This is a genomic window from Pseudomonas sp. 37 R 15, assembly GCF_900004865.1.
GTDB lineage: Bacteria > Pseudomonadota > Gammaproteobacteria > Pseudomonadales > Pseudomonadaceae > Aquipseudomonas > Aquipseudomonas fluorescens_AM.
Genome location: NZ_CVTV01000018.1, coordinates 228,931 through 285,825, shown reverse-complemented (window position 1 = coordinate 285,825; position 56,895 = coordinate 228,931). Strand labels below are relative to the sequence as shown.

53 protein-coding genes, 1 tRNA gene and 3 pseudogenes (2 of these 57 cut by a window edge) are annotated in these 56,895 nt (G+C 60.2%); 27 read left to right on the top strand and 30 right to left on the bottom strand.

What is annotated here, in order from left to right:
* The 5 genes from BFQ04_RS05145 to BFQ04_RS05125 all read left to right on the top strand — a co-directional run.
* Positions 1-260: the end of an START domain-containing protein gene (locus tag BFQ04_RS05145; RefSeq protein ID WP_065949866.1), read on the top strand. Its footprint begins 346 nt before the window's first position; 260 of the gene's 606 nt are visible here — the last part of the coding sequence; its start codon lies beyond the left edge, outside the window; its stop codon occupies positions 258-260.
* 79 nt (positions 261-339) lie between these two features.
* The gene (locus BFQ04_RS05140) at positions 340-600 is read left to right on the top strand and encodes a hypothetical protein (RefSeq protein WP_065949865.1); all 261 of its coding nucleotides are present in this window, start codon (positions 340-342) and stop codon (positions 598-600) included.
* 211 nt (positions 601-811) lie between these two features.
* The gene (locus BFQ04_RS05135) at positions 812-1,153 is read left to right on the top strand and encodes a ribonuclease E inhibitor RraB (protein WP_057721151.1); all 342 of its coding nucleotides are present in this window, start codon (positions 812-814) and stop codon (positions 1,151-1,153) included.
* Positions 1,154-1,605: 452 nt separating this feature from the next.
* A complete protein-coding gene (locus BFQ04_RS05130; RefSeq protein ID WP_065949864.1) occupies positions 1,606-3,015 on the top strand; it encodes a circularly permuted type 2 ATP-grasp protein in 1,410 nt (469 codons plus the stop codon).
* Positions 3,016-3,053: 38 nt separating this feature from the next.
* On the top strand, positions 3,054-3,857 hold the full coding sequence (locus BFQ04_RS05125) for a transglutaminase family protein (RefSeq protein WP_065949863.1): 804 nt from the start codon (positions 3,054-3,056) through the stop codon (positions 3,855-3,857).
* Positions 3,858-3,984: 127 nt separating this feature from the next.
* Here the strand turns inward: BFQ04_RS05125 and BFQ04_RS05120 are convergent, their stop codons facing one another.
* Positions 3,985-4,791, bottom strand: coding sequence for a c-type cytochrome (locus BFQ04_RS05120; protein ID WP_065949862.1), 807 nt, complete (start codon positions 4,789-4,791; stop codon positions 3,985-3,987).
* Between the two features lie 647 nt (positions 4,792-5,438).
* Here BFQ04_RS05120 and BFQ04_RS05115 point away from each other — a divergent pair.
* From BFQ04_RS05115 to BFQ04_RS05105, 3 genes are all read left to right on the top strand, one after another.
* Positions 5,439-6,644 carry an acetyl-CoA C-acetyltransferase gene (locus BFQ04_RS05115; protein ID WP_065949861.1) on the top strand — a complete coding sequence of 402 codons (1,206 nt, stop codon included), beginning with the start codon at positions 5,439-5,441 and terminating at the stop codon, positions 6,642-6,644.
* Between the two features lie 16 nt (positions 6,645-6,660).
* Positions 6,661-8,808 (top strand): 3-hydroxyacyl-CoA dehydrogenase NAD-binding domain-containing protein, encoded by a 2,148-nt coding sequence (locus BFQ04_RS05110; RefSeq protein ID WP_065949860.1) that lies wholly within the window; start codon positions 6,661-6,663, stop codon positions 8,806-8,808.
* A gap of 84 nt (positions 8,809-8,892) precedes the next feature.
* Complete coding sequence (locus BFQ04_RS05105) at positions 8,893-9,624, top strand: amidotransferase (protein WP_065949859.1); 732 nt, start codon at positions 8,893-8,895, stop codon at positions 9,622-9,624.
* On the opposite strand, the gene BFQ04_RS05100 is transcribed toward BFQ04_RS05105, so the two are convergent.
* The 3 genes from BFQ04_RS05100 to BFQ04_RS05090 all read right to left on the bottom strand — a co-directional run bounded on the left by BFQ04_RS05100 (position 9,602) and on the right by BFQ04_RS05090 (position 12,288).
* Positions 9,602-10,573, bottom strand: a complete 972-nt coding sequence (locus BFQ04_RS05100; protein WP_065949884.1) for a magnesium and cobalt transport protein CorA — start codon at positions 10,571-10,573, stop codon at positions 9,602-9,604. The genes BFQ04_RS05105 and BFQ04_RS05100 overlap by 23 nt on opposite strands.
* Before the next feature lie 69 nt (positions 10,574-10,642).
* The gene (locus BFQ04_RS05095; protein WP_065949858.1) at positions 10,643-11,383 is read right to left on the bottom strand and encodes a lysophospholipid acyltransferase family protein; all 741 of its coding nucleotides are present in this window, start codon (positions 11,381-11,383) and stop codon (positions 10,643-10,645) included.
* Between the two features lie 212 nt (positions 11,384-11,595).
* Positions 11,596-12,288, bottom strand: coding sequence for a crotonase/enoyl-CoA hydratase family protein (locus BFQ04_RS05090; RefSeq protein WP_065895451.1), 693 nt, complete (start codon positions 12,286-12,288; stop codon positions 11,596-11,598).
* A 320-nt stretch (positions 12,289-12,608) separates the two neighbouring features.
* On the opposite strand from BFQ04_RS05090, the gene BFQ04_RS05085 reads away from it, so the two are divergent.
* Positions 12,609-12,698, top strand: a tRNA-Ser gene (locus BFQ04_RS05085).
* Between the two features lie 157 nt (positions 12,699-12,855).
* On the opposite strand, the gene BFQ04_RS05080 is transcribed toward BFQ04_RS05085, so the two are convergent.
* The 9 genes and pseudogenes from BFQ04_RS05080 to BFQ04_RS05050 form a co-directional block, all read right to left on the bottom strand.
* Positions 12,856-13,437 carry a DedA family protein gene (locus BFQ04_RS05080; protein ID WP_065949883.1) on the bottom strand — a complete coding sequence of 194 codons (582 nt, stop codon included), beginning with the start codon at positions 13,435-13,437 and terminating at the stop codon, positions 12,856-12,858.
* A gap of 261 nt (positions 13,438-13,698) precedes the next feature.
* Positions 13,699-13,923, bottom strand: a pseudogene (locus BFQ04_RS30295) (methyl-accepting chemotaxis protein); the annotation flags it as partial.
* 48 nt (positions 13,924-13,971) lie between these two features.
* A pseudogene (locus tag BFQ04_RS30290) lies at positions 13,972-14,703 on the bottom strand (PAS domain-containing protein); the annotation flags it as partial.
* Positions 14,704-15,236: 533 nt separating this feature from the next.
* Entirely contained in the window at positions 15,237-15,506 is a 270-nt protein-coding gene (locus BFQ04_RS05070; RefSeq protein WP_065949856.1) for a short-chain dehydrogenase, read from the bottom strand.
* Positions 15,507-15,953: 447 nt separating this feature from the next.
* A complete protein-coding gene (locus tag BFQ04_RS05065) occupies positions 15,954-16,289 on the bottom strand; it encodes a hypothetical protein (RefSeq protein WP_057721162.1) in 336 nt (111 codons plus the stop codon).
* A gap of 269 nt (positions 16,290-16,558) precedes the next feature.
* Positions 16,559-17,137: a DUF4337 domain-containing protein gene (locus BFQ04_RS05060; RefSeq protein ID WP_065949855.1), complete on the bottom strand. Its 579-nt coding sequence runs from the start codon at positions 17,135-17,137 to the stop codon at positions 16,559-16,561.
* A 54-nt stretch (positions 17,138-17,191) separates the two neighbouring features.
* Positions 17,192-17,557, bottom strand: coding sequence for a DUF2784 domain-containing protein (locus BFQ04_RS05055; RefSeq protein ID WP_065949882.1), 366 nt, complete (start codon positions 17,555-17,557; stop codon positions 17,192-17,194).
* Between the two features lie 49 nt (positions 17,558-17,606).
* Positions 17,607-17,963, bottom strand: a pseudogene (locus BFQ04_RS28280) (helix-turn-helix domain-containing protein).
* A complete protein-coding gene (locus tag BFQ04_RS05050) occupies positions 17,926-18,168 on the bottom strand; it encodes a type II toxin-antitoxin system RelE family toxin (protein ID WP_065949854.1) in 243 nt (80 codons plus the stop codon). The pseudogene BFQ04_RS28280 and the gene BFQ04_RS05050 overlap by 38 nt, the downstream one beginning before the upstream one ends.
* A gap of 226 nt (positions 18,169-18,394) precedes the next feature.
* Here BFQ04_RS05050 and BFQ04_RS05045 point away from each other — a divergent pair, with 226 nt between their 5' ends.
* Entirely contained in the window at positions 18,395-19,081 is a 687-nt protein-coding gene (locus tag BFQ04_RS05045) for an HAD-IA family hydrolase (RefSeq protein ID WP_065949853.1), read from the top strand.
* Between the two features lie 144 nt (positions 19,082-19,225).
* Here the strand turns inward: BFQ04_RS05045 and BFQ04_RS05040 are convergent, their stop codons facing one another.
* Positions 19,226-19,972, bottom strand: coding sequence for a 3-oxoacyl-ACP reductase family protein (locus tag BFQ04_RS05040; protein ID WP_065949852.1), 747 nt, complete (start codon positions 19,970-19,972; stop codon positions 19,226-19,228).
* Between the two features lie 106 nt (positions 19,973-20,078).
* On the opposite strand from BFQ04_RS05040, the gene BFQ04_RS05035 reads away from it, so the two are divergent.
* Positions 20,079-21,008, top strand: a complete 930-nt coding sequence (locus BFQ04_RS05035; RefSeq protein ID WP_065949851.1) for a LysR family transcriptional regulator — start codon at positions 20,079-20,081, stop codon at positions 21,006-21,008.
* A gap of 32 nt (positions 21,009-21,040) precedes the next feature.
* Here the strand turns inward: BFQ04_RS05035 and BFQ04_RS05030 are convergent, their stop codons facing one another.
* The 3 genes from BFQ04_RS05030 to BFQ04_RS05020 form a co-directional block, all read right to left on the bottom strand.
* Entirely contained in the window at positions 21,041-21,769 is a 729-nt protein-coding gene (locus BFQ04_RS05030) for an aspartate/glutamate racemase family protein (protein ID WP_065949850.1), read from the bottom strand.
* 13 nt (positions 21,770-21,782) lie between these two features.
* A complete protein-coding gene (locus tag BFQ04_RS05025; protein WP_065949849.1) occupies positions 21,783-23,312 on the bottom strand; it encodes an NCS1 family nucleobase:cation symporter-1 in 1,530 nt (509 codons plus the stop codon).
* 483 nt (positions 23,313-23,795) lie between these two features.
* On the bottom strand, positions 23,796-24,530 hold the full coding sequence (locus BFQ04_RS05020; RefSeq protein WP_065949848.1) for a phosphoadenylyl-sulfate reductase: 735 nt from the start codon (positions 24,528-24,530) through the stop codon (positions 23,796-23,798).
* A 150-nt stretch (positions 24,531-24,680) separates the two neighbouring features.
* Here BFQ04_RS05020 and thrH point away from each other — a divergent pair, with 150 nt between their 5' ends.
* Positions 24,681-25,298 (top strand): bifunctional phosphoserine phosphatase/homoserine phosphotransferase ThrH, encoded by a 618-nt coding sequence (thrH, locus tag BFQ04_RS05015; protein WP_065949847.1) that lies wholly within the window; start codon positions 24,681-24,683, stop codon positions 25,296-25,298.
* Positions 25,299-25,366: 68 nt separating this feature from the next.
* Here the strand turns inward: thrH and BFQ04_RS05010 are convergent, their stop codons facing one another.
* The 5 genes from BFQ04_RS05010 to BFQ04_RS04990 all read right to left on the bottom strand — a co-directional run bounded on the left by BFQ04_RS05010 (position 25,367) and on the right by BFQ04_RS04990 (position 30,473).
* The gene (locus BFQ04_RS05010) at positions 25,367-25,723 is read right to left on the bottom strand and encodes a helix-turn-helix domain-containing protein (protein WP_065949846.1); all 357 of its coding nucleotides are present in this window, start codon (positions 25,721-25,723) and stop codon (positions 25,367-25,369) included.
* A gap of 244 nt (positions 25,724-25,967) precedes the next feature.
* Positions 25,968-27,311 (bottom strand): aminodeoxychorismate synthase component I, encoded by a 1,344-nt coding sequence (gene pabB, locus BFQ04_RS05005; RefSeq protein ID WP_065949845.1) that lies wholly within the window; start codon positions 27,309-27,311, stop codon positions 25,968-25,970.
* Positions 27,312-27,412: 101 nt separating this feature from the next.
* Positions 27,413-28,399 (bottom strand): alpha-L-glutamate ligase-like protein, encoded by a 987-nt coding sequence (locus tag BFQ04_RS05000; RefSeq protein WP_065949844.1) that lies wholly within the window; start codon positions 28,397-28,399, stop codon positions 27,413-27,415.
* The gene (locus BFQ04_RS04995; RefSeq protein WP_065949843.1) at positions 28,399-29,931 is read right to left on the bottom strand and encodes an osmotic stress tolerance membrane protein RloB; all 1,533 of its coding nucleotides are present in this window, start codon (positions 29,929-29,931) and stop codon (positions 28,399-28,401) included. Before BFQ04_RS04995 ends, BFQ04_RS05000 begins: the two co-directional genes overlap by 1 nt.
* A 5-nt stretch (positions 29,932-29,936) precedes the next feature.
* Positions 29,937-30,473 carry a retropepsin-like aspartic peptidase RloA gene (locus tag BFQ04_RS04990; RefSeq protein WP_065949842.1) on the bottom strand — a complete coding sequence of 179 codons (537 nt, stop codon included), beginning with the start codon at positions 30,471-30,473 and terminating at the stop codon, positions 29,937-29,939.
* 265 nt (positions 30,474-30,738) lie between these two features.
* On the opposite strand from BFQ04_RS04990, the gene BFQ04_RS04985 reads away from it, so the two are divergent.
* The 6 genes from BFQ04_RS04985 (at position 30,739) to prpD (ending at position 39,237) form a co-directional block, all read left to right on the top strand.
* Positions 30,739-31,437, top strand: a complete 699-nt coding sequence (locus BFQ04_RS04985) for a GntR family transcriptional regulator (protein WP_065949841.1) — start codon at positions 30,739-30,741, stop codon at positions 31,435-31,437.
* Between the two features lie 13 nt (positions 31,438-31,450).
* Positions 31,451-32,344, top strand: a complete 894-nt coding sequence (prpB, locus tag BFQ04_RS04980; protein ID WP_065949840.1) for a methylisocitrate lyase — start codon at positions 31,451-31,453, stop codon at positions 32,342-32,344.
* 162 nt (positions 32,345-32,506) lie between these two features.
* A complete protein-coding gene (gene prpC, locus BFQ04_RS04975) occupies positions 32,507-33,634 on the top strand; it encodes a bifunctional 2-methylcitrate synthase/citrate synthase (protein WP_065949839.1) in 1,128 nt (375 codons plus the stop codon).
* 140 nt (positions 33,635-33,774) lie between these two features.
* Positions 33,775-36,369: a Fe/S-dependent 2-methylisocitrate dehydratase AcnD gene (gene acnD / locus BFQ04_RS04970; protein WP_065949838.1), complete on the top strand. Its 2,595-nt coding sequence runs from the start codon at positions 33,775-33,777 to the stop codon at positions 36,367-36,369.
* 11 nt (positions 36,370-36,380) lie between these two features.
* Positions 36,381-37,571 carry a 2-methylaconitate cis-trans isomerase PrpF gene (prpF, locus tag BFQ04_RS04965; protein ID WP_065949837.1) on the top strand — a complete coding sequence of 397 codons (1,191 nt, stop codon included), beginning with the start codon at positions 36,381-36,383 and terminating at the stop codon, positions 37,569-37,571.
* Between the two features lie 181 nt (positions 37,572-37,752).
* Entirely contained in the window at positions 37,753-39,237 is a 1,485-nt protein-coding gene (gene prpD, locus BFQ04_RS04960; protein ID WP_065949836.1) for a 2-methylcitrate dehydratase, read from the top strand.
* 107 nt (positions 39,238-39,344) lie between these two features.
* Here prpD and BFQ04_RS04955 read toward each other — a convergent pair whose 3' ends face one another.
* Genes BFQ04_RS04955 through BFQ04_RS04935 form a run of 5 tightly spaced genes read right to left on the bottom strand, consistent with a single transcriptional unit; the run spans position 39,345 to position 44,829 of the window.
* The gene (locus tag BFQ04_RS04955; RefSeq protein WP_065949835.1) at positions 39,345-40,076 is read right to left on the bottom strand and encodes an alanyl-tRNA editing protein; all 732 of its coding nucleotides are present in this window, start codon (positions 40,074-40,076) and stop codon (positions 39,345-39,347) included.
* Positions 40,077-40,078: 2 nt separating this feature from the next.
* Complete coding sequence (locus BFQ04_RS04950; RefSeq protein WP_065949834.1) at positions 40,079-41,071, bottom strand: serine O-acetyltransferase; 993 nt, start codon at positions 41,069-41,071, stop codon at positions 40,079-40,081.
* 37 nt (positions 41,072-41,108) lie between these two features.
* Positions 41,109-42,023, bottom strand: coding sequence for a PLP-dependent cysteine synthase family protein (locus tag BFQ04_RS04945; RefSeq protein ID WP_065949833.1), 915 nt, complete (start codon positions 42,021-42,023; stop codon positions 41,109-41,111).
* Between the two features lie 14 nt (positions 42,024-42,037).
* Positions 42,038-43,900, bottom strand: a complete 1,863-nt coding sequence (moeB, locus tag BFQ04_RS04940; protein ID WP_065949832.1) for a molybdopterin-synthase adenylyltransferase MoeB — start codon at positions 43,898-43,900, stop codon at positions 42,038-42,040.
* A gap of 35 nt (positions 43,901-43,935) precedes the next feature.
* The gene (locus tag BFQ04_RS04935; RefSeq protein WP_175413250.1) at positions 43,936-44,829 is read right to left on the bottom strand and encodes a DMT family transporter; all 894 of its coding nucleotides are present in this window, start codon (positions 44,827-44,829) and stop codon (positions 43,936-43,938) included.
* A gap of 160 nt (positions 44,830-44,989) precedes the next feature.
* Between BFQ04_RS04935 and BFQ04_RS04930 the strand changes: the two genes are divergently transcribed.
* The gene (locus BFQ04_RS04930) at positions 44,990-46,414 is read left to right on the top strand and encodes an aminotransferase-like domain-containing protein (RefSeq protein WP_065949881.1); all 1,425 of its coding nucleotides are present in this window, start codon (positions 44,990-44,992) and stop codon (positions 46,412-46,414) included.
* Positions 46,415-46,525: 111 nt separating this feature from the next.
* Here BFQ04_RS04930 and BFQ04_RS04925 read toward each other — a convergent pair whose 3' ends face one another.
* Positions 46,526-47,344 (bottom strand): posphoenolpyruvate synthetase regulatory kinase/phosphorylase PpsR, encoded by an 819-nt coding sequence (locus tag BFQ04_RS04925; protein ID WP_003230310.1) that lies wholly within the window; start codon positions 47,342-47,344, stop codon positions 46,526-46,528.
* 178 nt (positions 47,345-47,522) lie between these two features.
* On the opposite strand from BFQ04_RS04925, the gene ppsA reads away from it, so the two are divergent.
* From ppsA to BFQ04_RS04885, 8 genes are all read left to right on the top strand, one after another.
* Positions 47,523-49,898 (top strand): phosphoenolpyruvate synthase, encoded by a 2,376-nt coding sequence (gene ppsA, locus BFQ04_RS04920; RefSeq protein WP_065949830.1) that lies wholly within the window; start codon positions 47,523-47,525, stop codon positions 49,896-49,898.
* 106 nt (positions 49,899-50,004) lie between these two features.
* The gene (locus BFQ04_RS04915; RefSeq protein ID WP_065949829.1) at positions 50,005-50,994 is read left to right on the top strand and encodes an alpha/beta fold hydrolase; all 990 of its coding nucleotides are present in this window, start codon (positions 50,005-50,007) and stop codon (positions 50,992-50,994) included.
* A 231-nt stretch (positions 50,995-51,225) separates the two neighbouring features.
* Positions 51,226-51,717, top strand: a complete 492-nt coding sequence (rraA, locus tag BFQ04_RS04910; protein ID WP_065949828.1) for a ribonuclease E activity regulator RraA — start codon at positions 51,226-51,228, stop codon at positions 51,715-51,717.
* 25 nt (positions 51,718-51,742) lie between these two features.
* Entirely contained in the window at positions 51,743-52,738 is a 996-nt protein-coding gene (locus BFQ04_RS04905; protein WP_065949827.1) for a zinc transporter ZntB, read from the top strand.
* An 86-nt stretch (positions 52,739-52,824) separates the two neighbouring features.
* Positions 52,825-53,070, top strand: coding sequence for a CrfX protein (locus BFQ04_RS04900; protein WP_065949826.1), 246 nt, complete (start codon positions 52,825-52,827; stop codon positions 53,068-53,070).
* 2 nt (positions 53,071-53,072) lie between these two features.
* Positions 53,073-53,897, top strand: coding sequence for a mechanosensitive ion channel family protein (locus BFQ04_RS04895; RefSeq protein ID WP_065949825.1), 825 nt, complete (start codon positions 53,073-53,075; stop codon positions 53,895-53,897).
* Between the two features lie 87 nt (positions 53,898-53,984).
* Positions 53,985-54,575 carry an RNA polymerase sigma factor SigX gene (gene sigX, locus BFQ04_RS04890; protein WP_057721193.1) on the top strand — a complete coding sequence of 197 codons (591 nt, stop codon included), beginning with the start codon at positions 53,985-53,987 and terminating at the stop codon, positions 54,573-54,575.
* A gap of 107 nt (positions 54,576-54,682) precedes the next feature.
* Positions 54,683-55,663 carry an OmpA family protein gene (locus BFQ04_RS04885; RefSeq protein WP_065949824.1) on the top strand — a complete coding sequence of 327 codons (981 nt, stop codon included), beginning with the start codon at positions 54,683-54,685 and terminating at the stop codon, positions 55,661-55,663.
* Between the two features lie 60 nt (positions 55,664-55,723).
* On the opposite strand, the gene cobA is transcribed toward BFQ04_RS04885, so the two are convergent.
* Positions 55,724-56,467: a uroporphyrinogen-III C-methyltransferase gene (gene cobA / locus BFQ04_RS04880; RefSeq protein WP_065949823.1), complete on the bottom strand. Its 744-nt coding sequence runs from the start codon at positions 56,465-56,467 to the stop codon at positions 55,724-55,726.
* Positions 56,468-56,476: 9 nt separating this feature from the next.
* Positions 56,477-56,895: the end of a nitrate reductase gene (locus BFQ04_RS04875; RefSeq protein WP_065949822.1), read on the bottom strand. The gene runs 2,290 nt beyond the window's last position; 419 of the gene's 2,709 nt are visible here — the last part of the coding sequence; its start codon lies beyond the right edge, outside the window; its stop codon occupies positions 56,477-56,479.

Genomic DNA, 56,895 nt, shown 5'->3' with positions numbered 1-56,895 from the left:
CCACCAAGTCCGCTGACGGCGCCGTCACCCGCAAACTGGAAGGCGTACCGACCTACAAGCCCGAAGAAAAAGGCTATGTTCGAGTCGCCCAGGTGGAAGGTGCCTGGACGCTGGTGCCCAAAAGCGCCAACGAAACCGAAGTGACCTACCAGGTGCACACCGAGCCAGGCGGCAGCGTGCCATCGTGGTTGGCCAACAAGTTTGTGGTGGACGCGCCGTTCAACACCTTGAAAGCCCTGAAGGAACACGCCGAGAAGTAAACGCGGCGAATCCTGTGCCTCCTGTCTTGAGTGGAACGTTTGGTAAACCCTCAAGGTCCAGATAGATGTGAGCCCACACATGGGTTTTATCGAGGAGGCACCGATGCCGAAGTGGAACATTTCTTTCATCAATGACCGTGGTGAGCCGGTAGTCGAGCAATTTGACTGCGATCATGAGCCGACGCTGGAAGAGGCTGCACAGATGGTGCGGGTACGCGTGTCGCCGGTATTGGAAAAGTTGGACCTCAACGATCTTGCCGATCGTGTTCCCGAGCCGACGGTCAAGAGCTTGCACGACCAAAATGGTATCAAAGACCTCAAGGTCGAACCCGCCGCCTGAATATTCCCTATACGCCATCCTTGCGCCTCTGGTGCAGCTGGTAGCTTCGCGCTACTCTGCAATCGAGATCAGCGAATCAATCGCTAAGGTCTGGTCTTGTCAGCTACATGCTTGTTTTCCTGCGGTCGTCATTGCCGTGGTACCCGCGCCAGTAGCGCGCGGGCTTCAGGAAGCACGGAAAGTCTATCCATCAGTCTGAGGAGGACGTTTCATGAGCACAGCCTATCAAGAAGACATCAGCACCAACGTTCTGCGTCGCATGAAAGAAGGCGGCTTCGACTTCTCACGCTTTCACCCCATCGAGTTCTACGCCATTTTTCCTGATGAAGAACGGGCGCGCAGGGCTGCGGGTCGATTTCGTGGAGAATCGCTGAACGCCCAGGTCAGTGCACGCGACGACGGTGCCTGGTACCTGGAACTGAGCAAAATCATGTCTGCAACCTACGACGGTATAGGAGACTTCGAGCAGGACTTTGAGGCAGTGGTAGAGCCGCTTGGCGGGATCATCGAAGGCTGGGGCGTCAAGCAGGAGGTGCGTGGGTTACCCATGTAGCGTTTATGAGCAACACAGCGCATCGGCTGACCTTTGGGTCGGCCGATTTTGTTTGGGCTGCCGTAAGTGTTCGGCACTTGCATCGCGCTGTGCGTGCACCCAAAAAAAAGCCACCCGAATAGGGTGGCTGAAAGGGAAGATCGAGGAGCTGATCAATACACGAGTTGACACGGTACTGGCTGTGCAGAGGGTTTAGCTGTAGGACATGTCCTTTTCAGCTGATGGAGACGATTATCCGCAGGTGTAGGCGGGCAGTGAAATCAACTCTGACTATGCTGTTGATAGTCAGAGGTCGCATTGCCATGAAGCGTGCGTCCAGGCTCCGGTCATGCCGCGCACCAGGACGGTGCAGTGAAAATTCCCTAGTAGTGCAGCTTTCTGATTTTTAAGTGTTTATGCCGCTGGCACGGGCCTTGCGAAGGTCCTTGCGTCCGGGTGACAAGGAGTACGGCATGATTCGCACTTATTACGATGAAATGTACGATGGAGCAGGGCAGGTCCGGCCTCATTACCGCTTGTTCGCCCGCTGGTTGGCCGACACCCCTGCTGAACTGCTGGCCCAGCGTCGGCGCGAGGCTGACTTGCTGTTCCATCGTGCAGGGATCACGTTCACGCTGTATGGGGACGAGCAGGGGACCGAGCGCTTGATTCCCTTCGACACCATCCCCCGCAGCATCCCGGCGAGCGAATGGCGAACGGTCGAGCGCGGCTGTATCCAGCGGGTCAAGGCGCTGAACATGTTCCTCGCCGACCTGTACCACGAACAACGCATCATCAAGGCCGGGATCATTCCCGCCGAACAGGTACTGGCCAACGAGCAATACCAGTTGGCGATGCAGGGCCTGGACCTGCACCGTGATCTGTATGCCCACGTCTCCGGGGTCGACCTCGTTCGCGATGGCGACGGCACGTACTACGTACTGGAAGACAACTTGCGTACGCCGAGCGGCGTCAGCTACATGCTCGAAGACCGCAAGATGATGATGCGCCTGTTCCCGGAGCTGTTCGCGGCCCAGCGTATCGCGCCGATTGATCATTACCCCAACCTGTTGCTCGACACCCTGAAAAGCGCCAGCCCCCTGGATAACCCCAGCGTGGTGGTGCTGACCCCGGGGCGCTTCAACAGCGCGTTTTTCGAGCATGCCTTCCTCGCCAGGGAAATGGGCGTGGAGTTGGTCGAAGGCGCCGATTTGTTCGTGCGCGATGATCGCGTGTTCATGCGCACCACCGACGGGCCCAAAGGGGTGGACGTGATCTACCGCCGTCTCGACGATGCATTTCTCGACCCGCTGGCCTTCAACCCGGCCTCGATGCTCGGCGTGCCGGGCCTGCTGGCCGCCTACCGCTCGGGCAATGTCGTGCTGGCCAATGCCATCGGCACCGGGGTGGCGGATGACAAATCGGTCTACCCCTTCGTCACCGAGATGATCCGTTTTTACCTGGATGAAGAACCGATCCTGCAGAACGTTCCGACGTTTCAATGCCGTAAGCCCGACGAATTGTCCCACGTCCTGGCCAACTTGCCCGAGTTGGTGGTCAAGGAAACCCAAGGCTCCGGCGGCTACGGCATGCTGGTGGGCCCGGCGTCCACGGCGGTGGAAATCGAAGCCTTCCGCGCACGCATCAAGGCCAAGCCCCACGCCTACATCGCCCAACCCACCCTGTGTTTGTCCACCTGCCCGACGTTTGTTGAAAACGGCATCGCCCCACGGCATATCGACCTGCGCCCGTTCGTGCTGTCCGGCAAGGAAACCCGCGTAGTGCCCGGTGGCCTGACCCGCGTGGCGCTGCGCGAAGGTTCGCTGGTGGTCAACTCGTCCCAGGGCGGCGGCACCAAAGACACCTGGGTGGTCGAGGATTGATCTGTGTTGCTTAAAAACTGTTCCCACCTGGAGGCGGCATGAGACTCTCCATCAGCCACGAAACCACCTACCACTACGAAGATCAGGTGCGCGCCAGCATTCAGTATCTGCGCCTGACGCCCCACGACAGCGAGCGCCAGCACGTGCTCAGCTGGCAGCTCGACCTGCCGCGCCCTGTGCGGGCGCAACTGGACCCGTTCGGCAATATTCTGCATGTGCTGACGCTGGACGAACCTCACGACTCCATCATTATCGGCGCCCGTGGCCAGGTGGATATCGACGAGCTGCTCGAGGCCGAACACGAGAGCCAATCGGCCTTCCCGTTCCTGCGCTGCACGCGCCTGACCGAGCCCGACGAAGCCCTGCGCAGTTTTGCCCGGCAGCACTGCCATCAGCGGCGCGACCGCACGGCCTTGATCGACCTGATGCAGGCCTTGAACCAATCGATGCGCTACACGCCGGGCGCCACCCAAGTCGACACCTGCGCGGCCGAAGCCTTCGCCGGCCACGCGGGCGTCTGCCAGGACCATACCCATGCGTTCCTGGCCTGCGCGCGCAGCCTGGGCATTGCGGCGCGATATGTATCAGGCTATTTGTACACCGAAGACAGCACGCACCTGGCCAGCCATGCCTGGGCCGAAGCCTGGCTGGACGACGCCTGGTACAGTTTCGATGTGACCAACCAGTTGGCCCGGCCGGAGCGGCACTTGAAGCTGGCCGTGGGCCTGGACTATCTGGACGCCTGCCCGGTGCGCGGCATGCGCCGTGGGGGCGGGCATGAGCAGATGCATGCCAAGGTGTTTGTGGCGCCGACCCCGTTGATTTCGGTTCAACAGCAATAATCAGAGACCTGATAATGCAATTCCAATGTGGGAGGGGCTTGCCCTGATACCGTCTGTAGGAGCGAGCAAGCTCGCTCCTACAACGGGTATTAGGGTTTGCCCCCTCCACATGTGATCTGTGTAAGCCTCAAGGCTTCTGCTTGCGCCCCGCCATATGCTGCAAGTACGCCACCAGCAGATCCAACTCGGTGTCCGGCAACACGCTGGTCGCAATCGCCGGCATCTTCGCCTGCGGCCAGTGCCTCAGACTTTGTGGGTCACGAATGTAACGCTTGAGGAAATCGCCGCTGAAATACTCGGTGGGGTTGTAGGGAATATTCAGATCCGGCCCCACTTGTGCATCACCGGCACCGTTCAGGCGATGGCAGGCCAGACAGTTCTTCTGAAACAGCGCAAAGCCTTGATTGACCGGGTCATCCGCCGGCAACTCAGGGTCGGGTAACAGTGCGGGGAAACGCTCGGCGACCGTCTGTAATTGCTTGATCCTGGAAATCTGGAACGGCCACTGCTCCGGGCTGACACGCCCTGCCTGCGGGTCGGTCCACACCAGATAAAACGGCCCGGCGCTCGGTTTGCCTTGCGCCAGGGCGGGCCAGGGGTGGGCCGGGTCTTCCACCGCGAGCCAGGCGCGGGCGCCGTTTTTTTCCAACAGCGGCGCGGCGGCCAGTTCGGCGGCAAAACCGTCAAGGGCGACCGCTTGCAGATGGCTGCCAGGTGTCAGGCCCGGCAGTAGCGCCGCCAGGGGCACTGCGCGATAGGTCATGGTGCGCTTGTAGGAAACATCATCGACAATCTGCACCGTCTGCGCGTCGGGGTGTTTGAGCAGGTCCGTGGTCTGCCAGGTCTTGCTGGCGTGGTCCAGTTCAACGGTCAATTGCGCCGCCCACGCGGGCAAGGCCAGCAGCACGGCAACAAAGGCGAGGATCAATTTCAAGGGGAAGCCCGGGTTCGAAGTGGCGAGAGAGGCACGATACCTCAAATCCGCACGCAAAAAGACAGCCCCCGCAGCGGGACCGCTATACGCATTGTCCCGGCAGGTGCTGCCAAAAGCTGCAGTCCCGATGCTGTGGGTGCACGCAACAGGTAGCGTGCGTCGTCACCCGATAACCTTGGTTAAATTGGGCAAGATCAGAATCAGTGTGGTGGCGAACAGAATAAGTCCCGCCTGACGTACTTTCGAATGTTTGAACATGGCTGACTGCCTTTTGTTGTTATTCCTGAGCGTCAAATGCGTGCCGGTTAATTCAGTATCGCGATCTGGCGTGACACTTTTCTTACAGCCGCTCCAGCAAAACCCGGCAGCAGCTTCTTACAGATTCCACCTTAGAGCCCTCGTTCTTCGGCGCATAGATCCATTTCATATCAACTCATTACGTTTCCTGCTTAAAACGGCATGAGGCCTAGTGCCATCCTGGCGCCAACCCCAAGGCTAGACAGCTAAAACGATTAACCCGGGGTTTCCCATAGCTGCCTACCGTTCGTCCGAGCGAGGGGGTCAAAAGCATTGAGCGCATCCGTCATTGAAACCGTGTCAATCGGGCCTAAGGTAAGGGCATACGCCCATTGTGGTTCGAGGACATCATGACCCAAGCTTTGATCTTTGATGCGATACGCACGCCCCGTGGCAAGGGCAAGGCCGACGGCGCGCTGCACAGCGTCAAGCCGGTGAACCTGGTCGCCGGCCTGCTCACCGCACTGGCGCAGCGTAGCGACCTCGACACCCGCCAGGTGGATGACATCGTCCTCGGGTGCGTCACCCCGGTGGGCGATCAGGGCGCCGATATCGCCAAGACTGCCGCGCTGGTCGCGGACTGGGACGTCAGCGTCGCCGGTGTGCAGATCAACCGCTTCTGCGCCTCGGGCCTGGAGGCCGTAAACCTGGGGGCGATGAAAGTACGCTCCGGTTTTGAAGACCTGGTAGTGGTCGGCGGCGTCGAATCCATGTCCCGCGTGCCGATGGGCAGTGACGGTGGCGCCTGGGTACTTGACCCGCAAACCAACCTGCACAGTCACTTCACGCCTCAGGGAATTGGTGCCGACCTGATCGCTACCCTGGAAGGCTTCACCCGCCAGGACGTGGATACCTTTGCCCTACAGTCCCAGCAGAAAGCCGCCAGGGCGCGGGCAGACGGTTCCTTCAACAAGTCGCTGATCGCGGTGCAGGACCAGAACGGCATCGTGCTGCTGGCCCATGACGAATTCATTCGCGGCGACTCAACCCTTGAGGGCTTGGGCAAGCTCAAGCCCAGCTTCGAAATGATCGGCCAAATGGGCTTTGACGCCACCGCACTGCGGGTCTACAGCCATGTGGAACGCATCCACCATGTGCACACGCCGGGCAACAGCTCCGGCATCGTGGACGGCGCCGCGCTGATGTTGATCGGCTCCGAGGCCAAGGGCCGCGAACTGGGCCTGCAGCCACGGGCGCGCATTGTCGCCACGGCCGTCACCAGCACCGACCCGACCATCATGCTCACCGGCCCTGCACCGGCGACCCGCAAGGCGCTGGCCAAAGCCGGCCTGCGCGTCGAGGACATCGACCTGTTCGAGGTCAACGAAGCGTTCGCGGCGGTCGTGCTCAAATTCATCAAGGACATGGGGATCGACGCCGCCCGCGTCAATGTCAATGGCGGCTCGATCGCCATGGGCCACCCTTTGGGCGCCACCGGCTGCGCGATCCTCGGCACCTTGCTCGATGAGCTGGAGGTGCGTCGGCAGCGCTACGGCCTGGCCACCCTGTGTGTCGGTGGTGGCATGGGCATCGCCACCATCATCGAACGCCTCTGAGCCCAAGGACACTGTCATGACCGACGCCATTCGTTACGAAAAAGGCCAGGACCAGATCGTGGTGCTGACCCTCGACATGCCCGGCCAAAGCGCCAACACCATGAACGCGGCCTACCGTGAGGCAATGGCGGCCACCATTGCGCGCCTGGAGGCGGAGAAGGACACCCTGGCCGGGGTGATCATTACCTCGGCCAAGAAAACCTTTTTTGCCGGTGGCGACCTCAATGAGCTGATCCAGGTCGACAAAGCCCACGCCAAGGCGTTCTACGCCGACGTAGGCGTGTTGAAGGCGCAACTGCGCAGCCTGGAAACCCTCGGCAAGCCGGTGGTGGCCGCGATCAATGGTGCGGCCCTTGGTGGTGGCTGGGAGATTTGCCTGGCCTGTCATCACCGCATCGCGCTGGACGACACGTCCGTGCAGCTCGGCTTGCCGGAAGTCACTTTGGGCCTGCTGCCGGGCGGTGGCGGGGTAGTGCGCATGGTGCGTTTGCTGGGTCTGGAAAAAGCCCTGCCGTATCTGCTGGAAGGTCAGAAAGTGCGGCCGGCGCAGGCATTGCAGGCGCGCCTGATTGATGAAGTGGCGGGAGATCGCGATGAGCTGCTGGCCAAGTCGCGCGCCTGGATCCTGGCTAACCCGCAGGCCAGGCAGCCGTGGGACAACAAGGGCTATCAGATGCCCGGGGGCACGCCGTCAAACCCTAAAGTCGCGCAGATGCTCGCCATTGCGCCGTCGATTCTGCGCAGCAAGACCCAGGGCTGTTTCCCGGCGCCGGAGAAAATCCTCTGCGCCGCCGTGGAAGGCGCCCAGGTGGATTTCGACACCGCGCACCTGATCGAAACCCGCTATTTCACCGAGCTGGTGACCGGTCAGGTGGCGAAAAACATGATCGGCACGTTCTGGTTCCAGCTCAATGAAATCAACGCCGGCGGCTCACGACCACAAGGTTGTGCGCGGTCTGTGACGCGCAAGGTCGGCGTACTCGGCGCCGGCATGATGGGGGCGGGCATCGCTTACGTCAGTGCCTGTGCGGGTGTCGACGTGGTGCTCAAGGACATCAACCTGGCCGCTGCCGAGAAGGGCAAGGCCCATTCGGCGGCGTTGCTGGACAAGAAAGTCAGCCGTGGGCAACTGACCGCCGAGCAGCAGGAAACCATCCTGGCGCGGATTCACCCTACAGAGGATGACGCCGACCTGGCCGGCTGTGATTTAGTGATCGAAGCGGTGTTTGAAGACCGCGAACTCAAGGCCAGGGTATCGGCCGCCGCGCAACGCGTGGTCGGTGCAGACGCGGTGATCGCGTCCAACACCTCGACATTGCCCATCAGCGGCCTGTCGAGCGCGGTGCCCGACCCTGGCAAATTCATCGGCCTGCATTTCTTCAGCCCGGTGGACAAGATGCCTCTGGTGGAAATCATCAAGGGCGCTCACACCAGTGACGAAACCCTGGCGCGGGGTTTCGATTTCGTACTGCAAATCAGGAAAACCCCGATTGTGGTCAACGACAGCCGCGGCTTCTTCACCTCGCGGGTATTCGGCACGTTCACCAACGAAGGCATCGCCATGCTCGGCGAAGGCGTGGCCGCGCCGATGATCGAGACCGAAGCGCGCAAGGCCGGTATGCCGGTAGGGCCGCTGGCGGTGTCCGATGAAGTGTCCCTCAGCCTCATGAGCCATATCCGACAGCAAACCGCCAAAGACCTGCAAGCGCAGGGCAAGGCAGCGCCGACCCATCCGGCGACGGCGGTGATCGATCTGCTGGTCAACGAACACAAGCGCACGGGCAAAGCCGCGGGGGGCGGTTTCTATGACTATCCGGCAGGCGCCCGGAAGCATCTGTGGCCCGAACTCAAGACGCGGTTCGAACAGCCCGATAAACAGATTTCGCCCCAGGATGTGCGCGATCGCTTGTTGTTTATCCAGGCCATCGAAACCGTGCGCTGTGTGGAGGAGGGCGTGTTGCTGTCCACCGCCGAGGCCAATATCGGTTCGATCTTCGGCATCGGCTTTGCGGCGTGGAGTGGCGGCGCGCTGCAGTTTATCAACCAGTACGGCCTGAACGATTTTATCGCCCGGGCGCGCTATCTGGCAGAGCAGTACGGAGAGCGTTTCGCGCCACCGGCGTTGTTGCTCGAGAAAGCGGCACAAGGCGCAACCTTTTGCTGATCAACCAGGGGCTTGCTTTGCATGTACCTTTCAAGGCACGCTCTGGGGTGTTCAATATTCCCATCGCCGTGTCAGGTATTTTTTATGTCGCTACGCGTCTGCATCCTGGAAACCGATATCCTGCGTCCGGGCCTGATCGATCAGTACCAAGGCTACGGGCAGATGTTCAAGCGCCTGTTCGCCAGGCAGCCGATTGCCGCCGAGTTTGTGGTGTACAACGTGGTGCAGGGTGAATACCCGCCGGATGACGAAGTGTTTGACGCGTACCTGATTACCGGCAGCAAGGCAGACTCGTTCGGCACCGACCCATGGATCCAGACCCTCAAGACCTACGTGCTGCAGCGCTATGAGCGCGGCGACAAGCTGTTGGGTATCTGCTTCGGCCACCAGTTGCTGGCGTTGCTGCTCGGTGGCAAGACCGAACGCGCCAGCCAGGGCTGGGGCATGGGCATCCACGATTACAAACTCGATGCCAAGGCGCCCTGGATGAGCCCGGAAGTGCCGCAGCTGACGCTGTTGATCAGCCATCAGGACCAGGTCACCACCTTGCCGGAAAATGCCACGGTCATCGCCTCGAGTGAGTTTTGCCCCATCGCGGCGTATCACATCGGTGACCAGGTGTTGTGCTTCCAGGGCCACCCGGAATTCGTTCAGGACTATTCCCGCGAATTGCTCGAGATTCTTCAGACAACCCTGGGCGAAAAGGTCTACACCAACGGCGTGGCCAGCCTTGAGCGCGACCACCACGGTGCGACCGTGGCGGAGTGGATGATGCGCTTTGTGGCACACACACCTAAAGCCATCCCGAACGCTTGAAGCTTGCCCACAGGCTGGTGCAGCCCACCGCAATAAACCCGAGCACTGCAAAGTAGCCGTAGTGCCATTGCAGCTCGGGCATGTTCTGGAAATTCATCCCATAAATCCCCGCCACCGCCGTGGGGAACGCGAGGATCGCCGCCCACGCGGCGAACTTGCGCTGCACCACACTCTGGCGTGAGGCCTCCAGCAGGACGCCGAGCTCGATGGTCTGGCTGGCAATGTCGCGCAGGGTGGTCAGGTCTTCCATCTGCCGCGTGACGTGGATCTGCACGTCACGGAAGTAGGGGCGCATGTTCTTGTCGATAAACGGAAAGCTCAGCTTCTGCAATTCCTGGCTGATTTCCACCATCGGTGCCACGTAGCGCTTGAGCCGCAGCACGTCGCGGCGCAGGCCGTGGAGGTTCTGGATATCGCGCTCGCTCAGCGAACTGCACAGCACGTTGCGCTCCAACTCATCGATCTCGGCGTGGATCGCTTCGCTGACCGGCTGGTAGTTTTCAGTGACGAAATCCAGCAAGGCATAGAGTACGAAATCTTCCCCATGCTCCAGCAACAACGGACGCGCCTCACAGCGCTGGCGCACAAAACCGTAGGACGCCGAATGCCCGTTGCGGGCGGTGATGATGTAGCCATTGCCGGCGAAGATATGGGTCTCGATAAACTCCAGCTTGCCGTTCTCGCGCACCGGTGAGTACGTGACGATAAACAGCGCGTCGCCGAAGGTTTCCAGCTTCGGGCGGCTGTGTTTTTCCATGGCGTCTTCGATCGCCAGTTCATGCAGGTTGAACTGGCGTTGCAGGTTGTTCAGTTCCTGGGCGCTGGGTTCTTCCAGGCCGATCCACACAAAGTGGCCGGGTTTGGCGGCCCAGGCCGCACCTTCGTCGAGGGTGATATCCGTGACTTTCTTTCCGGCGCTGTAGACGGCGGCCGCAACGACTCTACCCATGGTGCTGATCACTTCTTATCAATAGGACAGAGGTTGGGCAGCTTAGCGTGAATGGCGTTCCGTTGTGGCTCACAAAGACGCAGGCGCTCCAGCGCTTTGCAGCTCGTGATCCATCTGCGCAATGCACGCATCCATCTGCGCCTGACACGCCTGCATCAACGCCGGAACGTCGTCCGCCGTCATCCCCACAGTAGGAATCGGCGCCAACGAACGTATGAGCACATCGCCACTGTTCCAGCGATTAAGTCGCATATGCGTGACGTAATTACTGACACACACCTGCACGATCGGCACACCCGCCGCAATCGCCATATGGAACGCGCCCTTTTTGAACGGCAACAAACCCTTGCCCAGGTTGCGCGTGCCTTCCGGAAATACCCAGATGGACGTGTCTTCATGCTGCAGGGTCCGGGTCGTGGTGAGCATGGCACGGCGTGCCTTGTGCGCATTGCCGCGGTCGATCAGCACATTGCCGGCCAGCCAGAACAACTGGCCGAACAACGGCACCCATTTCAGGCTTTTCTTGGCGATGCACACCGTGCGGTGCGGCACCACGGTGCCCAGCACGAACAGATCGTAGTTGGACTGATGGTTGGCGATCACCACGCAGGTACCGGGCTTGTTGCGCAGGGAGTCGACATCCTTCATCACCTTCAAGCGCAATATCCACATGGCGGGCAGTGCATAGAGGCGCGCGCAGAGGCGACTGTTGTCAGGATTGAACGGGCGGCATACCCCTATAAGCACGCCCACTATCCCGGCGAGCATAAAGTGCAGGCCCATCAACAACATACGTAACAGAAAAAGCATCGACACGACCCATCGGGACAAAAGGTGGCGCAGTGTACGGATGTGCACTGTATTCGGCAATTGCCCCTAAAGACGTAGGAGATGGGCGATGTTTAAGCGCATGTTTCAACATAGGCCGATAACGCCTGTCTAGAGCGGCGCGGGCTGTTTAGGCTTTGTCTGTAAGAAAAAGCCCGACTCAAGGTCGGGCTTTGGCACCGTAGGTTCAGGCATTACATCAGCACGTGACCTTGATCCTGGATAATTGCATCGTCCAACGCCTCCAGCAGCGCCTTGCGCACCTTCAGCTTGGTCTGCTTGTGCGCGTTCATATTGATCTTCTTCAACTGCCGCGCCGCTTCCAATGCCGCCGCGTGCAATTCTTCCGGCGCCACCACCTTGTCCAGGAAGCCCGCCTGCAAGGCGCCTTGCGGGTCAAACATCTCGGCATTGATCACCGAGCGATGAAACGCCGACTTGCGCAGACGATCGCGCGCCAACTCGATACCGGCGTGGTGCATGGTCATGCCGATCGCCACTTCATTGAGGCCAATGCTGAACGGGCCCTCAACGCCAATCCGATAATCCGCCGACAGCAGCAGGAACGCCCCCTTGGCTACAGCATGCCCAGGGCACGCCACGATCACCGGAAACGGATGCGACAACAGGCGCCGCGCCAGCGTCGAACCGGACGTCACCAGGCCGATGGCCTCTTTGGGGCCGGCCGTCATCACTTTCAAATCATAACCACCCGACAGAATCCCCGGCGTGCCCGTGATGACCACCACTGCCCGATCCTGCTCCGCCTGATCCAGCGCCGCATTGAACGCACTGACCACTGCCGGAGAAATGGCATTCACTTTGCCATTGCTCAGGGTCAGGGTCGCGATACCGTCTTCGAGGTGGTAGGCAATCAACTCACTCATGACGCGGTTCCTTATAGGGCTTGTTATGGAAGAATGCAGCAGACGTTACCCAGCGCGCCCGCGCGGGTAAAGCGCCGTGACTGACTGCCCAGTCAGGCTTTTGCTTCACAGCCGGCAGCAGAGCGCCTGAAGCAGGGCACAATAGCCAGCGTAGACCATCCCGATCCATGCCCGAGATTGGCGCAATCACCATCGCCCGCAGACCCTGTTCCGGCATAACCGTCTAACCGCATGAAAATTCTGAAAAAAACCTTTGCCATCAGAAAGGCTTTCGACTACATTAGCGCGCCTCGACAGACTGAACTGGTTTGCCGAGATACGGTGAAGTGTCCGAGTGGCTTAAGGAGCACGCCTGGAAAGTGTGTATACAAGAAATTGTATCGAGAGTTCGAATCTCTCCTTCACCGCCACATTGTTACGAAAAAGCCCCGTTTTACGGGGCTTTTTTGTGCCTGCTGGTTTTGTCCCGCCATCTGCCCCCATCCGGACTCTGTAGCGCTTTATCCAGGCATACAGGCGCTATGCGTCGACACACCCGGGCGAGCCGCTACATCAGCAGCTCCTGTCTCAGCGGTGCGACGCTTTGGATCGTCTTCGCCAATACCGCACCCCTGCCGCCAGGGACACCAGCGCTACCACCGCGAGGAAGATCGGCAGGCGATAGGGCTTCAGGTCGCCAAAGAAATGCTGCAATGCTTCGCCGGCCCAATAGCCGGCGCCGACGAACAGGGTGGCCCAGATTGCCGCACTTGGCACATTGATCAGGGCAAACTTCCAAGGCGATAGTCCACTGGCACCGATCACGATGGGCCCCACCAGGCGCATGCCGTAGAGAAAGCGCACGCTGAATACCGAGGTCGTCGGATAGCGATGGATAAGGTTCTCTACCCGTTTGATGGCTGACTGGTGACGCTTGAGTTTGGGCAGCAGGCGCTGCCCGGAATAACGTCCGGTCCAAAATAGCAGTTGATCGCCGAGTATCCCGCCTGCAGTGGCCCACCCGATCACCTGCAGCACTTGCAAAGTGCCCTGGTGCGCAGCCATTCCGCTCAGGATAAGAACGGTCTCGCCTTCGAGCAGGCAGCCCAGGAAGATTACCCAGTAGCCGTAGCCAGCGATCAGCGCATTTAGATCAAGATGTTCGAGCACGGCGTATTCCTTGTCGCTTGGCACGGAAAGGCCGCGCCGGATTCTTCGCGTTTCCTTTGAGGTATCCGCCAGCAAAAGGTTTCGACAATGTGGCCAGTGCTTCTGGCCGCCGTTCTATTCGGTCATACGGGAGGGGGGATGAATGCGCGCGTTCATGGCCGTTGGATGCCTGCTGCGGATTAGACAGCAGGCACCAGGGCAGGGAAAATATAGGTAGGCAAACGTGGGTGGTGAGCGTTACTAAAACGGTACTTAGCGAGCAATCATCCCGGCAGCTTGTTCTGTCGCTTCAGTGGTACGCGTTGCCAGCTTGCGAACTTCGTCTGCAACGACCGCGAAGCCACGACCCGCTTCGCCCGCGCGCGCAGCTTCAATCGCCGCGTTCAGTGCCAGCAGATTTGTCTGGTTCGCAATGCTCTGAATCGTCCCGACGATCTGTGACAATTGAGCGATGTTGTCCTCAAGCGTCCGCTGGTGCTTAACCTCTTTGTGTCGTAACGCCTCCTGCTCATGCTGCAAGTGGACATCCACAAGGGCACCTACTACCCGAAGCGGTGAGCCGCTGGAGTCGCGCCGGGTCTGACCTCGCGCTCTGAACCACCGATACTCACCGCTCTTCATCTTCAGGCGATACTCGATATCAAAGGGCGTTTTACCTGATCGGTCGTTCAGGTGCGCACCAAATGCGTTGAGGCTTTGTTCCTTATCATCCGGGTGTAGCCGGGATGCCCAGCTGTCCAAAACGTCCGGGAACTCCTCCACCGTTTCAAATCCAAGCAGTCGCCGGAACTGGGGAGACCACCAGAAAGGGTTCTTTGGATTGACCGGGTCTCCCGCGATGACTTCCATATCCCACAAACCGTCCGAGAGCATCTCCCTGGCCAGTTCAAATCGGGTGATGATGACGTCGTGCTCCTGGTCTCGCTCAAGCTGATCATGGATATCACGCAGTGAACCCGCGACGCGTAGAGGCATCCCCCGATCATCCCGTAAGGTTTCTCCCTGGGCATAGAACCAACGGTAGGAACCGTCCTTCATCGCGAGGCGATTTTTTACCTTATACGGCGTGTGCCCGGACTTATCGTTTAGATGGCGGGCAAAAGCGTCAAGCGTGGCTTGCTTGTCCTGTGGATGCAGGCGGTCAGCCCAACTGGCTAACACATTTGGGAAATCGCGCTCATCTTTGAACCCCAGAAGGTTTCGCAGTTGCTGAGACCACCAAAAGCGATTTTTGGGATTCACCGGGTCGCCGGCGACGACCTCCATATCCCAGAGCCCTTCGCTGGAGGCGCGGTTCACAAGATCAAATCGGACCTCGTGGGCATGCGCGGACAACGCAGCTTCGCGAAGCAGCTCACGGGCTGCCTCCAATTCCTGCTCAAGCGCATGTAGACGGGACTGGGCGTCGCGATCGAGGGAGTCAAAAGCTTTCCAGGCATCAAGCACGGCAGCGCGTTCAGCACACCCGTCTACTTGTGGCGGTACCCGGCGGGTGATTGCAGCCACCAATTGTTGAATAGCGCGACGATCACGGCGCATTTTGAAGAAATTAATCATGAAGATTGGACTCGTAGATGTTGCGGGCCCGATCCATGGCACCTTGCCATCTATATCGTCATGAGCAAAAAAAACTGTACAGGATTTTTGATTTGTACATGATCTGATGAGCGTGCCCTGGAGATCGGTGGTCCTTAACGCTCCAGGCGTGCGGCGGTCGCTTGAAAAGTAAACAAGCCCCTGATACTGCGAAGAATCAGGGGCTTCGTTATTTCTGCGATCTGAAAATCCGGCGATTCAGGTCAGGCGCAAGGCATGTCCATCCGCCGCCCTATGACGTCCAGCAAATCGCATCCATCGCGCAATGGTATTGAGCACAGCAGTGCGAAATCGCTGAGTACGACAGCATCGCTGCTGATGTCACTGCGTAGTGCGAGGTTCTCAAGGACCTGGGTAACGGCGCGAAGTCGATAGGTTGCAGCGTCGAGAAGTATTTCCAGCGGCGCGGTGGTGTCGACAAAGAGGGCAGGGGTGGCGCTGTCGTTGTTGGTGAGGGCTATGTAGTGGTTCATATGTGCAACTCCGGTTGTCAGAGGAAAGCAGCCACACATTTGTCGCCAAACAAAAGGGTGGCAGCTGTACGCAGGTTGGCGAACCGGGACAATCGGAAAACCGGCAGACCCGAAGGTCTCCCGCGCACAGCTACCGTCGAGCAGCTTATTGCGCGTAGAAGCATCCCGCAAATATGCTGGGACACTTCTGTCGATTTATCGTCGAGTCGCCAAACCCGGTCACCCTATGAGTGACCGGGTGACTATAGGCAGGGTGATTTTCAAGCGGGAGCCCCGCATTTCTGCAAGGCGTGTAGGACGTTGCCCAAACCCGCACAGCGTAAGAACTGGTTCAGGATTGAGCGTCAGCGAGACGGGCGTAACGGATACCGAGGTTCATGGGCCATCCTCTGGCGTCAGGCCCATGAAACCTCGCTTGCCAGGCTCAGCGCTCTGGCAACCTGATACTTATTGCGCGGTTTTCAACTTGATCACATCACCGGAGATCTTGGTGGTGTAGCCATTGAGGACCCAGGCCCAGAACCATTTTTCCTGGATTTGGGTGTTGATCATCGCGTCGCCGCCTTTGGCCTTGATGGCTGCATCCTGAGCGCGCACGAAGCGGCTGTTCTGGCCGATCGGGATAACGCCCAGCAGCATGATGCCGGTGGCGCTGGCTTCGCTGTGGCCGAGCACGGTGTATTGGCTGGCGTCGTATTGCTGGGTTTTCATGGCGGTGCCGGTGCAACCTGCCAGGGTGAGACCAAGAACGGCTGCTGCAACTACTTTGCTGACGTACTTCACAAGAAACTCCATGGACTGAATCTCGAGATCCAATTCTCGAGGCGCGACACTTTAATCGCTCAGGTGGCGGATTGAAATCAGCGCGCCCAGGTTTCATTTTATGGCGACAATCAGGCGGCCATCGGGGGCAAGCCCCAATGCCAGTCAGTCAAGCGCAGATCCCCTGTGGGAGGGGGCTTGCCCCCGATAGCGGTGGGTCAACCAAAATCAATGTTTGCTGGGCCGACGTCTTCGGGGGCAAGCCCCCTCCCACATTTGCCCGCGCTCGGTCAGAGGTGCAGCCACGCCAGGCCGCCGAGTACCACGGCCACACCGCCGGCCGTGTACGCCATGCGCTTGAGCCATTCCTTGCGCGTGAGCAAGGTAATTGCCGCCAGTGAGATCGCGATCTGAATCGCCGTCATCGCCTGGGCCCAGCGATGGTGCTGGTGCAGCGCTTGTTCGGATTTGCGGTCCCATTCCAGGGAGGTGGCTTCAAGCTTCTCGGCTTGTTTGCGCACCTCTTCCTTCTGGCTTTTATAGCGCTGGATTTCATCGTTGTAGTGGGCGGCATCCACGCCGGGAATATGCGTGGCCAGCTCCGCCAGGTTCTGGCGGCTGGATTTGGCCTGGTAGTAATTCCACTGGTTGGCGGCTTCGGTCTTGATGATCGCAGCGTTGTTCTTGTCCATCGCCGCCTCGCTTTCACTGGAGCCGGCCTGGTAGCTGAGCATGGCGCCAACGGTGGCCATGATGGCCGTCATCACCGCGATACGGCTGGCGAAGGTGTCGCCCCGGCCGTGGGCCTGTTCGGTGGTGTGTTCGAGGTGCTTTTCGTGGGGGCTGGGGACTTCGAAGGCTTCGGACATGGCGGCGTCTACGAGGGAGCAGAGGGAGCCTGATTCTTCACCAGTGCGGCTGTCTCAAGCCTGTCGATAACGCCGGATCAGGTGCCCATACACCGCAATATTGATCAACAGCACCAGCGCGCCCAGCCCTAGCTGGATCTGCGGCGTGAGCCCGGCCGGGTAGATCAGCGCGAGGAGGTAATGTTCGATGAAGCCTGCGCCATAACCGTCTTGCCCGGCCAAATGGCGCAACAGGTTTTCCCAGCGGGTGAGCGGGCAGGGCAGGTGAAACACCTCGACGGCAACGCCCCAGGCGGCTGCGGGCAGGTGCAGCCAGATCAGCGGTCGCCATTTGAGCGCCAACAGGCCACCGAACAACACAAACAGGATGAAGCATAAATGGAACAGCACCAGGCTGTCGGCGGCTAAACGGTAGAGCATGCTTGGGTTCGCTTTGAGGGCGTCGAAGGCGCGGGCTTTGGAGATGAAGTTATAACTCAAGTTGACAGGCGTTTATGCCAACGGCCCTGGCGATTTTTTCCCGCGTGGTTCGACGTGGTTTGGTGACCGCTTCTTGCTGGGCGAATGCCGATTGTGAAATGCCCAGGCGCTTGGCAACTTCATCCTGGGTGAGGTTCAAGTGCTCGCGCCAGGCCCGTATGGGTGTCGCTCCATCTACCAGGCGGCTGACGACAGCGTGAGGAATCAGGTTCGGGTCCTTTTACCGGGCCAGATAATGTTCATAGGGGATCACCACAAAGGCTGGCTTGCCCTCGATATTGTGGATGATCTGTACGGCAGTAGGGTCGTTAGTCACGTTTCTTGACCTCTTGAATGCTGACCCCATGGATGTCGCCGTCGCAGTCGAAAAGGACGCGATAATTACCCACCCACAACCGATAGCCGTGTGGATGGTTAACCAACGCTTTGACGTTGACTGCATCGGGCATGCGCTCAAGCGCTGATACCGCATTGCGTACCTGTTGCTGAGGGTAGGTATGCAGCCGAAGCAGTTGTTTGACCGATTTGCGGGTCCAGTGGATCGAATTCATTGGAGGGTAATAAGTCTTTTATAAGGTTTGCAAGGTGCATTGTTAGATCACGGTCGAAAGCTGATCGCTATTCGCTCACAAACTCTAGACAGACGCCGCGCACGCCTGCAGGTAAAACTGTTGCGTGGTATGAATGACCTATCGAGGTTTCACCGAGGTTGCTCGCAGGCAGCCGGGCCCGCTATTGTGCTGAATCCTTTAGTCTTCCCCCAGGGTTTCTGTTGTGATGAACGCACCGCGTACCGCTGTCCCGATCAAGGCTGTGATTTTCGACATGGACGGGTTGTTGCTGGATACCGAAGGCATCTACACCGAAGTCACGCAAATTATTGCCGAACGCTACGGCCGCACCTATGACTGGAGCATCAAGCAGCACATCATCGGGCGCGGTGCACAGGACCTGGCCGACTATGTCGTCAAGGCGCTGGACCTGCCGATCACACCAGCTGAGTTTCTAGAGATTCGCGAGCCGCTGATGAGCGAGCGTTTCCCCAAGGCCCTGGGCATGCCCGGCGCCGAGGCGTTGGTGCGGCATTTAAAAGCGCATAACATTCCGATTGCCGTGGGCACCAGTTCGTCGCGCAATTCGTTCGGCCACAAGACGACGTTGCACCGTGAATGGTTTGGCCTGTTCGACACCATCGTCACTGCCGACGACCCGGAGGTCGGCGCCGCCAAGCCCGCGCCGGATATCTTCCTCACCGCCGCGCGCCGCCTGGGCGTGGCGCCTGAGGATTGCCTGGTGTTCGAGGACTCGCCGTTCGGCGTGACGGCGGCGAAAGCGGCGCACATGACCGCCATCGCCGTGCCCGATGAAGCCATGGCTGACAGTAAATATCAGCATGCCGACCAGATCATCCGCAAACTGGCGGATTTCGATCTGGCGGCCTATGGCTTGCCACCCATGGCCTGATTCAACATCGGTCTGAAACTGTGGGAGGGGACTTGCCAGTCAGTTAAGCGTACACCGCCCTCTCGTAGGAGCGAGCAAGCTCGCTCCTTCAGACGGCATTAGGGCAAGCCCCCTCCCACATTTGGTTTGTAGTTCTGCAATAAACTATGCGCTGAACCCCCCATCGATGGTCAGGCTGGCACCGGTGATATAGCCCGCTTCCGGCCCGGCAAGATAGGCCACAAAACTGGCAATCTCCTCGACATGGCCATAGCGCCCCACCGCCATCAACCCGATCAAACTCTCGGCGAACTCACTGTTCGCCGGGTTCATGTCCGTGTCCACCGGCCCTGGCTGCACGTTGTTGATGGTAATCCCCCGTGGTCCCAGGTCTCGTGCCAAACCCTTGGTCAAACCCACCAGCGCCGCCTTGCTCATCGCGTAGGGGCCACCGCCGCCAAATGGCATGCGCTCGGCGTTGGTGCTGCCGATATTGATCACACGGCCACCTTCGCTCATATGCTTGGCGGCTTCCTGGGTGGCAATAAAGACGCTGCGCACGTTGATCGCCAGGGTCTGGTCGAAGTCTTCCAGCTTGAAGTCCGCCAGCGGAGCGATAGCCAGCACGCCGGCGTTGTTCACCAGGATATCCAGGCGCCCGAAGGCCTCGACGGTGGCGTTGACCGCAGTGCGAATCGCCGCGGCATCGGCACTGTCGGCCTGAATCGCCAGGGCTTTGCCGCCTGCGCTGATCACGCTGTCCTGCAAGGCTTGCGCCTTGTCGGCCGAGCTGACGTAGGTAAAGGCAACGGCAGCGCCCTGCGCGGCCAGGCGCTTGACGATGGCGGCGCCGATGCCGCGGGAACCGCCTTGAACCAAGGCGACTTTGCCAGTGAGGGTTGCTGTAGTCATGTCGATCTCCAAGTAGTTGATGAGCCGAGTATCGGCCTCACACGACCAGGCCGGTAGAGCGAGATTGCTATAGTCTGTGTAAACCAAAAGTTTAGAGTGGTGGTTCATGGAGAGCTTTGGCAGTATCGAATGCTTTGTGCGTAGCGCCGAGGGCGGTAGCTTCGCAGAGGCTGCACGACACCTCAGCCTGACGCCGGCGGCAGTCGGCAAAAGCGTGGCCAAGCTGGAAGCACGCCTGGGCGTCAGGCTGTTCCAGCGCAGCACCCGACGCCTGACCCTGACCGAAGCCGGCAAGCTGTTCCTGGGCGAAGTCAGCGGTAGCCTCACCACGATTCAGAACGCCGTGGCCAATCTGGCCAGCGCCGAGGGGCGCCCGGCGGGCACGCTGAAGGTCAGCATGGGCACGGTATTCGGCAATCGGTATGTGGTGCCGTTGCTGGGTGAATTCATGCGGCGCTTTCCGGCGATCAGCCCGGATTGGCACTTCGATAACCGCCAGGTGGACTTGATCGGCCAGGGCTTCGACGCCGCCATTGGCGGTGGCTTTGAACTGCCCCAGGGCGTAGTGGCGCGCACATTGACCCCGGCGCACCGGGTGCTGGTGGCGTCGCCGGCTTATCTGGCGCAACACCCCGCAGTGCGTGCGCCCGAGGATTTGTCGCGTTGCCACGGCATCCTGATACGTTCGCCGCAGACAGGCCGGGTGCGTTCATGGCAACTGACCCACCGCGAGCGCGAGCACAGCCCGCTGCTGCTCAAGCCCGCCATGACCATGAGTGATTCCGAAGCCGCCTGCTGCGCCAGCGCCCAGGGCCTGGGCATTGCGCTGGTCAGCCTGCCGATGGCCGTGCCGTTCCTCGACAGCGGTGCGGTGGTGCGGGTGTTGCCGGACTGGTATGTGGATGACGGCAATATCTGCATCTACTATGCCGAACACAAGTTGCTGCCCGGCAAGACCCGGGCGTTTGTGGATTTTGTGATTGAGCAGTTTGCCGAGCAGCAATTGGGCCGCAGATTCAGTGCGGTCGCAAAGTAAACAGAGTTCCAAGTGTGGGAGGGGCTTGATCTTCAGTGGCCGAACTTGCCGGGCCAGCCCAGGATTTTCTTCGGCCTTGGCGTCGCATAGGTCCTGACCTTGGACGTCGACAACCCCAACCGCACCAGCGACTCGGCGATCGTCACCGCCGCCGTCACCCCATCCACCACCGGCACCCCGGTGCGCTGGCGAATCTGCTCGTCCAGCCCGGCCATGCCGCCGCAGCCCAGGCAGATCACTTCTGCCTTGTCCTCAAGGATGGCCAGTTCCGCCTGGCGCACGATCGCTTCCATGGCCGCCACTGGGTCTTCTTCCAACGCCAGCACCGCCATGCCGCTGGCCCGCACCGAGGCGCAGCGCTGGTACAGGCCGGCGAGTTTCAGGCGGTCTTCGATCAGCGGTACCGTGCGGTCCAGGGTGGTCACCACCGAGTAGGCATGGCCCAGGAACATTGCCGTGCTGGCCGCAGCCTCGGTGATATCCACCACCGGCACGTTGAGCAGCTCCTGCAAGCCTTCGCGGCCATGCTCGCCGTAGCCGGCCTGGATCACTGCATCAAATGGCTGGTCGTAGGCCATTACGCGGTCCATGACCGCGATGGCGGCCAGGTAGCTTTCAAAATTGCCCTCCACCGACTCGGCGCCGAAGTAGGGGGTCAGCCCCACAATCTCGGTGCCCGGCGAGGCCACGCTTCTGGCCTGCTCAGCGATGGTCTGGGTAATGGATTCGGTGGTGTTGACGTTGACCACGAGGATGCGCATGGAAAGTCCTTGTTTAATGACTGACGTTATCGACGGCAATGCTTTCGCCGCTGACGTCGGCGTAGAACGGCTGACGCTTGGCGATCAGCAGGTACAGCAACCCTGCAATACCGGCGCCAAACAGCCAGGAGAACGGCGAGACGCTGGCAAACCCGGGCAACAGTGCCAGCAGGATGGCAATCACCGCTGCCGGCACGAACGCCGCTACCGCGCGCAGGTTCACGCCCCGGCTGTAGTAATAAACCCCCTGCGCGTCTTCGCTGTACAGTTGCGGCACATCCACCTGGCTTTTGCGGATCAGCCAGTAGTCGACCATGATCACCCCATACAACGGCCCCAGCAGTGCGCCCAGCCCGGAAAGGAAATACACGATCACCAACGGGCTGTTGTAGAGGTTCCACGGCAAGATCAACACCGCCACGGTGGCGCTGATCAACCCGGCGCGACGGAAGTTCAGGTACTTGGGCGCCAGGTTGCTCAGTACAAACGCCGGGGCGACGAAATTGGCCATGATGTTCACCGCCACCGTGACGATCAGGAAGGCCAGGCAGCCGAGCACAAGGAAGAAAGTATTGGGAATGGCGGCGATGATTTCGGTCGGGCTTTCGATCACGCGGCCATTGAGCTGGAACTGCCCGCCGCACAGCAGCACGGTGATGGCGGCGAACACCAGGATATTCACCGGCAGGCCCCAGAAGTTACCCACCAGGATCGTCCTGCGGCAGGGCGAGGAGCGCGCGAAGTCGCAGAAGTTAAGGATGAGCGTGCCGTAGATCGCCAACCACAGTGCGCCTCCGGCAAAGATATTGCGCCACATCTCACCGCCGCTCAGTGGCTCGCGTATCGACCAGGCAATGTGGCCGCCTGCCTGGAAGTACATCCAGCCGGCGAGCGAGGCCACGGTGAGCAGAATCACCGGTCCGGCGAATCCTTCATAGCGACGTACCATTTCCATGCCATAGGCCAGGATCACCAATTGCACCAGCCAGATCGCCACGAAACACGCCCAGCCGAGCGATGACAGGCCAAGAATCGAGTTGTGATCATAGTCGGCAAACCCTGGATGAATCGCCGTGAGCAGCACGCGAAACACCACCGAGGCCAGGTAGGTCTGGATACCGAACCAGGCAATCGCAATCACCGCACGGATCAGCGCCGGAATCTGTGCGCCGTGTATACCGAAGCTGATACGGCTGATCACCGGGAACGGCACGCCGGTCTTCTGGCCCATGTACCCCGACAGGTTCATGAAGAAATACACCAGTGCCGCCCCTATCCCCAGGGACAGCAGAATCTGCCAACCGCCCAGGCCCAATGCATACAGGCCGATGGCGAATGAATAGTTGGCGATGTTGTGCACATCATTGGTCCACAGCGCAAAGATGCTGTAGCGCCCCCAGCGACGACCTTCGGCCTTGGTCGGCGCCAGGTCCTTGTTGTGCAGGCGTGGGCTGAGAACCAGCGGGCCGGGGCGGGCGGCCTCGGGATTCAGAGCGGAGGAGGGCAGATCCAATGCGACGTGATGGGAGAGGCTTGTACGCATTCCGGCGGGCTCCAGCACATCCGCAGCAGTGCTGAAGATGGCAAAGTGTATGTAGGTTTTGTATTTATTGTATACAAAGCGTAAATACTCCTAAGCCACATGCGTGCCAGTTTTCGATCTATGAAACTAGAAGCTAATTTCTTTTTTATTGGCTGTTTAAATAACTGGCTGAATTTAAAGCGATATAAATTGACCGTTCGAACAGCTATTTATTTTCTTGAGGATGGGGAGCGATCTGGGAGGGCGAAAAATTTTAGAAAGGAAGTGTTACGTTTTGGTGCGCTTAAAACTAGATTGCACACATAAATGGCACCGATGGTTACAGGCGTGTGTACATTTGAAGTGCTAACGCGAACCCAATGTGGGAGGGGGCTTGCCCCCGATTGCGGTGTGTCAGTTAAAAATATGTTGACTGACACTCCCTCATCGGGGGCAAGCCCCCTCCCACACAAGCCCCCTCCCACAGTCTTTACCGCGTCAACTTCACGCCTTGCTGATGATATTCCCCGCGTGCAGCCCGCACTCCTTCTGCGTGGCTTCTTCCCACCACCAGCGGCCTTCACGCTCGTGCTGGTTGGGCAATACCGGGCGGGTGCAGGGCTCGCAGCCGATGCTGATAAAGCCGCGCTCGTGCAGGCTGTTATAGGGCAGTTCAAGCATGCGGATGTAACCCCAGACTTCCTCACTGGTCATCTGCGCCAGCGGGTTGAACTTGTACAGGGTACGTTCTGGGGTAGAGAACGCCGTATCGATTTCCAGCGCGGCCACCTGACTACGGGTGCCCGGGCTCTGGTCGCGGCGCTGGCCGGTGGCCCAGGCGCGCACGCCTGCGAGTTTGCGGCGCAACGGTTCGATCTTGCGGATGCCGCAGCACTCGCCATGACCGTCCTTATAGAAGCTGAACAGGCCTTTCTCCTTGACGAAGGGTTCCAGCTTGCTCTGGTCCGGCGAGATCAGTTCGATGTCGATCTTGTAGAAGTCACGCACCTGTTCGATAAACCGATAGGTTTCCGGGTGCAGGCGGCCGGTGTCGAGGCTGAACACCTTGACGTTCTTGTTCAGCTTCCAGGCCATGTCCACCAGCACCACATCTTCGGCGCCGCTGAAGGAAATCCACAGGTCGTCACCGAACTGGCTGAACGCCAGCTTGAGAATGTCCTGGGCGGACTTGTTGGCATAGGTCGTGGCGAGTTCAACGACGTCGAAGGCTTGGTTCATCAGGACGGTTCCTACAGGTCAGTGGCGCTGAGCGCTCTATAGGCGGCGATGGTATCAAAATCCGCCCTGCGTTGCGGCGGCGTGCGTGAGTCGCTAGAGTTCGGCAGTCCTTTTGCTCGCTCAACTTGAATAATACGAACGGAGTGTCTTGTGGAAATTGCCTGTCTCGACCTGGAAGGGGTACTGGTTCCGGAAATCTGGATCGCCTTCGCCGAAAAAACCGGTATTGAATCCCTGCGCGCCACCACCCGTGACATTCCCGACTACGACGTATTGATGAAGCAGCGCCTGCGCATCCTCGATGAGCACGGGCTCAAGCTTGCCGATATCCAGGCAGTGATCGCGACACTCAAGCCACTGGAGGGCGCCATCGAGTTCGTCAACTGGCTGCGCGAACGCTTCCAGGTGGTGATTCTCTCCGACACGTTCTACGAGTTCTCCCAGCCGCTGATGCGCCAGCTGGGCTTCCCGACATTGCTTTGCCACCGCCTGATTACCGATGAAAGCGACCGGGTGGTCGGCTACCAGTTGCGCCAGAAAGACCCCAAGCGCCAGTCGGTGCTGGCGTTCAAGACACTCTACTATCGGGTGATCGCTGCGGGTGACTCCTATAACGACACCACAATGCTGGGTGAGGCTGATCGTGGAATTCTGTTCCATGCGCCAGAGAATGTGATTCGTGAATTCCCGCAGTTTCCGGCCGTGCACACGTTTGAGGACTTGAAGCGGGAGTTTATCAAGGCGTCGAATCGGCAGTTGAGCCTGTAAATTATCCGGCGCGGCTGATGGCCTCATCGGGAGCAAGCCCCCTCCCACATGAGCCTCCCAGCCTGCGCCTAAATGCCTGCCAGCAATCGTTCGTAAGGAATACACAATCCCTCATGCAGGCGTCTGATCATTGCCAGGCTCAGTTTGCGCTTGCCGTTCAGAACTTCTGAAACTCGCCCGCTCGGGCCGATAAAGGGCTCAAGATCGCGGGCGGTCAAGCCCATTTGTTCCATGCGGAATTTGATCGCTTCTACTGGATCCGAAGGCGGCATTGGAAAATGTTCCGCCTCGTATTTCTCGATGAGAACGGCGAGAATTTCCAGTTCGTCACCTTCGGGGCTGCCGGTGGCCGCTCCCCAAATCTGCTCGACGCGCGCGAGCGCAGCGGCCAGGTCTTCCTGAGAATGAATAGGTTTGATGTTCATCACACGGTCTGCGCGTTATTTTCCTTATCTCCCATTTTGGGAGGTTGTGGGGCGAAGTGGCCGAAGATGCAATTCCTGAAACAAATCCTGACGATTGAGCAGTCGCATATGTGATCCTTCACAGACGGCCGGTGGGCGGTGGAAGACGGAAGCTATCGCGCAGCTCACCGTCGGTCCACAACCGTTCTGATTCAGGGTTTTTCGTGGCGAAGTCGCTGCCTTGCGCGGCAGGAATGGCCTGGTTCTAGAGCGCTTCCAGGGTGTGTAACAACACCCGTACCTTGGTCAGCGACTCTTGATATTCCGCCTCCCACTGCGAGTCCGCCACGATCCCGCCGCCGCCCCAGCAGCACACCTGTGCGTCCTTGACCAGCAAGCTGCGGATGGCAATGGAGCTGTCCATTTCGCCGCGCACGTCCAGGTACATCAGCGAGCCGCAGTACAAGCCACGTCGGGTCGGTTCCAGTTCGTCGATGATCTGCATGGCGCGGATCTTCGGCGCACCGGTGATGGAGCCGCCGGGGAAGCTGCCTTTGATGAGGTCGAGGGCATCCTTATCGTCGGCCAGTGTGCCGGTGACGCTGCTCACCAGGTGGTGCACGTTGGGGTAGCTTTCCAGGCTGAACAGCTCCGGTACGGTTACCGAGCCGATACGGCAACTGCGGCCGAGGTCGTTGCGCAGCAGGTCGACGATCATCAGGTTTTCCGCGCGATCCTTGGGGCTGGCCAACAGTTCGTTGGCGTGCGCCGCGTCAGCCTGCGGTGTCAGGCCACGGGGGCGGGTGCCTTTGATCGGGCGGGTTTCGACATGGCGCTCGCTGATACGCACGAAACGCTCGGGCGACAGACTCAATACCGCACCGTGATCCGGGAGGCTCTGGAATCCGGAGAACGGCGTCGGGCACGCTTGGCGCAATGCACAGTAAGCCACCCATGGATCACCGGCGCACGGCGCGCGAAAACGCTGGGCAAAGTTGACCTGATAACAGTCACCGGCCTGGATGTAGTCCTGGATGCGCACGATGGCCTGGCGGTACGCCTCGGCCGTGAGGTCCGGCGCCATCGGGCCTTGCAGCGTGAAGCTGGCCGTTGACTCAGTGAACGGCCGACTGAACAAGGCAATCAGGCGCTGCCGCTCACTGTCGACCAGTGTGGGATGAAACACCAGTTGGCTGGTCTGCGTCTGGTGATCACTGATCAGCGCCCAGGCGTACAGGCCCAAGCGCGCGTCCGGCAGGTGCAAGTCGTCCACCGCCAAGTGGGGCATGTGTTCCAGGTGTCGGCCGAAGTCGTAACTCAGGTAGCCGATCAAACCACCGGCAAAGGGCAGCTCTACACCGGCGGGCAGTGCCGCGTCGCCCAAGTGCGTCAGGCTTTCGCGCAAGCGTTGCAGGAAATTGCCGCCGCTCTCCTCAGGCTCAACCGCCAGGGTCGCCTCGGGCCAGGCGCTGAGCAGGTCATAGCGGCCACGCTCGGCAGCCGGTCGACCGCTGTCGAGCAGCACCGCGCCAGGGGCATGACGAATCGCCGCAAAGTAGTGGGCGGGGTTGGCCCGATAGGGCAGCGGATGTACGGAACAAGTCGACATGCGGGGTGGATCAGCCAGTGGCGCGGGGGGGAAGGAATTGTAGTCCCCTGTAGGATTTGCTCCTAGAGGGGATGTCGGGGATAGACAGTTTGAAGACCGGATCAGCCTTCCACCGGCGGAATATGGCCGAACATTTCCTGTACGAACTTGACCCGCTCTTCCACGGTTTCCGTCACGCCGGCGGCTTTCAGTTCTTCCAGCCGCGCCTCCACCGCATGGGTGCGCAGGGTCAGGCCGCAGTCGTTGGCAATCTGGATATTCAGCCCCGGCCGCGCATTCAGCTCCAGGATCAGCGGGCCTTTTTCCTGGTCCAGTACCATGTCCACGCCGATATAGCCCAGGCCGCACAGCTCATAACAGCCGGCCGCCAACTTCATGAAGCCGTCCCAGTTGGGCAGTTGCACGCCATCCACCGCATTGGTGGTATCGGGGTGTTTGGTGATGATGTTGTTCAGCCAGGTGCCACGCAGGGTCAGGCCGGTGGCGAGGTCCACGCCCACGCCAATCGCGCCCTGGTGCAGGTTGGCCTTGCCACCGGACTGACGGGTCGGCAAGCGCAGCATCGCCATCACCGGGTACCCCATCAGCACAATGATGCGGATATCCGGCACGCCTTCGTAGCTGATGCTCTTGAAGATCTGGTCGGGCACCACGCGGTATTCGATCAAGGCGCGGTCGCGGTGGCCGCCCAGGGAGTACAGGCCGGTCAGGATGCTGGAAATCTGATGCTCGATTTCTTCATGGCTGATGATCTTGCCGGACACCGTGCGATAGCGCCCTTCAAAACGGTCTGCCACCACCAGGATGCCATCGCCGCCCGCGCCCTGGGCGGGCTTGATCACGAAGTCGCTGCGCCCGCCAATAATGTCGTCGAGCCTGTCGATTTCCTTCTCGGTGGAGATCACCCCGTACATCTCCGGCACGTGGATGCCGGCCGCCAGGGCCCGCTCCTTGGTGATGATCTTGTCATCCACGATCGGGTACAGGCTGCGCTTGTTGTACTTGAGCACGTAGTCGGCGTTACGCCGGTTGATGCCCATGATCCCGCGTGCCTCCAGGGCTTTCCAGGTCTTCCAGAAGCCGAACATTACGAGTCAGCCTTCAGGAACGCCTTGAAACGTACCAGTTCGGTCAGGCGATAACCGCGATAACGCCCCATGGCCAGCATGAAACCTACCAGGATCAGCAGGATCGCCGGGAAGGTGAACACGAAGTAGATCAGCTCCGGCACGCTCATGATGATGTGCGCCAGGGAGGCCGCGAACAGCGTGCCGATCGCCACTTTCAGCGCATGGTTGGCGCCGCGCTCTTCCCAGGTGATCGACAGGCGTTCGATGGTCATGGTCAGGATCACCATCGGGAACAGCGCCACCGACAGGCCTCGCTCCAGGCCCAGCTTGTGGCTGAACAGGCTGATGGCGGCAATCAGCACCACCACGAAGGTCAGCACCACCGACAGCCGTGGCAGCATCTGCAGCTTCAGGTGCTCCAGGTAGGACCTGAGCGACAGCCCCAGCGCTGTAATAATGGTAAACAGCACAATGCCGAAGCCCAGTTGCGTCTCGCGAAATGCCAGGGCAATCAGTACCGGGGTGAAGGTGCCAAGGGTCTGCAGGCCGATCAGGTTGCGCAGGATCAGGATCACCAGCACGCCAATCGGGATCATCACCATGATCATGAACGTCTGTTGGGTTTGCAGCGGCAGGCCGTACAGCGAGTATTCGAGAAAGTTGGCGTCGGTGTTTTCGTCGGTCAGCTTGGCCAGGCGAATCGCGTTCATCTCGCTGTTGTTCAGGCTGAAGGTGACCATGGCTTTCTTGCCACCATCGACCGTGATCAGGTTTTCATCGCCGGTCCACCACAGCAGGCGGTCGGCGGGCAGGCCTTGTTCACCGGTTTCCGGGTTGAAGTACAGCCAGTCGTTGCCGTTGAAGCTGCGCAACCACAGTTCAGGCGATTGCGGCTGGTCGGCGACGAGGCGGATGGTGTGGACTTTTTCCACCGGAACATGAGCGATGGACAGCAGCAATTCGACGATCTTGGCCTTGTGCGACGTCGACGGGTCGCCCGCCAGCAGCAGCTTCACGTTGTCGTCGTTGAGGTTGTTGGTGCGCTTGATGGCTTCGGTGATAAAGGTTTCGACGTCTGCCGAGTGCTGGCGAATCGGCGCGAGCAAGGCTTCGGCGGCAATTTTTTCCGGGCCTTCCACGGCGATGCTGTCGCGAAAGGTCGGGCCCTTGATCTTGACCTTTTCACCGCTGTAGCGCTTGGTCAGCACCAGACGGTAATACAGCGTCTGGTTGCCCTTGGCGCGGCGCGCCGACCACGTGACCTTGCGGTTGCCGTCGGCGCGGTTGACGCTCACCCCGTAGTTGTTCGAGATAAAACTCTCATTGAGGCTGACGAAGTCGCGGCTCAACGGCGGCACGAACATCGAAATCTTCACCGGGTCCTTGGGACTGGCGACGAACTCGACCTTGGCGTCGATGTTCCACAAGTCGTCGGTGGCGTCCTCGGTGACAGGGATGCCCAGCACGAAGATCTGGTAGGCGGTGACCGAAATACCCAGCACCACCAGAATGGTGATCAGGATTTTCAGGTGCAGGGTCAGAGAGCGCATTCGGTTTACTCGGCGGTATGAGCGTCGGCGGCGCAGGCAGGTTTGCCTGCTGCATATTTAAGGCTGGGGTCGATCAGCGCGTCAAAGCGCTTGAGCGCTTCGGAGCCGATCAGCAGCGGATATTGGAAGGTGCTGCGGTCAGTCAAGTTCACTTCGATGCTGCGTAAAGCGCCGCCCATGCAGATATCCAGGGCAATCACCGGACGAGCGGTGTACTTCTTGTCCTCATCGGGATCGTAATCATCGGCGCGGCGCTTGATTTTGCTGACGCGGGCCAGGGGACGTTCGATGGGATGGGAGTGGGCGGTATCGATGGCCAGGTAGAAACGTACCCAGGATTCGCCGTTGCGCTTGAAGCGTTTGATATCGCGCGCACTCAGCGAGGCAGTCTTGGCGCCCGTGTCGAGTTTTGCCGCGACTTCCAGGTCGATGCCCGCCAGCTTGGCGTATTCGTTCAGGCCATACACCGTCTTCTCGGCGGCAACGCCAAGGCTCGGTATGGACAATAGGCATAACAGTAGGGGGAAGGGCTTGAGTCTCATAATTCCTGAGGCGATGCAGTGCGAAATTCAAGGCGACTGGCATTACTGCGCAAGCTCCCTCGTGCGCCATTTCATCTGGAGATGTCAGGCAAAAGCGGCGGGCATTCTAACATGATGCTTTTTTGGCGCCAGCGCTGGCAGGCGGCCATGCTCGTCAATGTCAAAGGAGGTTATTAGACGATTGTCGACAATGTGGATTTATTCTTTGACTAAGTAGTGGGTATTAGCTAGTTTTTGCCACATTGCTTTTAGAGGTGTCGACAATATGCTGGGTCAACCGGAATTTCCGCCGGCGCTGTCGGATGAATCCCAAACTATGTCGGAAAACGTCTTCCGGCGCATCCAGGCCGCCATCGTCAAGGGCGAGATCGCCCCCGGCACGAAGATTTCCGAACCGGAGCTGGCGCGCACCTATGGCATCAGCCGTGGCCCGCTGCGCGAGGCGATTCACCGTCTGGAAGGCCAGCGCCTGCTGGTGCGGGTGCCCCATGTCGGCGCACGGGTGGTGTCATTGAGTCACGCCGAGCTGATCGAGCTGTATGAAATCCGCGAGTCATTGGAAGGCATGGCTTGCCGGCTGGCGGCCGAGCGCATGACCGACGCGGAAATCGAAGAACTGCGCCAGGTATTGCACACCCATGAACGGGATGCCGCGTTTCAGGCCGGTGTCGGCTATTACCAGCAGGAAGGTGACTTCGATTTTCATTACCGGATCATTCAAGGTGCCGGTAACCGCACCCTGACCCAGATGCTCTGTGGTGAGCTGTACCAATTGGTGCGCATGTACCGCATCCAGTTTTCCACCACCCCCAATCGTCCACGTCAGGCCTTTGCCGAGCATCACCGCATTCTTGACGCGATTGCCGATCGCGACGGTGAACTGGCCGAACTGTTGATGCGTCGGCATATCGGCGCTTCGAAACGCAACATCGCCCGTCACTTTCCGGACGGCGCTCCCCAATAAATAGAGGTGAGTCATGAGTTCCACGAACAAGAGCACCCCAGGCCAGCGTTTTCGTGACGCGGTCGCCAGTGAACAGCCGCTGCAGGTGGTTGGCGCAATCAACGCCAACCACGCCTTGCTGGCCAAGCGCGCCGGCTTCAAAGCCATCTATCTGTCAGGCGGTGGCGTGGCCGCCGGCTCCCTGGGCGTTCCGGACCTGGGCATCACCGGCCTGGATGATGTGCTGACCGATGTACGCCGTATCACCGATGTGTGCGACCTGCCGCTGCTGGTGGACGTGGACACCGGTTTCGGCTCCTCGGCGTTCAACGTGGCGCGCACCGTCAAGTCGATGATCAAGTTTGGCGCCGCCGCCATCCACATCGAAGACCAGGTCGGCGCCAAGCGCTGCGGCCATCGCCCCAACAAGGAGATTGTGTCCCAGCAGGAAATGGTCGACCGCATCAAGGCCGCCGTGGACGCGCGCACCGATGACAGCTTCGTGATCATGGCCCGCACCGACGCCCTGGCCGTGGAGGGTTTGGAGTCCGCCCTGGAACGCGCCGCCGCCTGCATCGAGGCCGGCGCCGACATGGTGTTCCCGGAAGCCATTACCGAACTTGAGATGTACAAGCTGTTCGCCTCGCGGGTCAAGGCACCGCTCCTGGCCAACATCACCGAATTCGGCGCGACCCCGCTGTACACCACCGAACAGTTGAAATCTGCCGATGTTTCCATCGTGCTGTACCCGCTCTCGGCCTTCCGCGCCATGAACAAGGCCGCCGAGAATGTGTACACCGCGATCCGTCGCGACGGTACGCAACAGAACGTGATCGACACCATGCAAACCCGCATGGAGCTATACGATCGTATCGACTACCACACCTTCGAGCACAAGCTCGACGCGCTGTTTGCCGCGAAGAAGTAACGGCTATCCGCTTAACTGCTATAGGAGCGAGCTTGCTCGCGAAAATCGTCAACGATAACGCGGGAAACTTGAAGATACGCGGTGAATGTGCGGTCTTCGCGAGCAAGAACCAGGCGTCCCCCTCGCTCCTACAGTGATAAATACAAAAATGGGAGAAGAACCATGGCTGAAGCAAAAGTATTGAGCGGTGCCGGCCTGCGTGGCCAGGTGGCCGGGCAGACCGCACTGTCGACCGTGGGCCAGGCCGGTGCCGGCTTGACCTATCGCGGCTATGACGTGCGTGAACTGGCCGCCGATGCGCAATTTGAAGAAGTCGCTTACCTGCTGCTGTACGGCGAACTGCCGACCCGCACCGAACTGGCTGCCTACAGCGCCAGGCTGGGCAAGCTGCGCGACTTGCCGCAAGCGTTGAAGGAAGTGCTCGAACGCATTCCCGCCGACGCCCACCCGATGGACGTGATGCGCACCGGTTGTTCGTTCCTGGGCAATATCGAACCGGAAAAAGACTTCAGCGTGCAGCATGACGTCACCGACCGCCTGCTCGCCGCGTTCCCGGCGATCATGTGCTACTGGTACCGCTTCAGCCACGATGGCGAGCGCATCGATTGCGTCACCGACGAGCCGAGCATCGGCGGGCACTTCCTGCACCTGCTGCATGGCAAGAAGCCGAGCGAGCTGCATGTCAAAGTGATGAACGTGTCGCTGATCCTCTACGCCGAACACGAATTCAACGCCTCGACCTTCACCGCCCGGGTGTGTGCTTCGACCCTGTCCGACCTGTATTCCTGCGTCACCGCCGCCATCGGTTCCCTGCGCGGCCCGCTTCACGGCGGTGCCAACGAAGCGGCGATGGAGATGATCGAGCGTTTCGGATCGGCCGAAGAAGCCGTCGAAGGCACCCTCGGCATGCTGGCGCGCAAGGACAAGATCATGGGTTTTGGCCACGCGATCTACAAGGACAGCGACCCGCGTAACGAAGTGATCAAGGGCTGGTCGAAAAAACTTGCGGACGAGGTGGGCGACACGGTGTTGTTCCCGGTGTCCGAAGCCATCGACAAGACCATGTGGGACCAGAAGAAGCTGTTCCCCAACGCCGATTTCTACCATGCCTCGGCGTACCACTTCATGGGCATTCCCACCAAGCTGTTCACGCCGATTTTCGTCTGCTCGCGGCTCACCGGCTGGGCGGCGCACGTGTTCGAGCAGCGCGCCAATAACCGCATCATCCGTCCCAGCGCCGAGTACATCGGCGTTGAGCAGCGCAAGTTCGTGCCAATCGAACGTCGCTGAATGAGAGGACCGACGGGCCCGGGATTGGAATGCGATCAAAGTGTGGGAGGGGGCAAGCCCCCTCCCACATTTGGATTGCATTTCAATTTTCCGACCGGCGTAGGTCTTCCTTTTGCAATCACCGTGACCGAGTCCTGACGATGAACACTGAATTTCGCAAACCGCTCCCCGGCAGCCGCCTGGATTTCTTCGACGCCCGTGCGGCTGTCGAGGCAATCAGCGCTGGCGCCTACGCCACCTTGCCTTATACCTCACGCGTACTCGCGGAAAACCTGGTGCGCCGCTGCGACCCGGCCACCCTCAACGCGTCCCTGAGCCAACTGATCGAACGCCGGCGTGACCTCGATTTCCCCTGGTTCCCGGCCCGCGTGGTCTGCCATGACATCCTTGGCCAGACCGCGCTGGTGGATCTGGCCGGCCTGCGCGACGCCATTGCCCTGCAAGGCGGCGATCCGGCGCAGGTCAACCCGGTGGTGCCCACCCAGTTGATCGTCGACCATTCCCTGGCCGTCGAAGCCGGTGGTGCCGACCCTCAGGCGTTCGAAAAAAACCGCGCCATCGAAGACCGCCGCAACGAAGATCGCTTCCACTTTATCGAGTGGACCAAGAAGGCCTTCAAGAACGTCGATGTGATCCCACCCGGCAACGGCATCATGCACCAGATCAACCTGGAGAAAATGTCGCCGGTGATTCAGGTACGCGACGGCGTGGCGTTTCCCGACACGTGCGTGGGCACCGACAGCCACACCCCGCATGTGGATGCCCTGGGCGTGATCGCCATCGGCGTCGGTGGCCTTGAAGCCGAAAGCGTGATGCTTGGGCGTGCTTCGTGGATGCGCCTGCCCGAAAGCGTCGGCGTGGAGTTGACCGGCAAGCTGCAGCCGGGTATCACCGCCACCGATATGGTGCTGGCGCTGACCGAGTTCCTGCGCCAACAGAAGGTCGTCGGCGCCTGGTTGGAGTTCTTCGGTGAAGGGGCATCGGCGCTGACCCTGGGCGACCGTGCGACGATTTCCAACATGGCTCCGGAATACGGCGCCACGGCGGCAATGTTCTACATCGACCAGCAGACCATCGCCTACCTGAAACTCACTGGCCGAGAAGACGAACAAGTCGCCCTGGTAGAACAATACGCGCGCCACACCGGCCTGTGGGCCGATGATCTCAAGGGCGCGCAATACGAGCGTGGCCTGACATTCGATCTCTCCAGCGTTGTGCGCAACATGGCCGGTCCGAGCAATCCGCACGCCCGTGTCGCCACCCGCGACCTGGCGTCAAAAGGCATCAGCGGCCAGTGGGACGAAGTGCCAGGGCAAATGCCCGACGGCGCGGTGATCATCGCCGCTATCACCAGTTGCACCAACACCAGTAACCCGCGCAACGTGATCGCCGCCGGCCTGCTGGCGCGTAACGCCAACAGGCTCGGGCTGACGCGCAAGCCGTGGGTCAAGTCGTCCCTGGCGCCGGGATCGAAAACCGTGGCCATGTACCTGGAAGAAGCAGGCCTGGGGCATGAGCTGGAAACACTCGGGTTTGGCGTGGTGGCCTTTGCCTGCACCACCTGCAACGGCATGTCCGGCGCGCTCGACCCGCTGATCCAGCAGGAAATCATCGACCGCGACCTGTACGCCACTGCCGTGCTGTCGGGCAACCGCAACTTCGATGGGCGTATTCACCCGTACGCCAAGCAAGCCTTCCTCGCTTCACCGCCGCTGGTAGTGGCCTATGCGATTGCCGGCACCATCCGGTTCGATATCGAGAAAGACGTGCTCGGGCTCGACGCCGACGGCAAGGAAATCCGCCTGCAGGACATCTGGCCAAGCGACGAAGAAATCGACGCGGTGGTCAAGGCGTCGGTCAAGCCGGAGCAGTTTCGCGCGGTGTACATCCCGATGTTCGCGATTCACGAAGATACCGGTCCCAAAGTCGCCCCGCTGTACGACTGGCGCCCGCAAAGCACCTATATCCGCCGCCCGCCGTATTGGGAAGGCGCATTGGCCGGTGCGCGTCCGCTCAAGGGCATGCGCCCGCTGGCGGTGCTGCCGGACAACATCACCACCGATCACCTGTCGCCGTCCAACGCGATCATGCCGGACAGTGCCGCCGGCGAGTACCTGGCGAAAATGGGCCTGCCGGAAGTTGACTTCAACTCCTACGCGACGCACCGCGGCGATCACCTGACCGCGCAACGCGCGACCTTCGCCAACCCGAAACTGTTTAACGAAATGGTGCAGGAAAACGGCAAGGTCAAGCAGGGCTCCCTGGCGCGTATCGAGCCCGAAGGCAAGGTCACGCGGATGTGGGAAGCCATCGAAACCTACATGGAACGCAAGCAGCCGCTGATCATTATCGCCGGTGCCGACTACGGCCAGGGCTCGTCCCGCGACTGGGCGGCCAAGGGCGTGCGCCTGGCCGGGGTGGAAGCGATCGCCGCCGAGGGTTTCGAGCGTATCCACCGCACCAACCTGGTCGGCATGGGCGTATTGCCCCTGGAGTTCCTGCCGGGTACCGACCGCCACACACTCATGATCGACGGCAGCGAAACCTATGACGTGGTCGGCGAACGCACGCCGCGCGCGCAACTGACCCTGGTGATCAATCGCAAGCATGGCGAGCGTGTCGAGGTGCCGGTCACCTGTCGCCTGGACACCGCTGAAGAAGTGTCAATCTACGAGGCGGGCGGCGTGTTGCAACGTTTTGCCCAGGACTTCCTGGAATCGGCGGCGACCGCCTGAAGAGGATAACCATGGCACACGCAGCGCAAATCAAGATCCCCGCCACCTATATGCGTGGCGGCACCAGCAAGGGGGTTTTCTTCAGCCTCGAGGACCTGCCACCATCGGCCCGGGTACCGGGTGCTGCCCGTGACGCCTTGCTGTTGCGGGTGATCGGCAGCCCCGACCCCTATGACAAACAGATCGACGGCATGGGCGGCGCCACGTCCAGCACCAGTAAAAGCGTGATCCTGTCCAGGAGCACCCGTGCCGGGCATGACGTGGACTACCTGTTTGGCCAGGTCTCCATCGACAAGCCGTTTGTCGACTGGAGTGGCAACTGCGGCAACCTGTCGGCGGCGGTCGGTTCGTTCGCCATCAGCGCCGGCCTGGTCGACCCGGCCCGCGTGCCCCACAACGGCGTGGCCGTGGTGCGCATATGGCAGGCCAATATCGGCAAGACCATCATTGCCCACGTGCCCATGACCGACGGCGCGGTGCAGGAAACCGGCGATTTCGAACTCGACGGTGTGACCTTTCCAGCCGCTGAAGTGCAGCTGGAATTCATCGACCCGGCGGCGGAAGAGGAGGGGGGTGGCGGCTCGATGTTCCCCACCGGCAACCTGATCGACGAACTCGAAGTGCCGGGTGTCGGCACCTTCAAGGCCACCCTGATCAATGCTGGCATTCCGACGATTTTCATCGATGCCCAAGACCTGGGCTATACCGGCACCGAGCTGCAAGGCGCAATCAACGGCGACCCGCAGGCCCTGGCCATGTTCGAAACCGTGCGTGCCTATGGAGCGTTGCGCATGGGCCTGATCAAACACCTGGACGAAGCGGCCCAGCGCCAGCACACGCCGAAGGTTGCGTTCGTGGCCAAGCCTGCCGATTACGTGGCCTCCAGCGGCAAGGCGATCAAGGCCGGCGATGTGGACCTGCTGGTGCGAGCCTTGTCCATGGGCAAGTTGCACCACGCCATGATGGGCACGGCGGCGGTGGCGATCGGCACGGCGGCGGCGATTTCCGGCACTCTGGTCAACCAGGCGGCCGGTGGCGTGGCGCGCAATGCCGTGCGCTTCGGGCATCCGTCGGGCACCTTGCGCGTCGGCGCCGAAGCGACGCAAGTCAACGGTGAGTGGGTGGTTAAGAAAGCCATCATGAGCCGCAGTGCGCGGGTGTTGATGGAAGGTTTCGTGCGCGTCCCCGGTGACGCTTTCTAACTGTGGGAGGGGGCTTGCCCCCGATTGCGGTGTGTCAGTCGACACATTCATCAGCTGACCCACCCCCATCGGGGGCAAGCCCCCTCCCACAGGGGATTTCTATTCCAAGGCAGGCAACCAGACCTGCCCTGATGATCAACCGTGACCCTGAGGAATAAACCAACCTTTTTGGAGAACTGCCATGAGCGCCAACGTCGACCAGAACAACCGCCCCGACTACGACCAGGTCCTGCAGGACATTGCCGACTATGTCCTCACTTACCGAATCGAGTCCGAGTCCGCCCTGGACACCGCACGCAACTGCCTGATGGACACCCTCGGCTGCGGCCTGCTGGCGTTGCGCTTTCCCGAGTGCACCAAGCATCTGGGGCCGCTCGTCGAAGGCACCGTTGTGCCGTTCGGCGCACGGGTACCGGGCACTTCGTTGCGGCTGGACCCGGTCAAGGCTGCCTGGGACATCGGCTGCATCGTGCGCTGGCTCGATTACAACGACACCTGGCTCGCGGCGGAGTGGGGCCACCCTTCGGACAATCTGGGCGGCATCCTCGCGGTGGCTGATCATCTGTCGCAGCAACGCGTGGCCAACGGCGACGCACCGCTGAGCGTACGCACCGTGCTGGAGGCGATGATCATGGCCCACGAGATCCAGGGCGTGATTGCCCTGGAAAATGCCTTCAACCGCGTCGGCCTCGACCATGTGCTGCTGGTCAAAGTCGCCTCGACGGCAGTTACCGCCAAACTGATGGGCGCCAACCGCGAGCAACTGCTCGCCGCCTTGTCCCATGCGTTTGTCGACGGACAAGCGTTGCGCACTTATCGCCATGCGCCCAATGCCGGTTCGCGCAAGTCCTGGGCGGCGGGCGATGCGTCGAGTCGCGGGGTGCGCCTGGCGGATATCGCGTTGCGCGGCGAGATGGGCATCCCCGGTGTGCTGAGCGCGCCGCAGTGGGGCTTCTACGACGTAGTGTTCAGCCACACCAACAAGGACCTGGCCCTTAAGCCTGAAGAACAGCGTCGCTTCAGCCTGTCCCAACCCTATGGCACCTACGTGATGGAGAACGTGCTGTTCAAGATCAGCTTTCCCGCCGAGTTCCACGCGCAGACGGCCTGCGAAGCGGCGGTCACCTTGCATCCGCTGGTCAAGCGGCGCCTGCATGAAATCGAACGTATCGTGATCACCACCCACGAGTCGGCCATTCGTATCATTTCCAAGGTCGGCCCATTGGCCAACGCGGCGGACCGTGACCATTGCCTGCAATACATGACCGCCGTGCCCTTGGCCTTCGGCGACCTGGTGGCCGAACATTATGAAGACCACTTCCATGCGGCCCATCCAATCATCGATGAACTGCGCGGGAAAATGGTCATCGTTGAAGACCCGCGTTACAGCCGCGAATACCTGGAGGCCGACAAGCGCTCCATTGCCAATGCGGTGCAGGTGTTCTTCACCGACGGCACCTGCACCGAGCAGGTGACGGTAGAGTATCCAATTGGCCATCGCCGTCGTCGTGAGCAAGGCATTCCTCTGCTGGAAGCCAAGTTCAAAGCCAATCTGGCGACGCGCTTCCCCGCGCAGCGCAGCGCCGAGATTTTTGCCTTGTGCAAGGACCAGGCACGGCTTGAGGCTACGCCAGTCAACCGTTTCATGGACCTGTTCATGATCTAGAAAACAACTCGGCCAGTGTGGGAGGGGACTTGCCCCCGATAGCGGAGTGTCAGTCAGTGCATCAGGTACTGATCCACCGCCATCGGGGGCGAGCCCCCTCCCACATTTCAGCCTTCAAACCGCAAAATCACCCTGCGGTTGTGCTTGCTCTTCTTCTCGATCTTCTCGCAGAACACCCGGCCGATTTCCTCGGTATTGAGCACATGGGTGCCGCCGCACGGCTGGATGTCGATGCCCGCAATTTCAATCACCCGCACCGAACCCTGGATGACCGGCGGCGCCACGGCCTGGGTGCGGGTGATCTGCAGCAGGGTGGCGTACTCGGTAGCGGCCAGCGACAGGGTTTGCACCGGGTGCGCCTGCTCGATCAGTGCGTTGAGGTCGCGCGTGATGCTGTCCTTGTCCAGGGTCATTTCCGGCAGGTCGAAATCCAGGCGACCCTTGTCCGCGCTGATACTGCAACCGGTGACGGGCGCGTCGATGATGGAGCAGAGCAAGTGCAGACACGTGTGCATCTTCATATGCTGGTAGCGGCGCTCCCAGTCCAGGCCGGCGTCTACCTGGGCGCCGGCGATCAGTTGCGCCGGGCGATGTTCCACCTGGTGCCAGATGATCGAGCGCAGCACCGGATCGCGCACCGTGCCGGTGACCTGCACGCGGCTGCCGTCGGCCAGGATGAGGTGGCCGGTGTCGCCCGGTTGTCCACCGCCGGTGGGGTAGAACAGGGTGTGCTCCAGCGCGACGCCGTGCTCGCTGACGGCAATCACCCGGGCGCTGAAGGCGTTTTGATAGGGCGCGCTGTCGAACAGCGCCAGGGTTTCCATGGTGTGCACGGACATGTTCAACCTCCGACGATCAGTGGGCTGGCTTGCAACAGGTGACGCACCATCGCACTCAAGCCAGGGGGAGAGAGCAGGGTAATTTCGAACGCCGGCCCGCAGACTTTCAGGTTCAGCGGCAGGCGTGGCAGTTGTTCGCCGAGGTCGAGACGGCGCAGGCGAAATTGCAGGTGATGGCGCTCCTTCACCGTAGGTTCGAGCATCAGCCCCGGCAGTGGATGAAAGTCGGCGTCCAGCACCGTGACCTTGTGCCCCGCATCGACCTCGCCGACCACGTGCAGGCGCTCATCCAGGGCGAACGCGCCGAGGTAGCTGCTGTGCTCCGATTCATCGTTTTTCTGCAACTGGATCTGGTTGACCACTTTGACCTTGGTGCCCGCCGGCACGTCCTGGGTAATGACGCAGGACGGGCTGATAAACACGTTGTCACCGATCTGCACATAGCCCAGCACCCGCGCCCCGGCGCCGACCTCGACATGGTTGCCCAGGCGTGGATGACGCTTGCCGTCCGGGTTGTTGGCGATACCGCGAGCGCCCAGGGTCACGCCGCAGAGGATGTAGCAATCGTGACCGATCTCGCAGGTTTCACCGATGACCGTGCCGTAGCCATGGTCCAGCACAAAGCGCCGGCCGATGCGCGCAGCCGGGTGAATCTCGGCCCCGGACAGGATCTTGCCCTGGTTGCTGAGCTTGAGAGCCATGCGCGTAAATACGCCGTGGGCGGGCTCCGGAAAATGCCACACCAGGTGTGCAAGCCGGTAGAACAACACCGCCTTGAACGAAGCGTAGGATTCCAGGATCAGCTCACCGCGTCCGCGCGATGCCGGGTCGCGATAGGCGTAGGCGATCAGGTCCTCGGCCACCGCCTGGGAAGCGTTCTGGATCAGCGGCGCCAGGTGCGGTTCCAGCTGCTTCATCTGCCCGGGCGTCAGGGTCTGGATGAGGTGGGTCAGCAACTCATCGTGCAGCTGTTGCATGTCGATAAAGCCTCCCATGGAGGCACCCCCGCATTCTGTTTGGTTGGGTAACCGGCTATTCGAAACTGGGCAGGTAGCTGTCGGCATTGTCGTAGACCATGGTCAACACCACCGTTTCAGGCGGCAGTTCCGGGGCGAGTTGGGCGATGGCGACCATATTGGCGGCCGAGGACAGCCCCAGGCTGATGGCGTCGGTGCGCATGATGCGTTTGATCATCTCCAGGCACGCCCCATGCGACACCTTGAGCATGCCGTCCAGCACGTCCAGGTTGAGAATGCTCGGGATCAGGCCAATCGACAGGCCCTGGATGGCGTGCGGGGCGTGCTGGTCCTTGAGCAGGTCGCATTCCTCCGGTTCCACGCCCATCACGCGCAGTGCCGGCCAGGCGGCCTTGAGGGTTTCGCCGATCCCGGTGAGATGCCCACCGGTGCCGATGCCGCTGACGAAGTAGTCCACACGCCGTTCGCCAAAGGCACGGAGGATTTCCGGCGCAGTGGTGTCGCGGTGGGTTTGCGGGTTGGCGCCGTTGCGTTGCTGGTTGAGCATCACGTAGTTGGGATTTTCCAACAGCAGCTCCATGCACTTTTCGCCGTGGGAGTTGTTACCCAGGCGGCTGTCCGAGAGCACCACCCTGGCGCCATACAGGCGCAGCAGCTTCTGTTTTTCCGGGCTGTAGTTGTCCGGAATCACCAGCACCACTTTGTAGCCGAGCACATTGCCAGCCATCACCAGGCCGATGCCGGTATTGCCACCGCTGGGTTCGATGATGGTTTGCCCGGAGTCGCGCATCAACACACCCCGGCGCTCGGCGTCGAGGATCATGCCCAGGGCGATGCGCGCCTTGTGGCTGCCGCCCGGGTTGAGGGATTCCAGCTTGGCGTAGACCTCGATGCCGAGGTCTTCGGAAAACTGCGCCAGACGCACGATCGGGGTCTGGCCGATCACGTCGAGAATGGAGTTATGCAGCATCGGTCGGCCCCCGGTCAGTACAGCGGCATGTCGGGTTCGACGTCGCGCACCCAATGTTTCATGCCGCCCTGCAGGACTTTGGTGTTGGCGAAGCCCGCCGCCAGCAAGGTGCTGGCGGCCTGCTCGGCGCGGGTGCCGGCGTAGCAGATCAGGTAATGGGTGTTGTCGCGGCTCAGGCTGCCGAGCTGCTCATCGAGCTCGGCCAGGGGGATGTGCACCACGCCTGGTAATTTGCACACTTCCAGTTCGCTGGCGTCGCGTACGTCGAGCAACACGTCGGCGCTGCGGGGGTTGTCGATCACTTGCTTGAGCACGCGGGGCTCAATGTAGCGCTCGTCGGCCAGGGACGGGTGGCTCGGCACGGCGTCCGCGCACACCGCTGGCGTGGCGGTCTGGCTGTGGCGCAGGTCTGAGCAGCACGGGCAGTCGGCACGGCGCTTGAAACGGATTTCGCTGAATTTCATGGCCAGCGCATCGAAGCGCATCAAGCGGCCGGACAAAGGTTCGCCAATGCCGATAAGCAATTTGATCGCCTCGGTCGCCTGGATCATGCCGACCACCCCCGGCAACACGCCGATGACCCCGCCGGCGCTGCAATTGGGGGCCAGCTCTGCGGGCGGGGCCTTGGGGAACAGGCAGCGGTAGCACGGCCCGCCTTTATGGTTGAGCACACTGATTTGCCCGTCGAAGCGGTAGATGGCGCCGTATACCAGAGGCTTGCCCAGCTGCACGCAGGCGTCATTGACCAGGTAGCGGGTGTCGAAATTGTCTGTGCCATCGATCACCAGGTCATAGGCGCCCACCAGTTCCAGGGCGTTGTCGGTATCGAGCGCGGTGTTGTGTGTGTTGATCTGGATGTGGGGGTTCAGATCCTGCAAACGTTGCCTGGCGGACTCCACCTTGGGCATGCCCAGGGTGCTGTTGCCGTGTACGATCTGGCGTTGCAGATTGCTGCTTTCCACCACGTCGAAGTCCACCAGGCCCAGGGTGCCGATGCCGGCCGCCGCCAGGTACAGGCTGATGGGTGAGCCCAGGCCACCGGTGCCGATGATCAGCACCCTGGCTTTCTTCAGGTTCAACTGACCTTCACGGCCGACACCGGGCAGAGTGATATGGCGTACGTAGCGTTGCACTTCTTCGTTGCTCAGGGTGTCGACGTCGATGCCGCCGGAGGTCGCCAGCAGCACTTCGATCCGGGCCTTTTCCGGCAAGCTGTCGTCGGCGTCGATCAACGCTTCCTCGGCGGTAAACAGGAAGTGTTCCTTGAGCTGGTTGTTCTGCTCGTGAAACAGATGCGGGCGCAACTGTGGGTGACTGTCGCAGAGGTTTTCAATGACTTCGCGCAATGTCGATCCTGCGCCCTCGAGGGTCGATTGCGGCAGCTTGGCCACGCGAACCAGAATGTCGGGGAAAGAGACAGCGTTCATGGACAACTCCGTGTGCAGGTCGTTGAAAGGTTGAAGGGCGAAATGCTTGCCATCCCAGGCAAACAGCTTTGACCCCAGGGCCTGGCCCTGGCGAACATCCACCACCAGGTAGCCTACAGGGTAGATCGGCTCGCCCAGGAACAGCGCCTTGTCCTGGTCTTCATCACTGAAATAGGCGCCGACATCCGGGTGCGAGTGGTAGATCACCACCACCGGGTTGTCGCTGCGAAACGCCTTGTTCATCAGCAGCGTATCGGCGACTGAAAAGGTGTAGCCGTTGGCCGCGCTGCGCGGGTACATCTGCGGGTTTCTGCGGTGCAACTCGTTCTGGATATTGCTGCCCAGGTACACACTGCCGTCGGCGAAGATAAAACCGCAGCACTCCTCGGGATAGCTGCGGCTGGCGTGGGCGTAGATCTGTTCCAGGGCTTCGGGGCGCAGGACATCCATGTTTCTCTCGCGTCGCTGGGTGATGGGTGCAGGGGTCAATTTTTGTTGGCCAGCAGTTTTTCGATGGGCAGCTTGGTGATCGCAAAGCCGGCCAGCAGGATCGCCGAGTACAGCATCAGGTCACGGGAAATCTCCACCCCTTCGTACCAGGCACCGATGATGACTGCGAACACCGGAAAGATGATGAACACGAATGACAGGATGATCGGGCTCAGGCGCTTGAGCAGCATGAAATACACAATGAAACCGCCCACCGAAGCGACCAGCCCAAGGTAGAACAGCGCGCTCCAGGAACGCAGGGTGATGGCGTCGAACGTCGGGTTTTCAAACCACAGGCCGGCCACGAACAGCATCAGCCCGGCAATGCCGATGGGCAGGGTGTTATAGGTGATGACACCGATGGCGCTGCCTTTTTGTTTGGTAATCACGTAGCACAACGCGTGCATGATCGCGGCGGTCAGAATCGCCAGTACGCCGAAGAACTCGGCATGGTCCAGGTGCAGGCCCTGGCTCTTGATGATCATGTAGAGGCTGCCGAAACCGATGCCGATGCCGACCACCTGGGACAGGTAGATGCGCTCACGCAGGAACAGCGCGGAGAAGATCAGGATAAACACCGGCATGCAGCTGAACAGCAGGGCAGTCAGACCGGACGAGACGTGCATCTCGCCGTAGTTGAGCAGGTAATAGGGAATGCTGAAGTAGGACAGGGTCACGAACACGAAGAACCAGCGGCTTTCCCGTGGGAACACAATCGGCTCACGGCGCACCATGGCGAAACACAGGAACAGCGGGAAGGCGATCAGGAAGCGCAGGCCTGCTGACGTCAGCGGCGGCACGCTTTCCACCGCAATCTTGATGCCCAGCCAGGTAGTGCCCCAGCTCAGGCACACGATCAGGAACATGACGCTGGTGATCAAGCCGGCCAGCCATTGTTTCCGGGTTTTGGTTTTTGCGGTGTTTTCAAGAATGGCGGACATTGGCATCGTTTATTGCTTCCCTGAGCCGGAATTGAACTCTATATTGAACTTGTTATAAGTGATTCAATCCGGTGATTGAACCCGCAAAAGCACACTATTAGGGCGAATGATGACTGTCAAAACAAATATTGACATGGTGTCAATTATGCGTGAGGGGTTGTCCAACGGTCAGGGCGTGAAGTACAAGCGCCTGTCCGATGTCATGGAACGGGGCATCCTTGAAGGCACGATTGAACCGGGAAGAAAACTGCCGCCTCATCGGGTGCTTTCCGACAATCTGGGCGTCACTATCGGCACCATCAGCCGGGCCTACGGTGAGCTGGAGCGGTTGGGTTTGGTGGTGGCGCGTGTGGGTGACGGTACATTCGTGCGCAAGCGTGGGATGGAGCGCCAGCGTGATGAAGGCTTTCGCAACTTCAGCGAGGAGCCACGCCAGTACTTCGACATGAGCCGCAACATGCATATTCCGGGGCAGGAAACGGTATTCCTTGCCCAGAGCTTCCAAACCCTGTCGACCAACGGCAAATTTCTCCAGGACATCAGCGCCTATACCCCGGACGCGGGCCTGCCGCGCTATCGCGAGGCCGGTGCGCAATGGCTGGTGCAGCGCGACTTTCATCCGATTCCCGAGCAGGTCATCTGCGTCAATGGCGGCCAGCATGGCTTGCTCTGCGCGATGATGGCGTTGCTGCGCGCCGGCGACACGGTGGTCACCGAGCAACTGACTTACCCGGGGCTTATCACCGCCGCGCGGATGCTGGGTGTGCGGTTGATCGGGCTGGAGATGGATGAAGAAGGCGTGCTGCCGGGTGCGCTGGATGAAGTCTGTCGAAATCACCGGGTTTCGGCGCTGTATTGCACGCCAACGATCCAGAATCCCACAACCGCAGTGTTGTCAGTCCCGCGCCGTGAAGCGTTGGCCAAGGTCTGTCGTGAACATAATCTGCTGATTCTGGAGGATGAAGCCCATGGCGTGCTGGTCGAGGATCGTCCTCCGCCCCTCAGTTACTTCGCCCCTGAACGTACGATCCTGATCAGCAGCTTGAGCAAGGCGGTATCGGCCGGGCTGCGCGTGGGCTATGTGCATGCGCCGCCGGCGCTGGTCAGCCGGGTGTCGGCGGCACTGCGTTCGACCTGCTGGATGGCCACCCCGGTGACCCTGGAACTGGCGACCCAATGGATCGAAAACGGCACGGCGGAATACCTGCTGCGCCAGCAGATCAACGAGATAAGCCGGCGCAAGGCCTTGGTCGAGGGCTTATTGAGCGGTCTGCAGTATCGCACTCACCTCAACAGCCCGCACTTCTGGATCGAAGTGCCGGAACCCTGGCGCGCGTCGGAAATCGAGGCAGAACTCAAGCAGAACAACTACCTGATCGCGACCGCCGAAGCGTTTGCCGTGGGGCAGACGGCGGTGCCGCAGTTTATCCGGGCAAGTATTTGCAATACCTCGGGGGATGATCAGTTGCTGCGGGCGGGGTTCGATGCGCTGGCGACGGCGCTGGGGCAGGGGGGCGGGCGGTTTCAGTTGTAGGTGTTAAGGCGCAAGACGTAAGCTTCAAGCTTCAAGCTTCAAGACGAGAGCCGAGTGGCATGTTCTTGCAGCTTATAGCTTGCAGCTTGCAGCTTGCAGCTTGCCGCTGCCTCACTTAAACCTGCGCTCCACACCCTTCTCCACCAGAATCTTCGCCGAAATCTCTTCCACCGAAAAATGCGTGGAATTGATGTGCGCAATATTTTCGCGACGGAACAGATTTTCCACTTCGCGCACTTCGAACTCACACTGGGCGTAACTTGAATAACGGCTGTTGGGCTTGCGTTCATTCCGGATCGCGGTGAGGCGGTCCGGGTCGATGGTCAGGCCGAACAGCTTGTGCGAATGGGCGCGCAGCGCGGCGGGCAGCGTCAGGTGTTCCATGTCGTCTTCCGTCAGCGGGTAATTGGCCGCGCGAATACCGAATTGCATGGCCATGTACAGGCAGGTCGGGGTCTTGCCGCAGCGCGACACGCCCACCAGGATCAGGTCGGCCTTGTCGTAATAGTGCGTGCGGGCGCCGTCGTCGTTGTCGAGGGCGAAGTTCACTGCCTCGATACGCTCCATATAATTGGAATTATGACCAATGGAATGGGACTTTCCGACGGAGTAAGAGGAATGCTCGCTCAACTCCTGTTCCAATGGCGCCAGGAACGTGGAGAAAATGTCGATCATGAAACCATTCGAGGTCGCGAGAATCTCACGAATGTCTTGATTGACGATGGTGTCGAAAATGATCGGGCGACAACCGTCTTTTTCAGCCGCCAGATTGATTTGTTGTACCATGGCCCGCGCTTTATCCACGCTGTCTATATAAGGTCGCGTGAATTTGGCGAAGGTAATGTTTTCGAACTGCGCGAGCAGGCTCTGGCCCAGTGTTTCGGCCGTGATGCCGGTGCCATCGGAAATAAAGAAAGCAGATCGTTTCATTTGAGCCCTGGGCCTTAAGCTGATGGCGAATCTTGGATATGATAGGCGCGATTTTGCCGTCCCGCAGTGGGCCGCATTCTCACTTATTTTCCAGGTCCAGGCCACAAGCGCTGGCGTTCGCTCCTACTGAGCAAGCCGCGTCCTGAGCTTTTCCAACACAGAAAGTGGAGAGATCACCTTGGTAGAGTACGTAGTTTCCCTCGATAAGCTCGGCGTCCATGATGTAGAGCACGTGGGGGGCAAGAACGCATCCCTCGGCGAGATGATCAGTAATCTTGCAGGCGCCGGTGTCTCGGTGCCGGGTGGTTTCGCCACCACGGCCCAGGCTTACCGTGATTTCCTCGAGCTGAGCGGCCTGAACGCCCAGATCCACGCCGCGCTGGACGCTCTGGACGTCGATGACGTCAACGCCCTGGCCAGGACCGGCGCCCAGATCCGTCAATGGATCATGGAAGCCGAGTTCCCCGAGAAGCTCAACGAAGAAATCCGCACCGCCTTCGCCACCTTGTCCGCCGGCAACCCGGACATGGCTGTCGCCGTGCGCTCCTCGGCCACCGCCGAAGACTTGCCGGACGCCTCTTTCGCCGGTCAGCAGGAAACGTTCCTGAACATCCGCGGCGTGGAAAACGTGATCCGCGCGGCCAAGGAAGTTTTTGCCTCGCTGTTCAACGACCGCGCCATTTCCTACCGCGTGCACCAGGGTTTCGACCACAAGCTGGTGGCCTTGTCTGCCGGTGTGCAGCGCATGGTGCGTTCGGAAACCGGCACCGCCGGTGTGATGTTCACTCTGGACACCGAATCGGGCTTTCGTGACGTGGTGTTTATCACCGGCGCCTACGGCCTGGGCGAAACCGTCGTACAAGGCGCGGTCAACCCTGACGAATTCTACGTGCACAAGCACACCCTTGAGGCCGGACGCCCGGCCATCCTGCGCCGCAACCTGGGCAGCAAGGCGATCAAGATGATCTACGGCGACGAGGCCAAGGCTGGTCGCTCGGTTAAAACGGTTGACGTCGACAAGGCTGAGCGTGCGCGTTTCTGCCTGACCGACGCTGAAGTCAGCGAGCTGGCCAAGCAAGCGATGATCATCGAGAAGCACTACAAGTGCCCGATGGACATCGAGTGGGCCAAGGACGGTGACGACGGCAAGCTGTACATCGTGCAGGCCCGTCCCGAGACCGTTAAGAGCCGCACGTCGGCCAACGTCATGGAACGCTACCTGCTCAAGGAAACCGGCACCGTGCTGGTGGAAGGCCGCGCCATCGGCCAGCGCATCGGCGCCGGCAAGGTGCGCATCATCAAGGACGTGTCCGAGATGGACAAAGTCCAGCCGGGTGACGTGCTGGTCTCCGACATGACCGATCCGGACTGGGAGCCGGTGATGAAGCGTGCCAGCGCCATCGTTACCAACCGTGGCGGGCGCACGTGCCACGCGGCGATCATCGCCCGTGAGCTGGGGATTCCTGCGGTTGTCGGTTGCGGCAACGCCACGCAGCTGTTGAAAGATGGCCAGGGTGTGACGGTGTCCTGCGCCGAAGGCGACACCGGCTTCATCTTCGAAGGCGAGCTGGGCTTCGACATCAAGCAGAACTCCATCGACGCCATGCCGGACCTGCCGTTCAAGATCATGATGAACGTCGGCAACCCGGACCGCGCCTTCGACTTCGCGCAGTTGCCGAACGCCGGTGTGGGCCTGGCCCGCCTGGAATTCATCATCAACCGCATGATCGGCGTGCACCCCAAGGCCCTGTTGAACTACGCCGGCCTGCCGCTGGACATCAAGGAAAGCGTCGACAAGCGCATCGCCGGTTACAACGACCCGGTGGGCTTCTACGTCGAGAAGCTGGTGGAAGGCATCAGCACCCTGGCGGCGGCGTTCTACCCGAAAAAGGTCATCGTGCGGCTGTCGGACTTCAAGTCCAACGAATACGCCAACCTGATCGGCGGCAAGCTTTACGAGCCGGAAGAAGAAAACCCGATGCTGGGTTTCCGTGGCGCCTCGCGTTACATCAGCGAGGCCTTCCGTGACTGCTTCGAACTCGAGTGCCGCGCCCTCAAGCGTGTGCGCAACGAGATGGGGCTGACCAACGTCGAAATCATGGTGCCGTTCGTGCGTACCCTGGGCGAGGCGAGCCAGGTGGTTGATCTGCTGGCCGAAAACGGTCTGAGCCGCGGCGAAAACGGCCTGCGCGTGATCATGATGTGCGAGCTGCCGTCCAACGCCATCCTGGCCGAGGAATTCCTGGAGTTCTTCGACGGTTTCTCCATCGGCTCCAACGACCTGACCCAGCTGACCCTGGGCCTGGACCGTGACTCCGGGATCATCGCCCACCTGTTCGACGAGCGAAATCCTGCGGTCAAGAAGCTGCTGTCCAACGCCATCCAGGCCTGTAACAAGGCCGGCAAGTACATCGGTATCTGTGGCCAGGGCCCGTCCGATCACCCTGACCTGGCCAGATGGCTGATGGAACAGGGTATCGAAAGCGTCTCGCTGAACCCCGATTCCGTGCTTGAAACCTGGTTCTTCCTGGCCGAAGGTCAAGCGTCCGCTTAAAGCCGCTACGTCAAAAGTGCCGGTCACCTGTCGAGGGTGACCGGCATTCTTATCTGTACAGGGCGGAATTCCTACCGAACGCCGCCCTTTTTTGTGCAAGAGCATTATGCAAAGCAGCAGCAACCTGTTTCCCGTCGCCCTGATCAGCGCTGAACGTCGTGGCGACCTGAGTGAAGATGTGTACCGTCTCAAACCCGGCAACAGCCCCGACGCTACCGTCGAGCTGGCGGTTACCCGGTTGGGCCTGGCCGATGTCCCGGAAAACCGGGGCACGCCGGTTATTTTCCTGCACGGCAGTTTTTCCAATCGGCGCTTCTGGTATTCGCCCAAGGGCATTGGCCTGGGCGCTCACCTGGCGCGCCGCGGTTTTGATGTGTGGATCCCGGAAATGCGCGGCCATGGCCTGTCCAGGCGCAACCACGACTACGTGCGCAACCGTGTCTCCGATTATGCGCGCTACGATTTGCCGGCCATCGGCGCCTTTGTGCACGAGCAAAGTGGGCAGGTGCCGCACTGGATCGGGCATTCCCTCGGCGCCACGACGTTGGCTGCGGCGCTGGGAGGGCAAACCTTGAACGCGCAGTCGGTGGCCTCAGTGGCGTTATTTGGTTGCCAGGTCAGCCGCACGCATTGGCCGTTGAAAATTCCACCGGTGGAGTGGGGCGGTCGATTTATCCTGAAGCGTCTAGCTCAGGTGTCTGGCCCACGCTTCAAGCGTGGACCGGAGGACGAACCGGCCGGTGTGATAATCGAAGCGCTGCGTTGGAATGGCCTGTTCGGCCGCTTTGGCGACGGCGAGCGGGATTGGTGGAAAGGCCTGGCAGCGGTCGACGTGCCGTTGTTGGCGGTCAGTGCGGCGGGCGATCGGCAGGATCCGGACTGGGCATGTCGCAAGCTGTTCGAGCAAGTCGGCAGCGAGCATCGCCAGTACCTGTGCCTGGGACGTCAGCAGGGTTTTACCGAAGATTTCGGGCATGTACAAATGCTGGTCAGCAAAGCCGCGCAGGCCCAAGTGTGGCCCTTGGTGGAACGCTGGTTGAAAGATCCGCTGACACCTGTGCTCGGCACCCGGCCAGAGGTGGCTGTGGCGGTTTGACGAAGCGCGCCATCGAGGCCGTTTCACTCTTGAGTGGTTGCGGCTAAGATATGACGCCTCAGGCGCTTCTGGTCATATTCAGTCGCGTAACGACTATTGCGTTGCGTTGATTGCGCTTTGATCATGGCCGGCGCCAGTGGCCGAGCACTTAAAGAATGCCTGCTGCAGCACGTTTTTCCTGATATATGCCGTGAACTGTTCGACCCCTTCTTTGATGACAGGAGTTTCGCGATGGACCATTACGTGACCCCCGACCTGTGCGACGCCTACCCGGAGTTGGTGCAGGTGCTTGAGCCGATGTTCAGCAATTTCGGTGGCCGAGACTCCTTCGGCGGCGAGATTGTTACCCTCAAATGCTTCGAGGATAACTCCCTGGTCAAGGCACAGGCCGAGCAGCCGGGCGCCGGCAAGGTGTTGGTGGTCGATGGAGGTGGTTCGCTGCGGCGTGCGTTGCTCGGTGACCTGATTGCCGAGAAAGCCGCGAAAAACGGCTGGGAAGGTATGGTGATCTACGGTTGCATCCGCGATGTCGACATCCTTGCCCAGACCGACCTGGGCGTGCAGGCCCTGGCCGCCCATCCGATGAAAACCGACAAGCGTGGCCTGGGTGACCTGAACGTGGTGGTGACCTTTGCAGGCGTGACGTTCCGTCCGGGTGAATACGTGTACGCCGATAACAACGGGGTAATCGTCTCGCCCAGCCCGCTGAAAATGCCTGAATAAACCGCAGTAGCCGAAAGGGATGAGGATGTTCGAGGAAGACAACGCGCAGTGGGGGCTGGTGCATGCCCTGGTGCTGGACGGTAAAGGCGGTGCGCGTTCGATTGCCCGGACCGAGCTTGACGAGTTGCAACTGCAGCCCCAGGAAAGCCTGTGGCTGCATTGGGACCGCAGCCATCCGCAAACCCAGACCTGGCTGCGCAAATCCAGCGGTTTGAGTGAATTTGCCTGTGACCTCCTGCTGGAAGAAAACACCCGTCCGCGGCTGCTGCCGCTGCCGGATGCGGAACTGCTGCTCTTTCTGCGCGGGATCAATCTCAATCCCGGCGCGGAACCGGAAGACATGGTTTCGGTACGTATATTCGCGGCAGCCAATCGGGTGATTTCCCTCAGGTTGCGCCCGTTACGCGCCACCGATGAGCTGCTGGTGCAATTGGCCGAGGGCAAGGGCCCCAGAACTGCATCGGAACTGATCCTTTATATGGCGCAGTACCTGACCAACAAAGTGCAGGATCTGGTCACTGGGCTGTCCGAAATTGTCGATGCCGAAGAAGAAAAACTCGATGCCGACGAACGGTATACCCCCGAGCACGGCAGCGTCTTGCAGATCCGTCGGCGAGCGGCCGGGCTCAAGCGTTTCCTGGCGCCGCAACGGGATATTTTTGCGCAGCTGACGCGAATCAAACTGGCGTGGTTCTGTGATGACGACGCTGACTATTGGAACGAATTACACAACAGCCTGACCCGTTACCTTGAAGAGCTCGAATTGGCTCGGGAGCGTGTGGGGCTTGTACTTGAGGCCGAAGACCGGCGCCTGAGCCTGCGCATGAACCGCACCATGTACCGCTTCGGCATCATCACCGGCATCTTCTTGCCGATGAGTTTTCTGACCGGCTTGCTGGGCATCAATGTAGGGGGAATACCGTTTTCCAGCAGCCCTTACGGATTCATGATTGCCTGCCTGCTGATGATCTCGGTGGCGCTGGGTCAATGGTGGCTTTTTCGACGGTTACGCTGGGTTTGAGCTGAATATGAGCTGAACGTAGGAAAGGGTCGATGTGACCCGATGAATTTTACCCTCGTCTTTTAAATCACTTGCGAGAGGTCTCTATGCACGATCCGTTCGAACAGTCTTTGCGTGACATGCTCAATGCTTCGCCATCCAACCGTGATGACGATGCCTGCCTGGGCCGCGTACTGAAAACCGCCAACCGTCAGGTAGGGGCGGGGGACCTGTTCGGTCTGCTCGGGCGTTGGGTGCCGGCGTTGATGATGGCCCTGAACAACGGTTCGGCCCATGTATCACCGGTTTCCCGGCATAAACCTCTTGCTCGCACTGCTGATAAGGCTGATTGAATATGGAACTTGATCTCTGGACCCAGAGCCTGGTCACCGCAATGACCGCATTGTGGACCAAGGTGGCGAATTTCATTCCCAACCTCTTTGGTGCCCTGGTCCTGGTACTGCTGGGCTTTGTCGTGGCCAAGCTGCTCGACACCCTGTTGTCCAAATTGCTCGCCAAACTCGGGCTGGATCGCCTGATGGCCGGTACCGGCCTGACCAAGCTGCTGGGCCGTGCCGGGCTGCAGGTGCCGATTTCGACGCTGATCGGCAAGATCGTTTATTGGTTCGTTCTACTTATTTTTCTGGTTTCTGCGGCTCAGTCCCTTGGACTTGAGCGAGTTTCAGCTACGCTCGACATGCTGGCACTGTATTTGCCGAAAGTATTCGGCGGCGCGCTGGTGCTGCTGGTCGGCGTTTTACTCGCGCAACTGGCCAATGGCCTGGTACGCGGAGCCGCTGAAGGTGTCGGCCTGGACTATGCGGCAGGCCTGGGGCGAATTGCCCAGGGACTAGTGATCATCATCAGTATTTCGGTCGCGATCAGCCAGTTGGAGGTCAAAACTGACCTGCTGAACCACGTTATCGTGATTGTTTTGATTACCGTTGGTCTGGCCGTTGCACTGGCCATGGGCCTGGGAAGCCGGGAAATTGCCGGTCAGATTCTTGCGGGAATCTACGTGCGTGAGCTGTATCAGGTAGGGCAACAGGTGCGTGTGGGCGAGGTCGAAGGGCAAATCGAGGAGATCGGCACCGTCAAGACGACCGTGCTGACCGATGACGGGGAACTGGTGTCGCTGTCCAACCGGATTCTCATGGAGCAGCAGGTCAGTAGCCGCTAAACCGGCAAACCCTGCTAATGTACGCCGCCGCGAACCCGGCTGACCGGGTTGCAGCGGACATTGACCTGACTGCCGGCACGACTTGTTTTGAATAAAGCCCAAACGCTGTCCACGCGCTATGACCCCCGTGAGCTCTCTGATGAGGAGTTGGTCGCGCGTTCGCACACGGAGCTGTTTCACGTAACACGCGCGTACGAAGAATTGATGCGCAGATATCAACGCACTCTGTTCAACGTTTGTTCAAGGTATTTGGGGAACGATAGGGATGCGGACGATGTCTGTCAGGAAGTGATGCTCAAGGTGCTGTACGGCCTGAAGAACTTCGAGGGAAAATCGAAGTTCAAGACCTGGCTCTACAGCATCACGTACAACGAGTGCATCACGCAGTATCGAAAGGAACGGCGAAAGCGTCGCTTGATGGACGCCTTGAGTCTGGACCCCCTTGAGGAAGCGTCTGAAGAAAAGGCGCCGACACCCGAGGAGAAGGGCGGACTCGATCGCTGGTTGGTGCATGTGAATCCGATTGACCGTGAAATTCTGGTGCTACGATTCGTCGCAGAATTGGAATTTCAAGAAATCGCTGACATCATGCATATGGGCTTGAGTGCTACAAAGATGCGTTACAAACGTGCTCTTGATAAATTACGTGAGAAATTTGCGGGCGAGACTGAAACTTAGTGCGTAGCAAATATCTCTTACGTGTAGGCAAGTTCTGTTAGACTTGTCGCCGAGTTGTCCCCCGGTTTGTGGGACTGCTTTACAATCACCAGATGGGGATTTAACGGATGAAACTGAAAAACACCTTGGGCTTGGCCATTGGTTCTCTTATTGCCGCTACTTCTTTCGGCGTTCTGGCACAAGGCCAAGGCGCAGTTGAGGGCGAGCTGTTCTACAAGAAGCAGTACAACGATAGCGTCAAGCACATCGAAGACGGCTTCAACCCTGGCGCTCGCATCGGTTACTTCTTGACCGACGACCTGTCCTTGAACCTGTCCTACGACAAGACTAACCACACCCGTTCGAACGACGGTACTGGCAACCAGAAGATCAAAGGTGATACCGGCAGCCTCGTTGCCCAATACCACTTCGGTCAAGCTGGCGTTGACAGCCTGCGTCCATACGTTGAAGGCGGTTTCGGCCACCAGAGCCGTACCAACGTGCAAGCTGACGGCCACAGCGGTCGCGACCAGACCACTTTCGCTACCATCGGTACCGGCGTGAAGTACTACTTCACCAACAACCTGTACGCTCGTGCTGGTGTTGAAGCTGACTACGGTCTGGACAACGGCAAGTGGGACTACTCCGCACTGGTTGGCCTGGGTGTGAACTTCGGCGGTAACGCTGGCGCAGCTGCTCCAGCTCCTACCCCAGCACCAGCTCCAGAGCCAGTTCCAGAGCCAGAAGCTCCGGTTGCTCAGGTTGTTCGTGTTGAGCTGGACGTTAAGTTCGACTTCGACAAGTCCGTTGTTAAGCCTAACAGCTACGGCGACGTGAAAAACCTGGCCGACTTCATGGCTCAGTACCCAGCTACCAACGTAGAAGTTGCTGGTCACACTGACTCCGTAGGTCCAGACGCTTACAACCAGAAGCTGTCCCAGCGTCGTGCTGACGCTGTTAAGCAAGTCCTGGTTAAAGACGGCGTGGCTCCTAGCCGTGTAACTGCTGTAGGTTACGGCGAATCCCGCCCAGTTGCTGACAACGCAACTGAAGCTGGTCGCGCTGTTAACCGTCGCGTAGAAGCGTCGGTTGAAGCTACCGCTCAGTAATTACTGAGTAGTAGAGAAAAGCCCGGCTCAGGCCGGGCTTTTTTTCGCCTGCGATTTACCTCAAGCGCTGGCCGCTGCCGCATCGCATGCCATTTGCGCCGCGCCGGCAACACGGCCAATCACCAGGATTGCCGGGCTTTTCAGCGCAAAAGCCTGCGCGTCTTCGTGCATGGCGGCGAGGTGGCTACGGCATTCGCGCTGTTCGGGCAACGATGCATTTTCAATCATCGCCACCGGCATATCCGCAGCCATGCCGCCCTCCAGCAGCTGTTGCCGGATCTCTTCGAGCTTGGCCACGCCCATGTACACCACCAGCGTCGTTCCGCCCTCGGCCAGTGCGCGCCAGTTCAGGCTGCTGTCATCCTGGGTATGCGCGGTGACCAGGGTTACGCCACGGCTGACGCCGCGCAAGGTCAACGGGATATGGCAATTCGTCGCTCCAGCCAGTCCCGAGGTGATGCCGTTGACCAGCTCCACCTCGATCCCACGCTCGCGCAGCCACGTCGCCTCTTCGCCACCCCGCCCGAAAATACACGGATCGCCGCCTTTAAGCCGCACCACACACTTGCCCTGGCGTGCATAGCGCAGCATCAGACGGTGAATGAACGCCTGCGGCGTAGAGCGACAACCGCCGCGCTTGCCGACGGTAATCACGCGCGCGTCCGTGCAGTGTTCCAAGACAACCGGGTTGACCAGATCGTCGATCAACACCACGTCTGCTTCATGCAGGGCCCTTACCGCTTTGAGGGTGAGCAATTCCGGATCACCGGGCCCAGCGCCTACCAGCCACACTTTTGCGCTCATGTTTTCCCCTCACACACTGATTGCGAATGGCTGCGGGCTGGCGGCCAGCAGACGTTTGATTTCCGGCACGCAGGAGCCGCATTGCGTGCCGCATCCCAGTTGCTGTTTGAGCCCGGTCAGGTCCATGCCACGGGCAATTGCGGCGCACACCGCGTTTTCGCTGACATTCTTGCAATTGCACAGGATCTTGCTGCTGGCCGGCGCTCCCCCCGGTGGCGCGCTCAGGGGCGCCAGGAGCCAGCGCCGCAGTTGATCGTCGGTGCGGCCCTCCAACCACAGGCTTTGCAGCCAATGCCGGGCCAGGGTTTCGCCGGCCAGACGAACCGCTGTAATACGGCCCTGTTCGATTTTCACCCGTTTGCCGATAGAGCGGCGCGGGTCGTCATAGGCCATCACCGGGCCGTCGTGCAGGCCCAGCAACTGGTCGA

Coding starts and splice junctions, on each gene's coding strand:
- BFQ04_RS05140 (WP_065949865.1), top strand. CDS start 340: ATGGGTTTTATCGAGGAGGCACCGATGCCGAAGTGGAACATTTCTTTC.
- BFQ04_RS05135 (WP_057721151.1), top strand. CDS start 812: ATGAGCACAGCCTATCAAGAAGACATCAGCACCAACGTTCTGCGTCGC.
- BFQ04_RS05130 (WP_065949864.1), top strand. CDS start 1,606: ATGATTCGCACTTATTACGATGAAATGTACGATGGAGCAGGGCAGGTC.
- BFQ04_RS05125 (WP_065949863.1), top strand. CDS start 3,054: ATGAGACTCTCCATCAGCCACGAAACCACCTACCACTACGAAGATCAG.
- BFQ04_RS05115 (WP_065949861.1), top strand. CDS start 5,439: ATGACCCAAGCTTTGATCTTTGATGCGATACGCACGCCCCGTGGCAAG.
- BFQ04_RS05110 (WP_065949860.1), top strand. CDS start 6,661: ATGACCGACGCCATTCGTTACGAAAAAGGCCAGGACCAGATCGTGGTG.
- BFQ04_RS05105 (WP_065949859.1), top strand. CDS start 8,893: ATGTCGCTACGCGTCTGCATCCTGGAAACCGATATCCTGCGTCCGGGC.
- BFQ04_RS05100 (WP_065949884.1), bottom strand. CDS start 10,573: ATGGGTAGAGTCGTTGCGGCCGCCGTCTACAGCGCCGGAAAGAAAGTC.
- BFQ04_RS05095 (WP_065949858.1), bottom strand. CDS start 11,383: ATGCTTTTTCTGTTACGTATGTTGTTGATGGGCCTGCACTTTATGCTC.
- BFQ04_RS05090 (WP_065895451.1), bottom strand. CDS start 12,288: ATGAGTGAGTTGATTGCCTACCACCTCGAAGACGGTATCGCGACCCTG.
- BFQ04_RS05070 (WP_065949856.1), bottom strand. CDS start 15,506: ATGAACCACTACATAGCCCTCACCAACAACGACAGCGCCACCCCTGCC.
- BFQ04_RS05060 (WP_065949855.1), bottom strand. CDS start 17,137: ATGTCCGAAGCCTTCGAAGTCCCCAGCCCCCACGAAAAGCACCTCGAA.
- BFQ04_RS05055 (WP_065949882.1), bottom strand. CDS start 17,557: ATGCTCTACCGTTTAGCCGCCGACAGCCTGGTGCTGTTCCATTTATGC.
- BFQ04_RS05050 (WP_065949854.1), bottom strand. CDS start 18,168: ATGAATTCGATCCACTGGACCCGCAAATCGGTCAAACAACTGCTTCGG.
- BFQ04_RS05045 (WP_065949853.1), top strand. CDS start 18,395: ATGAACGCACCGCGTACCGCTGTCCCGATCAAGGCTGTGATTTTCGAC.
- BFQ04_RS05040 (WP_065949852.1), bottom strand. CDS start 19,972: ATGACTACAGCAACCCTCACTGGCAAAGTCGCCTTGGTTCAAGGCGGT.
- BFQ04_RS05035 (WP_065949851.1), top strand. CDS start 20,079: ATGGAGAGCTTTGGCAGTATCGAATGCTTTGTGCGTAGCGCCGAGGGC.
- BFQ04_RS05030 (WP_065949850.1), bottom strand. CDS start 21,769: ATGCGCATCCTCGTGGTCAACGTCAACACCACCGAATCCATTACCCAG.
- BFQ04_RS05025 (WP_065949849.1), bottom strand. CDS start 23,312: ATGCGTACAAGCCTCTCCCATCACGTCGCATTGGATCTGCCCTCCTCC.
- BFQ04_RS05020 (WP_065949848.1), bottom strand. CDS start 24,530: ATGAACCAAGCCTTCGACGTCGTTGAACTCGCCACGACCTATGCCAAC.
- BFQ04_RS05010 (WP_065949846.1), bottom strand. CDS start 25,723: ATGAACATCAAACCTATTCATTCTCAGGAAGACCTGGCCGCTGCGCTC.
- pabB (WP_065949845.1), bottom strand. CDS start 27,311: ATGTCGACTTGTTCCGTACATCCGCTGCCCTATCGGGCCAACCCCGCC.
- BFQ04_RS05000 (WP_065949844.1), bottom strand. CDS start 28,399: ATGTTCGGCTTCTGGAAGACCTGGAAAGCCCTGGAGGCACGCGGGATC.
- BFQ04_RS04995 (WP_065949843.1), bottom strand. CDS start 29,931: ATGCGCTCTCTGACCCTGCACCTGAAAATCCTGATCACCATTCTGGTG.
- BFQ04_RS04990 (WP_065949842.1), bottom strand. CDS start 30,473: ATGAGACTCAAGCCCTTCCCCCTACTGTTATGCCTATTGTCCATACCG.
- BFQ04_RS04985 (WP_065949841.1), top strand. CDS start 30,739: ATGCTGGGTCAACCGGAATTTCCGCCGGCGCTGTCGGATGAATCCCAA.
- prpB (WP_065949840.1), top strand. CDS start 31,451: ATGAGTTCCACGAACAAGAGCACCCCAGGCCAGCGTTTTCGTGACGCG.
- prpC (WP_065949839.1), top strand. CDS start 32,507: ATGGCTGAAGCAAAAGTATTGAGCGGTGCCGGCCTGCGTGGCCAGGTG.
- acnD (WP_065949838.1), top strand. CDS start 33,775: ATGAACACTGAATTTCGCAAACCGCTCCCCGGCAGCCGCCTGGATTTC.
- prpF (WP_065949837.1), top strand. CDS start 36,381: ATGGCACACGCAGCGCAAATCAAGATCCCCGCCACCTATATGCGTGGC.
- prpD (WP_065949836.1), top strand. CDS start 37,753: ATGAGCGCCAACGTCGACCAGAACAACCGCCCCGACTACGACCAGGTC.
- BFQ04_RS04955 (WP_065949835.1), bottom strand. CDS start 40,076: ATGTCCGTGCACACCATGGAAACCCTGGCGCTGTTCGACAGCGCGCCC.
- BFQ04_RS04950 (WP_065949834.1), bottom strand. CDS start 41,071: ATGGGAGGCTTTATCGACATGCAACAGCTGCACGATGAGTTGCTGACC.
- BFQ04_RS04945 (WP_065949833.1), bottom strand. CDS start 42,023: ATGCTGCATAACTCCATTCTCGACGTGATCGGCCAGACCCCGATCGTG.
- moeB (WP_065949832.1), bottom strand. CDS start 43,900: ATGGATGTCCTGCGCCCCGAAGCCCTGGAACAGATCTACGCCCACGCC.
- BFQ04_RS04930 (WP_065949881.1), top strand. CDS start 44,990: ATGACTGTCAAAACAAATATTGACATGGTGTCAATTATGCGTGAGGGG.
- BFQ04_RS04925 (WP_003230310.1), bottom strand. CDS start 47,344: ATGAAACGATCTGCTTTCTTTATTTCCGATGGCACCGGCATCACGGCC.
- BFQ04_RS04915 (WP_065949829.1), top strand. CDS start 50,005: ATGCAAAGCAGCAGCAACCTGTTTCCCGTCGCCCTGATCAGCGCTGAA.
- rraA (WP_065949828.1), top strand. CDS start 51,226: ATGGACCATTACGTGACCCCCGACCTGTGCGACGCCTACCCGGAGTTG.
- BFQ04_RS04905 (WP_065949827.1), top strand. CDS start 51,743: ATGTTCGAGGAAGACAACGCGCAGTGGGGGCTGGTGCATGCCCTGGTG.
- BFQ04_RS04900 (WP_065949826.1), top strand. CDS start 52,825: ATGCACGATCCGTTCGAACAGTCTTTGCGTGACATGCTCAATGCTTCG.
- BFQ04_RS04895 (WP_065949825.1), top strand. CDS start 53,073: ATGGAACTTGATCTCTGGACCCAGAGCCTGGTCACCGCAATGACCGCA.
- BFQ04_RS04885 (WP_065949824.1), top strand. CDS start 54,683: ATGAAACTGAAAAACACCTTGGGCTTGGCCATTGGTTCTCTTATTGCC.
- cobA (WP_065949823.1), bottom strand. CDS start 56,467: ATGAGCGCAAAAGTGTGGCTGGTAGGCGCTGGGCCCGGTGATCCGGAA.